51 protein-coding genes (2 of these 51 cut by a window edge) are annotated in these 57,671 nt (G+C 38.4%); 22 read left to right on the top strand and 29 right to left on the bottom strand.

Going from position 1 to position 57,671, the window contains the following annotated elements; genetic code table 11:
• Positions 1–733, bottom strand: the 5' portion of a protein-coding gene (locus GQR38_RS16110; protein WP_010553924.1) for an efflux RND transporter periplasmic adaptor subunit. 437 nt of this gene lie to the left of the window's left edge; only the first 733 of its 1,170 coding nucleotides appear in the window; it begins with the start codon at positions 731–733; its stop codon lies beyond the left edge, outside the window.
• A gap of 119 nt (positions 734–852) precedes the next feature.
• Here GQR38_RS16110 and GQR38_RS16105 point away from each other — a divergent pair, with 119 nt between their 5' ends.
• Entirely contained in the window at positions 853–1,791 is a 939-nt protein-coding gene (locus GQR38_RS16105) for a LysR family transcriptional regulator (RefSeq protein WP_165722566.1), read from the top strand.
• Positions 1,792–1,801: 10 nt separating this feature from the next.
• Here the strand turns inward: GQR38_RS16105 and GQR38_RS16100 are convergent, their stop codons facing one another.
• The 7 genes from GQR38_RS16100 to GQR38_RS16070 form a co-directional block, all read right to left on the bottom strand.
• Positions 1,802–2,839 carry a GGDEF domain-containing protein gene (locus tag GQR38_RS16100; protein WP_165722568.1) on the bottom strand — a complete coding sequence of 346 codons (1,038 nt, stop codon included), beginning with the start codon at positions 2,837–2,839 and terminating at the stop codon, positions 1,802–1,804.
• Positions 2,840–3,008: 169 nt separating this feature from the next.
• Positions 3,009–3,980, bottom strand: a complete 972-nt coding sequence (gene moaA, locus GQR38_RS16095; RefSeq protein ID WP_024593165.1) for a GTP 3',8-cyclase MoaA — start codon at positions 3,978–3,980, stop codon at positions 3,009–3,011.
• Positions 3,981–4,168: 188 nt separating this feature from the next.
• Positions 4,169–6,460, bottom strand: a complete 2,292-nt coding sequence (locus tag GQR38_RS16090; RefSeq protein ID WP_121955117.1) for a molybdopterin cofactor-binding domain-containing protein — start codon at positions 6,458–6,460, stop codon at positions 4,169–4,171.
• Positions 6,461–6,472: 12 nt separating this feature from the next.
• The gene (locus GQR38_RS16085) at positions 6,473–6,961 is read right to left on the bottom strand and encodes a (2Fe-2S)-binding protein (RefSeq protein ID WP_007582016.1); all 489 of its coding nucleotides are present in this window, start codon (positions 6,959–6,961) and stop codon (positions 6,473–6,475) included.
• Positions 6,962–7,160: 199 nt separating this feature from the next.
• Entirely contained in the window at positions 7,161–7,754 is a 594-nt protein-coding gene (locus GQR38_RS16080) for a nucleotidyltransferase family protein (RefSeq protein WP_121955118.1), read from the bottom strand.
• Entirely contained in the window at positions 7,748–8,776 is a 1,029-nt protein-coding gene (locus tag GQR38_RS16075; RefSeq protein ID WP_165722570.1) for an XdhC/CoxI family protein, read from the bottom strand. Before GQR38_RS16075 ends, GQR38_RS16080 begins: the two co-directional genes overlap by 7 nt.
• A gap of 85 nt (positions 8,777–8,861) precedes the next feature.
• Positions 8,862–9,725 carry a DUF6279 family lipoprotein gene (locus tag GQR38_RS16070; RefSeq protein ID WP_165722572.1) on the bottom strand — a complete coding sequence of 288 codons (864 nt, stop codon included), beginning with the start codon at positions 9,723–9,725 and terminating at the stop codon, positions 8,862–8,864.
• A gap of 687 nt (positions 9,726–10,412) precedes the next feature.
• On the opposite strand from GQR38_RS16070, the gene GQR38_RS16065 reads away from it, so the two are divergent.
• The gene (locus GQR38_RS16065; protein WP_007582012.1) at positions 10,413–11,138 is read left to right on the top strand and encodes a tetratricopeptide repeat protein; all 726 of its coding nucleotides are present in this window, start codon (positions 10,413–10,415) and stop codon (positions 11,136–11,138) included.
• 169 nt (positions 11,139–11,307) lie between these two features.
• On the opposite strand, the gene GQR38_RS16060 is transcribed toward GQR38_RS16065, so the two are convergent.
• The 12 genes from GQR38_RS16060 to dnaK all read right to left on the bottom strand — a co-directional run bounded on the left by GQR38_RS16060 (position 11,308) and on the right by dnaK (position 24,475).
• Positions 11,308–12,726: a coniferyl aldehyde dehydrogenase gene (locus GQR38_RS16060; protein WP_206006265.1), complete on the bottom strand. Its 1,419-nt coding sequence runs from the start codon at positions 12,724–12,726 to the stop codon at positions 11,308–11,310.
• A 178-nt stretch (positions 12,727–12,904) separates the two neighbouring features.
• Positions 12,905–14,380 (bottom strand): DASS family sodium-coupled anion symporter, encoded by a 1,476-nt coding sequence (locus GQR38_RS16055; protein WP_165722574.1) that lies wholly within the window; start codon positions 14,378–14,380, stop codon positions 12,905–12,907.
• A gap of 9 nt (positions 14,381–14,389) precedes the next feature.
• The gene (locus tag GQR38_RS16050; RefSeq protein ID WP_165722576.1) at positions 14,390–15,346 is read right to left on the bottom strand and encodes a porin; all 957 of its coding nucleotides are present in this window, start codon (positions 15,344–15,346) and stop codon (positions 14,390–14,392) included.
• Between the two features lie 174 nt (positions 15,347–15,520).
• A complete protein-coding gene (locus GQR38_RS16045) occupies positions 15,521–16,885 on the bottom strand; it encodes a sigma-54 dependent transcriptional regulator (protein ID WP_165722578.1) in 1,365 nt (454 codons plus the stop codon).
• Positions 16,878–18,608 (bottom strand): cache domain-containing protein, encoded by a 1,731-nt coding sequence (locus tag GQR38_RS16040; RefSeq protein WP_010553936.1) that lies wholly within the window; start codon positions 18,606–18,608, stop codon positions 16,878–16,880. Before GQR38_RS16040 ends, GQR38_RS16045 begins: the two co-directional genes overlap by 8 nt.
• 170 nt (positions 18,609–18,778) lie before the next feature.
• Positions 18,779–19,042, bottom strand: coding sequence for a hypothetical protein (locus tag GQR38_RS16035; protein WP_010553937.1), 264 nt, complete (start codon positions 19,040–19,042; stop codon positions 18,779–18,781).
• A 203-nt stretch (positions 19,043–19,245) separates the two neighbouring features.
• The gene (locus tag GQR38_RS16030; RefSeq protein ID WP_010553938.1) at positions 19,246–19,497 is read right to left on the bottom strand and encodes a hypothetical protein; all 252 of its coding nucleotides are present in this window, start codon (positions 19,495–19,497) and stop codon (positions 19,246–19,248) included.
• Between the two features lie 147 nt (positions 19,498–19,644).
• Positions 19,645–20,013: a response regulator gene (locus GQR38_RS16025; RefSeq protein WP_010553939.1), complete on the bottom strand. Its 369-nt coding sequence runs from the start codon at positions 20,011–20,013 to the stop codon at positions 19,645–19,647.
• Positions 20,014–20,105: 92 nt separating this feature from the next.
• Positions 20,106–20,510: a DUF1761 domain-containing protein gene (locus GQR38_RS16020; RefSeq protein ID WP_165722580.1), complete on the bottom strand. Its 405-nt coding sequence runs from the start codon at positions 20,508–20,510 to the stop codon at positions 20,106–20,108.
• A 150-nt stretch (positions 20,511–20,660) separates the two neighbouring features.
• Positions 20,661–21,122, bottom strand: coding sequence for a Cys-tRNA(Pro) deacylase (gene ybaK, locus GQR38_RS16015; protein ID WP_010553941.1), 462 nt, complete (start codon positions 21,120–21,122; stop codon positions 20,661–20,663).
• Between the two features lie 97 nt (positions 21,123–21,219).
• A complete protein-coding gene (dnaJ, locus tag GQR38_RS16010; protein WP_010553942.1) occupies positions 21,220–22,359 on the bottom strand; it encodes a molecular chaperone DnaJ in 1,140 nt (379 codons plus the stop codon).
• Positions 22,360–22,561: 202 nt separating this feature from the next.
• Positions 22,562–24,475 (bottom strand): molecular chaperone DnaK, encoded by a 1,914-nt coding sequence (gene dnaK, locus GQR38_RS16005; RefSeq protein ID WP_008171317.1) that lies wholly within the window; start codon positions 24,473–24,475, stop codon positions 22,562–22,564.
• A gap of 240 nt (positions 24,476–24,715) precedes the next feature.
• On the opposite strand from dnaK, the gene GQR38_RS16000 reads away from it, so the two are divergent.
• The gene (locus GQR38_RS16000) at positions 24,716–25,531 is read left to right on the top strand and encodes a thioesterase family protein (protein ID WP_010553943.1); all 816 of its coding nucleotides are present in this window, start codon (positions 24,716–24,718) and stop codon (positions 25,529–25,531) included.
• On the opposite strand, the gene GQR38_RS15995 is transcribed toward GQR38_RS16000, so the two are convergent.
• Complete coding sequence (locus tag GQR38_RS15995) at positions 25,520–26,209, bottom strand: transporter substrate-binding domain-containing protein (protein WP_346774075.1); 690 nt, start codon at positions 26,207–26,209, stop codon at positions 25,520–25,522. The genes GQR38_RS16000 and GQR38_RS15995 overlap by 12 nt on opposite strands.
• A 221-nt stretch (positions 26,210–26,430) precedes the next feature.
• Here GQR38_RS15995 and GQR38_RS15990 point away from each other — a divergent pair, with 221 nt between their 5' ends.
• From GQR38_RS15990 to GQR38_RS15980, 3 genes are read left to right on the top strand one after another with little or no spacing between them, the layout of a single operon-like run.
• Entirely contained in the window at positions 26,431–27,597 is a 1,167-nt protein-coding gene (locus GQR38_RS15990) for a paraquat-inducible protein A (protein ID WP_010553945.1), read from the top strand.
• Complete coding sequence (gene pqiB / locus GQR38_RS15985) at positions 27,594–29,249, top strand: intermembrane transport protein PqiB (RefSeq protein ID WP_007582433.1); 1,656 nt, start codon at positions 27,594–27,596, stop codon at positions 29,247–29,249. Before GQR38_RS15990 ends, pqiB begins: the two co-directional genes overlap by 4 nt.
• On the top strand, positions 29,249–29,857 hold the full coding sequence (locus tag GQR38_RS15980; protein ID WP_007582431.1) for a PqiC family protein: 609 nt from the start codon (positions 29,249–29,251) through the stop codon (positions 29,855–29,857). The genes pqiB and GQR38_RS15980 overlap by 1 nt, the downstream gene beginning before the upstream one ends.
• On the opposite strand, the gene GQR38_RS15975 is transcribed toward GQR38_RS15980, so the two are convergent.
• Positions 29,854–30,360 carry a GNAT family N-acetyltransferase gene (locus GQR38_RS15975; protein WP_101217035.1) on the bottom strand — a complete coding sequence of 169 codons (507 nt, stop codon included), beginning with the start codon at positions 30,358–30,360 and terminating at the stop codon, positions 29,854–29,856. The two genes, GQR38_RS15980 and GQR38_RS15975, sit on opposite strands and share 4 nt — an antisense overlap.
• A 317-nt stretch (positions 30,361–30,677) precedes the next feature.
• On the opposite strand from GQR38_RS15975, the gene GQR38_RS15970 reads away from it, so the two are divergent.
• The gene (locus GQR38_RS15970; RefSeq protein WP_007582429.1) at positions 30,678–32,060 is read left to right on the top strand and encodes a Na+/H+ antiporter NhaC family protein; all 1,383 of its coding nucleotides are present in this window, start codon (positions 30,678–30,680) and stop codon (positions 32,058–32,060) included.
• Positions 32,061–32,308: 248 nt separating this feature from the next.
• Here GQR38_RS15970 and GQR38_RS15965 read toward each other — a convergent pair whose 3' ends face one another.
• Positions 32,309–35,191, bottom strand: a complete 2,883-nt coding sequence (locus tag GQR38_RS15965; protein ID WP_165722582.1) for an insulinase family protein — start codon at positions 35,189–35,191, stop codon at positions 32,309–32,311.
• Positions 35,192–35,430: 239 nt separating this feature from the next.
• On the opposite strand from GQR38_RS15965, the gene GQR38_RS15960 reads away from it, so the two are divergent.
• Positions 35,431–35,847, top strand: coding sequence for an MAPEG family protein (locus GQR38_RS15960; RefSeq protein ID WP_024593147.1), 417 nt, complete (start codon positions 35,431–35,433; stop codon positions 35,845–35,847).
• Between the two features lie 64 nt (positions 35,848–35,911).
• Here the strand turns inward: GQR38_RS15960 and GQR38_RS15955 are convergent, their stop codons facing one another.
• Positions 35,912–36,652 (bottom strand): peptidylprolyl isomerase, encoded by a 741-nt coding sequence (locus tag GQR38_RS15955; protein WP_165722584.1) that lies wholly within the window; start codon positions 36,650–36,652, stop codon positions 35,912–35,914.
• 248 nt (positions 36,653–36,900) lie between these two features.
• On the opposite strand from GQR38_RS15955, the gene GQR38_RS15950 reads away from it, so the two are divergent.
• Both GQR38_RS15950 and ushA read left to right on the top strand, forming a co-directional pair.
• Positions 36,901–37,086 carry a hypothetical protein gene (locus GQR38_RS15950; RefSeq protein WP_024591811.1) on the top strand — a complete coding sequence of 62 codons (186 nt, stop codon included), beginning with the start codon at positions 36,901–36,903 and terminating at the stop codon, positions 37,084–37,086.
• A gap of 87 nt (positions 37,087–37,173) precedes the next feature.
• Positions 37,174–38,805, top strand: coding sequence for a bifunctional UDP-sugar hydrolase/5'-nucleotidase UshA (gene ushA / locus GQR38_RS15945; protein WP_007582424.1), 1,632 nt, complete (start codon positions 37,174–37,176; stop codon positions 38,803–38,805).
• Positions 38,806–38,831: 26 nt separating this feature from the next.
• Here ushA and GQR38_RS15940 read toward each other — a convergent pair whose 3' ends face one another.
• Positions 38,832–39,776 carry a hypothetical protein gene (locus GQR38_RS15940; protein ID WP_165722586.1) on the bottom strand — a complete coding sequence of 315 codons (945 nt, stop codon included), beginning with the start codon at positions 39,774–39,776 and terminating at the stop codon, positions 38,832–38,834.
• Complete coding sequence (locus GQR38_RS15935; protein WP_029751213.1) at positions 39,769–40,635, bottom strand: hypothetical protein; 867 nt, start codon at positions 40,633–40,635, stop codon at positions 39,769–39,771. The genes GQR38_RS15940 and GQR38_RS15935 overlap by 8 nt, the downstream gene beginning before the upstream one ends.
• Before the next feature lie 251 nt (positions 40,636–40,886).
• On the opposite strand from GQR38_RS15935, the gene GQR38_RS15930 reads away from it, so the two are divergent.
• The 3 genes from GQR38_RS15930 to GQR38_RS15920 all read left to right on the top strand — a co-directional run bounded on the left by GQR38_RS15930 (position 40,887) and on the right by GQR38_RS15920 (position 48,414).
• Positions 40,887–41,741: a S1/P1 nuclease gene (locus GQR38_RS15930; protein ID WP_007582418.1), complete on the top strand. Its 855-nt coding sequence runs from the start codon at positions 40,887–40,889 to the stop codon at positions 41,739–41,741.
• A 43-nt stretch (positions 41,742–41,784) separates the two neighbouring features.
• Entirely contained in the window at positions 41,785–44,958 is a 3,174-nt protein-coding gene (locus GQR38_RS15925) for a TonB-dependent receptor (protein WP_165722588.1), read from the top strand.
• 336 nt (positions 44,959–45,294) lie between these two features.
• On the top strand, positions 45,295–48,414 hold the full coding sequence (locus tag GQR38_RS15920) for a TonB-dependent receptor (RefSeq protein ID WP_165722590.1): 3,120 nt from the start codon (positions 45,295–45,297) through the stop codon (positions 48,412–48,414).
• A gap of 52 nt (positions 48,415–48,466) precedes the next feature.
• On the opposite strand, the gene GQR38_RS15915 is transcribed toward GQR38_RS15920, so the two are convergent.
• Positions 48,467–48,898, bottom strand: a complete 432-nt coding sequence (locus GQR38_RS15915) for a MarR family transcriptional regulator (RefSeq protein WP_024607517.1) — start codon at positions 48,896–48,898, stop codon at positions 48,467–48,469.
• 151 nt (positions 48,899–49,049) lie between these two features.
• On the opposite strand from GQR38_RS15915, the gene hmgA reads away from it, so the two are divergent.
• A complete protein-coding gene (gene hmgA, locus GQR38_RS15910) occupies positions 49,050–50,351 on the top strand; it encodes a homogentisate 1,2-dioxygenase (protein WP_165722592.1) in 1,302 nt (433 codons plus the stop codon).
• A gap of 2 nt (positions 50,352–50,353) precedes the next feature.
• The gene (gene maiA, locus GQR38_RS15905; RefSeq protein ID WP_165722594.1) at positions 50,354–50,983 is read left to right on the top strand and encodes a maleylacetoacetate isomerase; all 630 of its coding nucleotides are present in this window, start codon (positions 50,354–50,356) and stop codon (positions 50,981–50,983) included.
• A gap of 12 nt (positions 50,984–50,995) precedes the next feature.
• Here the strand turns inward: maiA and GQR38_RS15900 are convergent, their stop codons facing one another.
• Entirely contained in the window at positions 50,996–51,229 is a 234-nt protein-coding gene (locus tag GQR38_RS15900; protein ID WP_007582405.1) for a TIGR02647 family protein, read from the bottom strand.
• Between the two features lie 138 nt (positions 51,230–51,367).
• Between GQR38_RS15900 and GQR38_RS15895 the strand changes: the two genes are divergently transcribed.
• Positions 51,368–51,670, top strand: a complete 303-nt coding sequence (locus tag GQR38_RS15895; protein WP_008134362.1) for a DUF1496 domain-containing protein — start codon at positions 51,368–51,370, stop codon at positions 51,668–51,670.
• Between the two features lie 54 nt (positions 51,671–51,724).
• Positions 51,725–52,033 (top strand): VF530 family protein, encoded by a 309-nt coding sequence (locus GQR38_RS15890; RefSeq protein ID WP_010553962.1) that lies wholly within the window; start codon positions 51,725–51,727, stop codon positions 52,031–52,033.
• A 50-nt stretch (positions 52,034–52,083) separates the two neighbouring features.
• On the opposite strand, the gene GQR38_RS15885 is transcribed toward GQR38_RS15890, so the two are convergent.
• Positions 52,084–53,703 carry a diacylglycerol kinase family protein gene (locus tag GQR38_RS15885; protein ID WP_165722596.1) on the bottom strand — a complete coding sequence of 540 codons (1,620 nt, stop codon included), beginning with the start codon at positions 53,701–53,703 and terminating at the stop codon, positions 52,084–52,086.
• 349 nt (positions 53,704–54,052) lie between these two features.
• Between GQR38_RS15885 and GQR38_RS15880 the strand changes: the two genes are divergently transcribed.
• From GQR38_RS15880 to GQR38_RS15860, 5 genes are all read left to right on the top strand, one after another.
• Positions 54,053–54,577: a sigma-70 family RNA polymerase sigma factor gene (locus GQR38_RS15880; protein WP_007582398.1), complete on the top strand. Its 525-nt coding sequence runs from the start codon at positions 54,053–54,055 to the stop codon at positions 54,575–54,577.
• Positions 54,574–55,257, top strand: coding sequence for an anti-sigma factor (locus GQR38_RS15875; RefSeq protein ID WP_024593134.1), 684 nt, complete (start codon positions 54,574–54,576; stop codon positions 55,255–55,257). Before GQR38_RS15880 ends, GQR38_RS15875 begins: the two co-directional genes overlap by 4 nt.
• A gap of 158 nt (positions 55,258–55,415) precedes the next feature.
• Entirely contained in the window at positions 55,416–57,008 is a 1,593-nt protein-coding gene (locus tag GQR38_RS15870; protein ID WP_165722598.1) for a DUF4331 domain-containing protein, read from the top strand.
• A gap of 11 nt (positions 57,009–57,019) precedes the next feature.
• Positions 57,020–57,529, top strand: coding sequence for an Ig-like domain-containing protein (locus tag GQR38_RS15865; protein ID WP_024607522.1), 510 nt, complete (start codon positions 57,020–57,022; stop codon positions 57,527–57,529).
• Between the two features lie 53 nt (positions 57,530–57,582).
• A protein-coding gene (locus tag GQR38_RS15860; protein WP_165722600.1) for a hypothetical protein crosses the window boundary here: on the top strand, positions 57,583–57,671 show its 5' portion. Its footprint extends 937 nt past the window's final position; the window shows 89 of its 1,026 coding nt (coding positions 1–89); the start codon lies at positions 57,583–57,585; its stop codon lies beyond the right edge, outside the window.

Raw genomic sequence — 57,671 nt, 5'->3', positions numbered from 1 at the left:
CAAAATCGCTTTGACCCACTTTTTGCATTACAACAGTTTGGTGGCTCGCAGCAGTAACATCATTAAAAGAGCTATTCCATGTGCGTTCATCAACATCAAAATAAGCGTACATAGCTTGGTTTGAAACAATTGACGTTAATACGCTTTGACCCGCAAGTATGTTATTACCTTTGGTAATATTTGCGCGAGAAATAATGCCATCAATTGGTGATACTACTGACGTAAACTCTAAATCAAGCTCTGCTGAAGTAAGTTGTGCTTGCAGTGCAGAAAGCTGTGCTTCGCGTTGGCGTAGTGTTGAAGTACGCGCTTGTGCTTGCTCAGTAGAAATTGCCTTACGGTCTAATAAGCGTACCGCACGTTTGTCTTCACTTTTAGCTTGCTCTAAGGCAGCTTCTGCACTGTTGATTTGCGCTTTTAAGCTAGCAACCACAGCAGCAAATGGACGAGCATCTAATTGAAATAAAACATCCCCTTCTTTAACCACATCGCCTTCTTTAAATTCAATGCTATCGATGATTCCCGATACACGCGGCATTAAAGCAACTTCTTGTGGAGACTCTAAACGAGTTGTATATGTGTGCCAGCTTTGTACCGGCTTAACAAGCACCTGTGCTACATCAATTGGTTGAAGTTGCTGTGCAGGTGCTGATTGAGCTGTGCTCTCATCAGCACAACCCGCAAGTGTTAAAGATGCCGCAGTAAGTGCAGCAGCAATTAGATGTTTGTTCATGAAGACGCTCCATTGTTGATTAGCCTCGCATAATACGGATTAAACCCGTGTGTAAAAACCATAGATTTTTAAATTCATTAATGCCAAAATGGCATCAATAGATTAGTTAAGGTGTAATAATGGATACAACAAGTCGACTTTTAATGTTACTTGAAGTGGTTGAGCAAGGCTCTTTTGCAAAAGCTGCAGAAATACGCAACATAGATCGCTCTGTTATATCTAAACAAATTAGCCGTTTAGAGGATGAGTTAGGCGTTAGGTTACTTAACCGAACCACGCGTTCATTTTCGCTCACAGCGGCGGGTGCCGAAATGATCAAAAAAGCCGCTGAGCTTAGAGAGCTGCTCGGCGAAACCGTACGCATGGCCGAAAACTACCATTTAGAACCGCGTGGCGTATTAAAAATCACTTCCTCAACACTTATTGGTCGTCGTTATTTACAACCTGTACTTAATGATTTTCAAAAACGCTTTCCTCAAGTAGAAGTTGAACTGCGTTTAGACGATAGATTAGTAGATATAGTCTCTGAAGGATTTGATTTGGCTTTTCGTGTAGGTGAGCCTAAAGATTCGTCACTTATTGCACGTAAAATAGCGCGTAACCGATTATTAATTTTAGCTGCACCGCAGTTTATTGAAACTTACGGTATGCCAAAAACAATCGAAGAGTTAGCGCAATTACCAGCAGCAAGCTATGCCAGTAATTCTATTCGAGTAGAAGCTATAGATTACTACGATAGTAAAGGTGAACGCTGCGAGCAAAAAATAAAAAGTGTGTTTCGTGCTAATGATGCCGAGTCATTGTTAATGAAAACATTATCGGGAACAACTTACTTTGTTGCCCCTGCATTTATTATTGGTGATGAAATAATACAAGGTAAGCTAGTGCCTTTATTGACCGATGTAAAACTGATGGAGTTTAGTGCGATGTATGCCGTATATCCGCACCGAGATTTACCAGTGAGGACCCGGTTGTTTTTTGATGCTGTGCGCGAGCATTTAGGAAAAGATAAACCGATTTGGGAAAACGGGATCCCCAATTTTGAGCAAATGTATTAAGTAACCCTGCTTAAGCAACTACCGCCTCACGGTCGTGTTCTTTTTTAAACTTACAATACACTTTATTGCGGCCAAATTGTTTTGCTTTATATAACTGTTTATCTGCTTGGTTTACAAAGCTTTCCAATGAATTAGTACTTTTAAATTTTGCAACACCAATACTGGTTGTAACATTAATTGCAAGGCCGTCAATGTCAAATGTGGTATTTTCAAAGCGTGCTCTTATTTGTTCAGCGGTATTAAGTGCAGCCTCTTCATTTGCAAAAGAGCTAAATAAAGCAAACTCTTCACCGCCTACTCTAAATACATACCCTCTACCAAGCACAACTCTTAGTAAAGTGGCCACTTCGATAAGTACTTGGTCACCGACACCATGGCCATGCTCATCATTTATCTGCTTAAAAAAGTCTAAATCGAGTAAAAACAAATATAACTGTGACTTATCTTGTAGTTCAACTTCAAAATAGTGGTTCATTGAAAGGCGATTACCTGCACCCGTTAACGGATCAAGTAACGCTAAATTTTTAAGGCGCTTTGAAAAATGTGAGCGGCTCCCTTCAAAAACATGAGAAATCGCCCAAATACTTAAATAAGCACAGATTAAATTAAGGGATAAGTTAAAAGTTTCAAAGGGGGCAAGTGTAGACTTACTCCCTAAAATAAACACTTGGATAACTAATAAATTTGCAGAGAAAATTACACCATATTGTTTACCTAATAAAAGGTAGTACAAAATAGGTAATGCAAATGACCATACAAACACACCATTACGAGGCGATGCTAAGGATGTACCTAAAATAACAATTAGCGTTATAAGTACACACATTATTAAGGATTGCCAAAACTGTAGTGGACGGCGTATAAGTGAAATATAAGTAAATATACAATAAATAGAAAAACAGATTTCGATATAGCCAAGCAATGGAAAGTTATTTACGGTTAAATTAAATCCCGCAAATCCTACCGATAAAAAACCAAAACAAAGACACATCCCTCTCAGGACGTCCTTTCTTAATGATTTAGTGCTATTAAGAGCCGCGATATCCATTCTAATCACTTAATAAAAATAAAAAGTAAGTTTAACGTGAAAATACAATTTAACAAGCTTTGTTGATATAAAACCATGTAGATACAACCAGTTATTTACATTTTAGGGATAATGTAGTGTATTTCAGAAACACGTTTGATGCTTTAATATCACTAAGTGGCTTTAACAACTAGCCACCTAACATGGATAAATTAGTAGTAATACCTGTATTACCTTGGTGTAAAAGGTGAGTTGGCTTTTTGGTTTTAATATAACGAGATAACAATGCCATTAATTCGCTGTTTGAACTGTCGTTCATATATTCTCTTAGCGAAATACCCTCTTCAGAAAACAAACACAAGTGCAGATTCCCTTTTGCTGTAACCCTTAATCGGTTACAGGTACTACAAAAGTCGTTGCTGTAAGGCATGATCAAACCAATTCTGCCTTGATAATCAGGATGAGCAAACTCTTGAGCAGGACCTGCTGATGCACTACGCGCAACTTGCTGCCAACCCGTTTGTAATAACTGAGTTTTTAAAACTTGCCCAGAAACATGGTTAGCATCAAAAAAGGCTTTGTTGTCGTTTGTTTGCATCAATTCTATAAAGCGGATGGTAACGGGACGGTGTTTAACCCAATTTAAAAATGTATCAAACTCTTTTGCGTTGTATTGCTTCATCAGCACGCTGTTTATTTTTACCGAATCAATACCCGTTTCAAGCGCAGTATCAATGCCTTTCATTACTGAGGTAAATTTGTCATGCCCAGTAATGGTGTTAAACATGCGCGAATCTAAACTATCAATGCTTACATTAATGGCGTTTAAGCCTGCATCTACCCAGTCATGAATATTCTTATGAAGAGAAAAACCATTGGTAGTCATTGCAATTTTTTTTATGCCCGCGACATCTTTTGCCGCGCGAACAACATCTATAAAATCTTTTCTAAGGGTTGGCTCTCCGCCAGTGATCCTTACTTTTTCGATACCATGGTGTGCAAACGCTTTAAGCGTGTTGCTAATTTCATCAATTGTGAGAAAACCACGGTCTGGCCCGCCCTGATAACCATCTGGTAAACAATAAACACACTTAAAATTACATACATCAGTAATAGACAAACGTAAGTAACTAAACTCTCGCCCTGTTGGGTCGATTAGCATAAATAAACCTTAACTAATATCAACAAGTAATAACAACCTAATACCAATTTGCAATAATACTTAATCATTTAATTAAGCAAATTGGTATAAACAACGCTACTTATTGATACATAAATAATAATTACATAAATATATTTAATAACTAAAAGGGGCAGCTTAAAGCATACCCCCCTTTAGTTATTTTTGTTTTACGCTTCTAAGCCTTTTTTAAGTTCGCTTGGCTTCATTGGTAGGTCACGTAAACGCACGCCTACTGCATTAAACACAGCATTACCAATAGCAGGAGCAACCCCTATAACGCCAGGTTCGCCTAAACCAACTGGAAACTCATCACTTTGTAAAAATTCAATGTCAATATCTGGCACATCTTGCATTCTTAGTGGTAAATAAGTATTAAAGTTAGTCGCTGATACTTGCCCATCTTTATACGTATTTGATTCATGCAATGCAAGGCTGCTGCCCCATAGTAACGACCCTTCAATTTGCGCCAGTGCGCCATCTGGGTGAACTATTAAGCCCGCATCTACAACAACATAGAGCTTTTTAAGCGTTATTTTACCACTATCACGGTTAACGTGAACATGCGCTGCGGTTGCAAGCCATGCTGGCATAGTACGTTCTTGCCCTGAGCTTACAGAAAAACCAATGCCCTCATCTTTAGCTAATTTAACAGAAGCTACTTTGTCAGACACCGTTTTAAGCACATTACGTAAGCGCAGTGCTCCACCAACGCTCTCAGGTGCTTTACCCGCTTGCTTGCCTTTACCGTCTAACATTTCAATTCTAAATTGAACTGGATCTTTGCCTTGCTTATGGGCAATTTCATCAATAAACGACTCAAGGCTCCAAGCAATCCAACCTGGCCCTACTGAACGTAACCAACCTGGAGTAAAGGTGCTTTGTGCAACTTCGTTATTAATAGCGCGTGCACGATGACTGCTCATGCTATACCAATGATCAGCGCCCGATGCCGAAAATGCATCAAATTTACCTTTGCCATCAACACCCGGTGATAAAAACCCTGGTGCCATAGCTTTAGTAGGCCAACCTGCAGCAAATGCATGCTCTAAACCAGTAAAAGTACCGTTTTTATCAAACGACGCCGTCATTTTTGCAGCAGATGCAGAACGAGACTGATCGAATAAACTATCGTCTGCTCGTGTAAATACCAGCTTTACTGGTTTACCTACTGCTTTTGCAGTTAGAGCTGCAGGTACAGTCCAATCACCAAATAATCGACGACCAAAACCACCACCTAAATAATAAGGACGAATAATTACTTTGTTTTGTTCTATTTCAAGTGCTTTAGCAAGCGCAGGTAACGTAAGTGACTGCCATTGGTTACCAGTATGAATAATCCAATTTCCGTCTTTAAATTCTGCAACCGCATTTAATGGCTCTAGCTGATAATGACTTGCTGTCGCTGTGGTATACATTGATTCTAACGACTCACTGGCGTCTGCTTGAGTTTTCTTTATATCGCCTTGATCAACAAATAAAGTACCCGAGTCGCGTTGCTCGCATAATCGCTTACCTTCTTTTTGAATATCAGCTTCAGATATATTTGCTGACTCACCCTTTTTGTAACTCACCTTTAAAGCATCTACTGCTTTAATGGCACTTGGGTAACTATCAGCTAATACAACAACCCAGCCTTGCACTGTGTTACTAGGGTCATTTAAAATTTCATAGCCTTTGTAACCTTTAATAGCTTTTGCTGCACTATCGTCAACGTTTGTTACTGTGCTGCCATAACGGGTTGGCGGTATTACTGGTCGCGCGTACAGCATGCCTTCAACTTCTACATCTATCCCGTATACTGCGGTGCCATTTGTTTTGGCTGGTATATCAAGCGCTTTAAAGTCTTGTTTAAGCCCAGTTAAATGACGTTTATTAGCAGGTTTTAGTGGAAGGTTTGCAACTTCATCACTGGTAAATGTACGATTAAACTCGCCTTTTTTAACTATGTCAGCATAACTAACCGATTTTTCGCCTGCAATAATATAGCCCTTTTCAGCACGACATTTGTCTGCAGGCACGCCGAGCATTTTAGCTCCGGCTTCTATTAATGCAATTCGACCCGCAGCGCCGGCTTGAGATAATGGCTTGAAGCTTTGAAATACAGACCACGAACCACCCGTTACCATAAAGCCCCATTTTTCATGGGTATCTACGTAGGTAATTGATACTTTATCCCAATCACATTCAAGCTCATCAGCCACAATGCGCGCAAGAGCAGTACCAATATGTTGACCCATTTCAGCTTTTGCAATACTTACTTCTACGGCGCCGTCGGTGCTCATAGTCCACCAAATGGTGGGTGAGAAAGCCTGTTGCGCAATTGATTCTTTTGCACTGACCGAACCCGAAAATAACGCTGGGGCAAACGCCATGACTAAACCTGCGCTAGCAGTGCCAATCATAAACGAGCGACGATTTAAATTAACGGTTTCGCTATTTTTTTGAAATAATTTTTTCATTATCGGCTCCAGTTAAGCGTCTTGTGCATTTGGATCAAATATATTTACTACACTTTGTGACTCATCTGCAGCGCGTTGAATAGCAGTTTTAATACGTTTATAAGCCATACAGCGACAATAGTTACCATTCATATGGCTTACTATTTCTTCATCTGAAGGACTTGGGTTAGCTGCTAGTAATGTAGCAGCTTGCATTATTTGCCCCGATTGACAGTAACCGCACTGTGGTACTTGCTCTTCAACCCATGCTTTTTGAAGTGGGTGTTCGTTATTAAGCCCTTCAATTGTGGTAATGTTTTTTCCTGCAATTGCGCCAATTGGTAAAACACATGAGCGAGTTGCTTGCCCATCTAAATGCACCGTACACGCACCACACATTGCAATACCGCAACCAAACTTCGTACCTTTTAATCCAATTTCATCACGAATAACCCATAACAATGGTGTATCTTCACTTGCGTGTGATTCAACCACCTTGCCATTAATTGTAAACGTCACCATAGCTTGCCCCTTGATTAAGCTTTATAACCTGCGTTTAAATTATTTAATTTAAACGCAGGTTATAACAGTTAAGATTGTTGTAACTACTAATCCATAACACATATAGTTACCGCATCAGCTACATTAACAGCTAAATACCATAACCACTGCACTAAAGCGTTAGCGCAGCTAAAACTTATTTTGCCCTACTACTATTTTTTCACTCATTTTTAGCTATAAAATTACTTAGCTGCTTTTGAGTATCTATGTCTAAACTCGCACTACGTAAACTAATTGTATTGACGACCTCACTGCTGGAGCGCAGTAATTGCTGTGCACCTCTATCTGAAGTTAAGCTTGCAAGCTGAGATAAATCAACCACTGGGAATATAGCGGGTACACCTAAACGCTCGCCATAGTTTGCGCACCAGCGCGATGGATTACGTGTAAAACCAGTAACTAGCTCACTTAAGTGCGCTACTTTTAGCTCAACCTGATCCGCGAGCATAAATAAAATCCCATCAAAGGACTTATTTTTAAACACTGTTTGAGAAGCTATCGCGATTGAATTACCTAAACCTTGGCTCCATTGCTTGTTCTCAATGAGCTCTATGTTTTTATAACCTGCCAGTGCTTGTGATACTTCTTTATGCCATGCCCCGGTAACTACATACACCGGTGTGTCATCAAGTGCTTGAAGTGTATTTACTGCATGCTCAATCATTGTTTTGCCAAACCCGATATCAGCCGTTAATTTACAGCCGTTAAAGCGAGATGATTGACCTGCGGCTAAAACAACTTTTGCAATTAGCACGCCTCTTGCCCCCAATGGCTTAGCGATTGGGCGTTTTTGTCACACAGCACTGCATGTATTTCACTGATCAGCGATAGTGCAATACTCTCTGGCGAGTCGCCGCCTAAATTTAAACCGACAGGCCCAAAAACAGGAGACTTTATTTGTGAAACACGCGTATTTGCGTGCTCTAAAACTTGTTCACGTCTGTGCTTAGGACCCAATAACCCTATGTATTTAAATGGAACATCTTTGAATTGAGCCAACGTACTGGCGTCAAGTTCAACGCTGTGAGCCATTAAAATAGCAGCATCTACTTTATTAGTTATGCAATATTCTTTTAACTCACTCGGTGTGGAGCGCAAAATAGCATCTGCATTTTTAAAGTATTGCCTTTTTGCATTGGCAGCACGTGTATCCCATACAGTTACACTCCAACCAAGTTGTTTGGCAAATGTATAAACCGGAACTGCATCGGCCCCACCACCCACTATTAATAAATGAGGCGGCGGATAAATAGAAGTTTGCAAGCACGTAGCGCCTTGTAATTCTATCAACTGCGCTTTGCGGTTCATTGATAAACCATGTAACTCATCATTTTGCGTAAATACACCACTGCCGGCTGGCAAAATCGGGCTTACTTGTTGAAGGTATCGCCCTGGTTTATTCTCATTAAGTGCTTTAGATACAAGCTCTAGCTGTAAATAGTCATTAGCTTTGTGAATGGGCTGCAGTAAAATGTGTACTATGCCCCCACAACCAATGCCAAGTTGAAATGTTAAATCGTCTTCATCGGTGGCATCATAACTAATGGTTTTACTGGTTAAAGTACTCATTACTTGTTTAGCGTGGCGCTGTATGTCAGCTTCTAAACAGCCTCCTGAAAGCATCCCCAAGCGCTCGCCTAGGCTCGAAATAAGCATCATAGCCCCTAGTTTTCTGTAGCTAGAGCCTTCAATTTTGTACAAAGTAGCTAAAACCCATTCTTGGTTATCCCTATTGAGATACCAAGTGTTTAAGATACTTTTCAAATCTGTAACCATATATTGCCCTTTAAAAAGCATTTTTTGCGTTTAAAAACAAACCAGCCTAAACAGCTAATTTAAAACTTAATAATTCACGCACAATTTAGTTTTCTATTATATCGTTTAAGGTCTCAATTAACTCATCAAATTGATCATTAACGCTTTGGCGTTGTTTATCATTTAGAGTTAGGTTTAATTCGTAGAGTAAATTTATATATAAATCTAAGTTTGCTTCATTGCTTTTCAATAGTGCGTCGCTCATATAAAGTTCGCGCTCTTCAATAACCGTACTTAACTGATTTATAAATTCTTTTTTTGTAATTTCAGCATTTGTGAATACCTGTTTGGCTGCATTCAAACGGTTTTGCTTGTACTCTAACCACAGCGCTCCTGCATCTTGATGTTGCTCATTAGTTGATTTAATCAGCGCTTTTTGTTGTTTATTAAGCTTGCCTATCCACTGCTCGTAGTATTCAAATTGCTCTTCCAAACGCTCACTTTTTCGCTCAAGCGGGGTTTGTTCGTTAAACTCTTCGCGTTCGTCGTTAATTTTTATTTGGATATTGTTTAAAAGCTCACCTCTTTGCTCACTTGATAAGGTTGCCCCAAGTTCAGCTAAAGGCAGCTTTGCGTATCCAAGTAGGTTCTGCCAATGTTGTTTTGCAAGCACAACCTGTGTTTTTAATTGTTTAGCCTCCAATGTTTGGTTAAACAATACTTTTATATTTTGTATGTCTTGTCTGTAGGCGGGTAACTGGGTAGTTCGGTGCCAATTTTGTGTTGTTGTAATTATGTTTTTTAGCTGTGTATTTTGCTTTTTATTTAAATCAACATAATCGTCAACCCAAAACGATGAAAGCCAACTCAAATTATTGTAAGTAAAAGATGCCGAACAACTACATAAAAACAACATACTTACAGCAAGGCATATCTGTTTTAGTTTTTTTGCTTTGAAATTATTAAGCATAACCTTCTCTATTATTTAGATTGTGGCAAAGCTCAAAACTCATTTGATAATAATTATCATTTAAGTATTGACTTGCATTTAGATCTAACTGATAATCGTTCGCACAAACACAGTGTAACGACCTCAGTGCCTACGGAAGAATATTCAGCAAGGATGCTGACACATTAAAAGAAGAGCGTGCCGCTTCGTGTTATTACTTACTCGACCCAAGTAATAACATCAAATATCACATTTACTTGCTACATTGCTCATATTAGTGACGGTTAATATGACTCAAAAAAGCCCTAACGGGCTTTTTTTATTTCTTTAAATTTTCTATAAAATCTGTATCTTACACTTCTTAAACTCGTTTACTTACCTTAAAAGCCCACCGCGCTATTATTTACATTTTATACGCACGATCTGATAAGGTATCGCCTTGCGTTTACGCTAAAGCTGGCGTAAAACATAACAGTAGACACCCTTTTTTGCATCTATTTATAATAACCGATTTAGTCTCTACTTAAATGCATTGAGTATTAAACGTTTAAAATGCGCAAATAGTGCAAAAATTTAATAATTTAGCATTTAACTAAAGTCTGTTTACCTGTCGGGATTAAAACTTGTTCTATTTAGACGCTATTTAATCGCGGCAAGATATACTGGCCCTAAAACCTATCGTAACTATTACTAATTGGAGACATTAATATGTCACAGTTTAATTTGAAAGCACTCGTTCTTGCTGGCGTTTTACTTGCCAGCCCTTTCGCTCATGCAACATTAGAAGATGGCATAAGAGCAGCTAACGAAGGTGAATTTGCAGTCGCCCTAAAAGAATTTCAATACCTTGCCGATAAAGGTTTTGCGCCAGGAATTTACGAACTAGCTAAATTATACGAAGGTGGATACGGTGTAACACGCGATTACCGCAAAGCAGCTGCGCTTTATCAACAAGGCGTTAAAAAGAACCACCCGGATTCAATGTTTGCGTTAGCTGTTTTATACGACGAAGGTAAAGGCGTAAAGCTTGATCACCAAATGGCTGTTACCTTATTTGAAAAAGCAGCCAATAAAAACCTGCCTGCGGCTCAGTTTAATTTAGGTGTAATGTATTCCAATGGCGTGGGCGTTACGCGAGATTATGAAGCGGCACGCAACTGGTACGAAAAAGCAGCTGCAAACAATTACTCTTTAGCACAATTCAATTTAGCCCTCATGTATTTTGAAGGGCTAGGTATGCCAAAAGATTTAGAAAAGTCGTACATTTGGAATACTATCGCTGAGTACAACGGCAATATGCAAGCGAGTCATAGCCGCAAACTTGATGAGCGTAAAATGCTGCCTAAAGAAATTGAAGAAGCTAAAGAAAAAGCCGATGCCATTTATGCAAAAATACAAGTGGGTACTTATGCTGGCGAAGGTCGCTTATTTTAAAGTCTTATTTTAAAGTTTAAGAGTTTAAGAGTTTAAGAGTTTAAGAGTTTAAAACCTTAGTTTGAAACTAATCTAAAAAAGGCTGAATTACATAACGTAATTCAGCCTTTTTAATATATCTTGATTAGCAAGTTCAAAGTCTATTCAACTTTACCAAATCAACACACTCTTATTTTATGTAAAGCCACTTTAGTAGCTTAATAAGAAGTTTGCTTTGTTTTAGCAGCATAACAATACGAGGATTAAACGAGCCCGATACTAACGTGTTTTTAGCATGGCTAAACGTTAAAAACCCTTCTATGCCATGATAATGCCCCATTCCTGAATGCCCTACACCACCAAAAGGGGCATCGTCAGCAGTTACTTGCACTAACGTATCGTTTATTGCCACAGTGCCACTGATTGTTTGCTTCATAATGTATTCTTGAGCGTGCTTATCTTGCCCTAGAATATAAAGCGCTAACGGGTGGTGATGGGCTTTAATATAGTCAATTGCATCATCAAGTTTGTCATAGCTCATGATTGGTAGTATTGGGCCAAATAACTCATCTTGCATAAGCTGCATTTCGTCAGTAACTTGAGTCACTAAGTGCAGCCCCATACGATGTTTTTGCTCATCTTGCTGGTTTTGCTCAAGTGGCTTAATAATGTTTGCGCCAAGCTCTTGGGCTTGCTCTAAATAGGTTGCTAAACGTTTATAGTGTGCATCGCTAATAATAGAAGTTAAGTTTTTACCTTCAACACCGTCTTTAAAGTGCTTTTTATAAAGCTCGCATAATTGCTGAACCAACTGATGCTCAAGCTCTTTGGGTACAAATACGTAGTCGGGAGCAACGCATATTTGCCCTGCGTTGGCCATTTTTCCAAACAGTAAAGCTTGCGCCGCTTTTTTAATATCGGCATTTTGAGTAATAATAACTGGCGATTTACCACCAAGTTCAAGCGTTACGGGTGTTAAATTACGACTCGCTGAAGCCATTACTAATTTACCAACGGCCGATGACCCCGTAAATAATAAATGAGCAAATGGCAGTGATGAAAACTGCGCGGCTACGTCGCTACCGCCTTGTATTATTTTGCAATGCGTTTGTATGTCGTCTTTAAATATTTTTTCAATAACGACGTTTGTGTGAGGTGTAAACTCGCTTAATTTGAGCATAACTCTATTACCAGCAGCTATGGCGGTAAGCACAGGTACTAACGCTAACTGAATAGGGTAATTCCACGGTGCAATAATACCAACCACACCTTTAGGTTGGTAATTAACACTTACTTTTGAAGGCCACAAGCTTAAACCCACAGAGCGATTACTTGGCTTTGCCCATTTTGGTAGCTTTTTGATAATGTGCGCGAGTGTTTGAACCGTAGGTAATATATCGCCAAGTAGAGTATCGAAAGCGGTTCTGTAACCAAAGTCTTTTGAAGCAGCATCCACTAGCTCTTGCTCAAGTTCAACAATACGTACACGGAGTTTTTTTAATAAAACGAGACGTTTATCAATTGGCAAGTAAGGTGTTTCGAGAAAGCTTTTTTGCAATTCATCAAATTGAGGAATTAAAGGCATTGCCTGTGATGTGTCGGTGCTCAAAATAGATTACTCAATTTTTAAAGTTACCGCAGACTATAACCTTGTTCTGTTTTTCGAGCAATAACACTAATTATCTAAAAAAGAGCTTCTTGAGCAATATAAATAAGTATAAAGAGTAGCTTTGTTTAAAACTGTAAATATAAACAAAGCTACTGGTTGGAACTAATTTAGTACTGCTTTAAAAGCCAAATACTTGCGCTGCGATAGTCATTGTCACTAGCGTAATTAATACAATGGCGACAATATTTAGCACAAAGCCGGCTCTTATCATGTCGCGCATTTGAATTTGCCCTGAGCCAAACACAATCGCATTAGGTGGTGTTGCTACAGGCATCATAAATGCGCAACTACACGCAATAGCAGCAGGAATAACCCATACAAGGGGTGAACCTGTTATCGATTCAGCAACAGGACCTAATAACGGTAAGAAACCTGCAGCGGTTGCTGTATTGCTTGTAATTTCAGTTAAAAATGTAATTAAAGCAACCACAACAAGTACGCTCATAACAAGAGGAATCGCACTTGCGCCTTCAATCATGTGAGCAATAAACTCGGCAAGACCTGACGATTTAATTTGAGATGCAAGCGTAAGTCCGCCCCCAAACAATAGCAATACGCCCCAAGGTACTTGTGAGGCGTTTTGCCAATCAAGAATACGCTCATCACTGCCTTTATTAGCAGGCATTACAAACAGCAGTAATGCAGCAGCAATTGCAATTGTAGTATCTGAAATTTTAAGACCTGTTATATCACCCAATAAAGGTCTAAATATCCAGCAAAGTGCAGCAAGCACAAATACAAACAATACGCCTTTTTCTGCGCGTTGCATTATTCCAAGCTTTTTTAACTGCGTTGAAAATACCGCTTTGGTATCAATTTTTTGATCGTTTTTAACATTAGCATCTACTTTATACGCAAATTTGGTAAGCCAAACCCAACTAATAATAAGCATACTTAAAGACAGTGGTACGCCTACAATCATCCACTGAGCAAAGCCTATTTCAATTTGGTAACTGTCAGATAGGTATGCAGCCATTAATGCATTAGGCGGTGTACCAATTAAAGTAGCAATACCACCAATGCTTGCACCATAAGCAATTGATAGTAGCAATGCTTTGCCAAACCCTTCATTACTTGGGTCTGATTGCTTAACCAAATTGGTAATTGAAAGTGCAATAGGCAACATCATTACGGCTGTCGCAGTATTAGACATCCACATAGATAAAAATGCAGTAACAAGCATCATAGCTAAAATTTGTAAACTTGGTTTTTTACCCGCATATAACATGGTGCTTAATGCAATACGTTTATGTAAACCCCAACGCTCCATAGCAATTGAGATTAAAAATCCGCCTAAAAATAAAAAGATTAACGGGTGTGCATATGGCGCAGCCACACTTTTTATTGCTGCTATGTCAGCCAGTGGTGATATTACCAGTGGTAGCAATGCAGTTGCCGGAATTGGTACAACTTCACTTACCCACCACGATGCCATCCAAAACGCTAAACCTGCAGTTTTAAATGCCGCAACCGACATTCCTGTTGGCGGATCAAGTAAACATGTTAATAGCATTACTAAAGGGCCCAGTACTAAAAAAAGCCATTGAAAATGTCTGTTCTTATCTGGTTCTTGCGTCAATATATTATCTGTCATGGCTAGCCTCTAAAACTTGTATTTAAGACCAAGCGCAACACTGCTGTCGTCTTGTTCTTCTAAATTAAGATCGGTATATAAAAGATAAGCTGTAGTTTGCTTATCAAATACATAATCAAGGCCTGTGCTCCATTGCGTTGCCTCAGATGCTTGACGAAGAGTTGAGTCATCTTTAGCAAATTGAATTTTTGGCACCCACTTATCAAGTGTATAACTGGCACTTAATACGTAACCATTGCCCGACTTTGTGCCATCTACTGATTCTGAATGTTGGTATAACGCACCAAGTTGTAATTGTTCGAACTTATAAACACCGGCAATTCTGCTTGCAGTAATATTATTAAGTGAATCAACATGGCTTAACGATAAGTAATATGGCGTATTATTTAAATTACGATCACCATAAATAAGCGTAGCAGCAAAACCTGCTTCATTATCTTTATTATCGTCTTTAGGAGCGTAGGTAAATGAAAACTGCGTATTATGCCAATAGTTTGAGGTGTAAGTTATTGTGTCACCGAGGCGGTCTTGACCTGCAATAACCTGTGCCATATCGGCTTGAGTTTCGTTAAAGTTATCGAGTTTACCTTCAGAGTATTTAAAGCGAGTGTCGTTACGACCTACAACAACTTCACCAAAAGCACCTTTTAAACCTAAGTAAGTATTACGTGCAGTAAAAGGCTCTTGCGTATCATCTTCTTCAAAACCTTTAACTTGTACCTCATATTTAAAAACAGCACTTAAATATTCGTTAAGTTTATGATCGCCCTTAATACCAATACGCGAGTATGGCGCTTCAATTTGAGTACCCTCTTCGGCATAACGCATTATGCCCGTATCAGTACTGGCAATTTGTACTTCGGCTTTACCGTATACAGCGTACTCTGCAGCAAAAGATGTGTGTGAAAATGTAGCTAAGCAACCATAGGATAGAAATAAAATACAGGTGTGTGTAGTTTTTGTCATCGTGTGCCCTAATTATTAGAATCTACTTGTTGTAGCGCTAATAAGGCAACTTTACTGCCAAGTGTATAAAAGTAATCTATTTCAATAGCTTACTAAAATAAGTCGTTTAATTTAAATAAAAGCGTGTGAATTACCACACATAAGAAAGTGGGTCTTGTCACCAAACCCACACATTTAGTCAGTAAACATATCTCTATTAAGATTGTATTTACTCATTTTATCGTAAAGTGTTTTACGGGCAATTTGCAGTGTTTCCATGGTGTTTTTAATACTGCCGTGGTTTTGCTCAAGCGCGTACTCAATAAGTGACTGCTCATAAAAAGAGACTTTTTCAGATAAGCTTAAATCGGGAGATAAGCCACCTAATTGTTGTGTTTTAACTTCAGCAAAAGCAAGTTCGGCACCAAGTAATACAGCTCGCTCTGCTTGATTTCTTAGCTCTCTCACATTGCCCGGCCAGTCATAGGCAACTAACCGCTGTTGTATTTCGTAATTTACTGCCGCCGGCGGCTTATGATAGCGAGTTGCAGCAATAGAGCTAAAGTGTTTAAACAAAAGTAATATGTCAGCTTTTCGCTCTCGTAATGGCGGAATATTAACGTTAACCAAACTAAGTCTGTAGTATAAATCAGCTCTAAAATCACCCTTTTCAACTAACGCAAGTAAGTCTACTTTTGTAGCTGCAACAATTCTGATGTCTAAATCAATTGCTTTGTTATCGCCTACAGGTGTTACTTTTCGCTCTTCTAATACGCGTAATAACTTAACTTGCAGTGCCATTGGAGTGCTTTCTATTTCATCTAAAAAGACCGTACCACCTTGTGCATATTCAAACTTACCTTTTCGACTTTGAGTAGCCCCTGTATAGGCACCACTTGCTGCACCAAACAATTCGCTTTCTATTAACTGCTCTGGTACTGCGCCACAGTTAATAGCAACAAAGTTACAGCTAGAGCGATTACTTTGATCGTGTAGATACCGCGCTACAAGTTCTTTACCTGTGCCAGTTTCACCTTCAATCATTACATCGGTTGGGGTATCTATAATTGTGTTTAATAAGTGCATCATGTGTTGCATTTTAGGTGTGTCACCTAGTATGCGTACACCTGGGGCTGAGGTTTTCTGTACAGCTACTTTTAATGCGCGGTTCTCCATAACAAGGCTTCGTTTGTCGCACGCTCGTGCTATGCAATCAAGAAGATGTTCGTTAACTGGTTTTTCAAATAAATCATACGCACCTAATTGCATCGCTTTAACTGCTATCGATACATCAGCGTAACCAGTTAAAAATATTACAGGGAGCTCACTATCAAAAGCCGTTATTTGCTCTAAAAGCGTTAAGCCATTCATGTTCGGCATATTTATATCGCTCAGCACAACTCCAGCAAAGCGCCTATTGAGTTTGCTAAGAGCGGTACTTGCGTCATTAAAGCACTCAACGGTGTATCCTTCGAGAGTGAGCAATTGCTTTAAAGAGTCTCTGATCATTGCTTCATCATCAATGACTATTATGTGATTACATGGGGAGCTATCAATCATCTTTATTTTCCTGCCTGTTAGAGAGGCTAATTATAAATTCAGCCCCGCCTTCAACTCGATTGTGCGCGCTCAAACAACCATTAAACGAATCTATTATTTGTTTTGATATAGATAAACCAAGGCCTAAACCTTTACTTGATTTAGTACTATAAAAAGGTTCAAACAAATTACCAAATGCATGTTGCTCAATACCAGAGCCAGTATCTAAAATCGACAGTTTTACTCGCTCTTCAAAACACTCCAGCTGAAAACTTAAGTTACGAATAATTGCGCCATTCATAGCTTGGCTAGCATTAGTAATTAAATTAACGAGTACTTGTTCAAATTTAAGCGAATCGACCCACACAACGACTGTTTCATCAAACTGAGGTGGCTCTACTTGTACGTTATCTTGCTTTAACTGCGCGCTAGAAATCATTAATGCGTTATTAACAAGCCCTGCAAGAGGGTAAGGTCTGAGCTGCATTTTTGAAGGTTTACTAAAATGCTTTAACTGACCTACAATTTGGTGCACTCGATTAACTAATCCCTCAATCACTACTAAGCTTTCACCAAGTGCTGAAGTATTTCCTTTAGCTAATAAACGCTTTGCTGAAGCTAAATAAGTATTAATAGCACTGAGCGGCTGGTTTATTTCGTGGTTGATTCCTGCACTTAGCTGTCCTATTGTCGCAAGCTTTGCAGACTGCACTAAAGCCGTTTGTACTTTTTCCAAAGCCTGAGTGCGCTCAAGGACTTCAAGTTCAAGGCTATGTCTGGAGTACACCAGCTTTTTATAACCCGCAAACCGAGTTAATAAAATATAACTAATAATAATAACTAAGCTACAGATAATAAATACCCAAAATAAGCGAGGCAGTTGAGCTGAATTAACTTTTGTTATATCAACGAGTACGTTCATTGTGGCATTAAAATATCGTAAAGGTCTTTGCGACATTACGTAAAGTTTTTTATCTATTTTTAAATGTTTAATACCTTCATTAGAAAATTGAAACTGCTTAATATACAAAGGCTGATGATCTAAATAAGCCCGACGAGATTTAATATCTCTGCGCATAGTTATATCAAGTTCAGTGAAGCTGTTTAATCGCCACGTTTGCATATCTGACATTGCAATTACCTCATCTGCAAGCTGCAAAAAAAAGTGACTACCCTTTGAAGTATTTAGAAGCTCTCTGTCATCCTCAAATTTACTTACATTCACTTTTAACACAACAACACCAATGGCTTTATTGTCGCGATATACTGCTTGTGAAAAGTAAATACCACGTTCTTTAGAGCGCATGCCTAATGCAAAGTACGCTACTTTTTCGCCTGCAAATGCACGTTTGAAATAAGGTCTAAACGCAAAGTTGCTACCTAAAAAAGTATAATCTGCTTGCCAATTACTACTGGCAATAACTTCGCCTTGAGTATTTAGAACAAAAATATCTGAGGCACCGCTAGCTTGTTGAATATCAGCAAGGTAGTTATTAATAGCGTTATAGTGCTGTGGCTGCGCATCTACAAAGTCTATCATTAACGAGTTATAGGTAAGTAACTGGGGAATAGCAGAAAAACGAGCAAGCTCAGTATCAATATAGTTATTTAATTGCGTAACTTGGCGCTCAGCCTGGTAGGTTGCTTGCTCAACATCATGAGAACGACCAAGCCAAAACGTAACAACTAATATAAGTACGAGTAACACACAAACAGTAATGATTTTTTTAGAAAAAGAAAACATGAAGAACTCGCAAAAAATAGCCAAGAAAATTTTAGGGCGCTAGTGTAACGGCTAATCTCTAGCAGAGATATAAACTTTTTGTTAACAACAGTTTTAAAGTGTTTAAAAACAAAAATCGCCGTAAACAACTATGTTTACAGCGATCTGTTTAGCATTAAATTAAAAAACAATTAATTTGTAGCTAATGTTGATCTATTTTTAACATATTTATATAAGCCAATTAACGATGCTGCAATCCAAAATATTTCGATTACAAAGCTCGCTAAATTAAAGTTATAACAAAGGCTAATTAACAGTAAAATTGCCCCTGTTAAATTCATCATATTATACGTTAAGCTAGCTGGAGATGTTTTACCTAGCTGCAGTAAAAAAAATGAACCAACTACTAAAAAAGTACCTGTCATGCCTATGATGTCAAATAAGAGTGCTATCACGAAACTATCCTTTATCCATTTTTAAATAACCCAATAAACTGGCCCGATCCATGGGGAGGGTATTTTTTCATTCATTGAAACAGCAAACCGGGCGATTCTATCAATATGGTAAATTCTAACAAGGCCATATGTCCGCATGCACAAGGCTTTATACTTATTCGCTTAATTAAGTATTATTGCGGTTTAGTATTACTTCATATACCTTATTTAAAGGTTACTTTGCCGCCAATTATTTTATAGGCCGGCGCACCGCGAATAATCGCTTCTCGGGCAAATGGCCGGCTACAGTTAGGGCAAATACAAGCCTCTGTTGTAAAGTCTTGGCTAATACGCTCTTTAAAGCACTTAATTAATGCTCCTTTTCCCCCTTTTCGATATTTAAATAAAGAGGCTTTACAAGCAGAGCAAAAAATATCAACCGTTTTAGTAGGGCCTTTTTTGTTGGGTTTTGCCATTACGTCCTGCGGTATTATATAAAGAGTAATTAGCAATTATATCAGTTTAGATGGGTAAAGGTTACCACCTCTGACTTAGAATTTAGATACGGCAGACTTAATCTATAAAGGCCCATTAAAATATAGCCCTTATAAAATAAACACATTCTAATCTTTAAAAAAGAAGCGGTTTAACTGAGATGACAATACATTCATATTAAAAGGTTTGACTATAAATCCTGATACTTTAGCTGCAATAACTTGCTTAACTTTATCTGTACTGTCTTCACAAGTAACCATTAAAACGGGAATATCAGCGAGTTCTTTATCTTTTCGAATGTTAGTAAGTAAACTAACTCCATCCATTTTTGGCATATGAAGGTCAGTAATAACCAAATCGAAATGCTGGTTGCGCAGAAATACCAAAGCTTGCAATCCATCAGTTGCTTCAACGATATTGCTATACTCTAGTTTTCTAAGCATATTAATTAATACGTGTCGCATAAGTGGCATATCATCAACAACTAATATTTTCATTAGTTTCTTTACCAAATTGTATAAATGGGATTATATAAAACTACTCTACTCGTAGATAAGGATCAAATTTGGATTTGCTGATTATTTAAATCTTACGGCCATATCCCTAAAATGAGCCCCATTAACGAAAACTGTAAAATATGGTACCCCCCGTTAATTAAAAAAAGCTTTAGAGGGCGTTGCTCAAATATATAACTTAATCCTAATGAGCTACTAATCCAAAAAAAGCCGATCACGAAGCCGGTTCCTATACTTTCACCTACGCTTGCATCCTTACCTAAAAAAAGAGATAGCATTAAAGCCGCTATAAAAACTAAAAAAAAACTGCCACCAAATATCAACTTAGGGTTAGCCGATTGTAAATCCAGATCAGTTAAGCCAATACTTTCTAGCCATGCATTTTTAAAGAGAGCTTTTGAATACCATATACCGCCAAGCATAAAAGAAGACAGTGCAGCCACTAGTATCGCAAAATAATCTACATCTAAAAGGTTCATACAAACAGCCGTATACAAAAAGTGTAATACCGTTTGGTATTAAATATTAACGGTATAAAGATACTCCCAATGTAGTTATAAATAGGGGATTGAGCAAATGGCCTTACTTAAATTAATTTTTGGTATAGAAGGTAATTATAAAAATAAAATTTATAAATCGCCAAATTTTGCATTGGTCAATAAGGCTAAATCAGTTGGCGAGAGTGCTATTTCTAAGCCTCTTTTTCCGGCGCTCACATAAATAGTGTCAAAGAGAGAAGCACTACTATGAATAAACGTAGCTAGACGTTTTTTTTGTCCAAGCGGACTCACCCCTCCTAAAATATAACCGGTACTAACTTGTACTTTTTGTGGGGCAGCCATAATTACTTTTTTAGCCCCACATAATTTAGCTAACTGTTTTAAATTAACTTGTTGAGATACAGGCGTTACAGCAACAATCAGTTGCCCTTCATGTGTTTCAAGTACTAAGGTTTTAAATACTTGTGCACTGTCTAAATTTAACTTTTCAACGGCTTCAAGCCCGTAGTGGCTATTATTCTTATCGTGCTCATAACTGAGTACTTCAAAGGTTTTTTTTTGCTTTTTAAGTAGATCTATTGCTGGTGTCATGCTGTTTCATCTTTTTTATTCACAGTAACAAAAATTAAGTTTAAAGCAAAAAAAACGACGCTAAAAGCGTCGTTTTTTTGTTCATAATAATTTAAATTTATTTAGTTAAATCATCAAAAAACTTTTTAACACCGTCAAAAAAGCCTTGCTCTTTAGGACGGTTTTTAGAGCTATCTGTGCCCATGCTTTCATCTAACTCTTGAAGTAGTTCACGTTGACGCTCGTTAAGATTAACTGGCGTTTCGATTACCACTTTACAAATTAGATCGCCTTGGGCACCACTGCGTACAGACTTAACACCTTTGCCACGCATACGGAACATTTTGCCCGTTTGAGTTTCAGACGGTATTTTAAGTTTTGCACGACCATCAAGTGTTGGCACCTGAATTTCGCCACCTAGGCCTGCTGTAGTAAAGCTAATTGGTACTTCACAATATAAATTATTCGCTTCACGTACAAATATTTCATGTTCACGAACCGATACTTGCACATACAAGTCGCCCGACGGCGCGCCATGCATTCCGGCTTCGCCTTCACCCGTTAAGCGAATACGGTCGCCTGTATCAACGCCAGCTGGAATTTTAACTGAAAGCGTTTTAGTTTTTTCTACGCGGCCTTGTCCATGACAACTGTTACACGGGTCTGAAATAATTTGACCTTGTCCCTGACACGTTGGACACGTTTGCTGAACAGCAAAGAAACCTTGGCGCATTTGCACCTGGCCAGCACCATGACATGTAGTACATGTTTTAGGCTTAGAACCCGCTTTAGCACCACTGCCATCACATGGCTCACAACCAACCCATGTAGGTACTTTAATTTCAACTTCTTTACCACGAACAGCTTCTTCTAAGCTTAAGTCCATGTTGTAACGTAAATCAGATCCACGTTGTTGACGAGATTGACGTCGACCACCGCCGCCACCAAAAATATCGCCAAATACATCGCCAAATACATCACCAAAGTCGCCATGTCCGCCACCAAAACCACCGTGACCACCGCCACCACCTTGTTCAAAGGCTGCGTGACCATGTTGGTCATACATTTGACGTTTTTGATCGTCGGTTAGTATTTCATACGCTTCTTTAACTTCTTTAAATTTTATTTCGAGATCTTTATCGCCTGCGGTACGATCTGGATGATATTTCATCGCTAAGCGTTTATACGCTTTTTTTATGTCTCGCTCACTCGCATCTTTGCTTACGCCGAGGACTTCGTAATAATCGCGTTTTGACATATCTATCACACTACTCTTTTCTGTTTACAGCGTAAGCTGCAGGATAAATCGATAAATCGCATCGATTTATCATTGAATTTTTAAACCTTGAATACATGCAAAAGGCGCGACAAGCTATTGCTCGCGCGCCTCAATTGTTCATCCTAACCTAAACACCTAACTGAGTTAAGTGTTTTTGGCTAGCGAGAAGCGGTAGCAACAATTACTTGTCGTCTTTCACTTCTTCGAACTCTGCATCAACAACGTCGTCGTCTTGCTTAGTTGACTGTTGTTCGCCAGCGTCTGCTGAACCTTGCTGTGCTTTCGCTTGAGCAATTTCCATTAGTTTTTGAGACTTTTCAGCAAGAGCTTGAGTTTTAGCTTCAATCTCTTCTTTATTGTCGCTCTTAATTGCAGCTTCTAAATCTACAACAGCAGCTTCAATTGCTTCTTTGTCTTCGTTTGGTAATGCATCGCCAGCTTCTTCAATTTGCTTGCGAGTACCGTGAACTAGAGCGTCAGCTTGGTTACGAGCAGCTACAAGTTCTTCAAACTTTTTATCGTCTTCAGCATGTGCTTCTGCATCACGAACCATCGCTTCAATTTCGTCATCGCTTAAGCCTGAAGATGCTTGAATCGTAATCTTTTGCTCTTTACCTGTATCTTTATCTTTCGCAGATACATGTAAGATACCATCGGCATCAACATCAAATGTTACTTCGATTTGTGGTGTACCACGTTGTGCTGGACGAATACCTTCTAGGTTAAATTGGCCTAGTGATTTATTGTCGCTTGAACGTTTACGCTCACCTTGAAGTACATGAATTGTTACAGCAGATTGATTATCTTCAGCTGTTGAGAACGTTTGCGATTTCTTAGTAGGAATCGTCGTGTTTTTCTCAATCAATGCAGTCATTACTGAACCCATTGTCTCAATACCTAGAGATAATGGAGAAACGTCTAGTAATAGTACATCTTTAACGTCACCAGCAAGTACACCACCTTGAATCGCTGCGCCTACGGCTACTGCTTCATCAGGGTTAACATCTTTACGAGGCTCTTTACCGAAGAACTCTGCAACGATTTTTTGTACTAAAGGCATACGTGTTTGACCACCAACAAGAATAATGTCGTTGATGTCGCTTACTGATAAATCAGCATCAGCAAGTGCACGTTTAAGTGGCTCAATTGTTTTAGTTACTAAATCTTCAACTAGTGACTCAAGCTTAGCACGTGTTAGTTTCACGTTCATGTGCTTAGGACCAGATGCATCAGCAGTTACATACGGAAGGTTTACTTCTGTAGACTGTGCAGATGAAAGTTCAATTTTTGCTTTTTCAGCAGCTTCTTTAACACGTTGCATTGCAAGCGGATCATTTTTAAGGTCTAAGCCTTGATCTTTCTTGAATTCAGCTACTAAGTAATTGATTACGCGGTTATCGAAATCTTCACCACCTAAGTGAGTGTCGCCGTTTGTAGCTAGTACTTCAAATGTGTGCTCGCCTTCAACTTCATCAATTTCAATGATTGATAAATCGAAAGTACCGCCACCTAAGTCATATACTGCAACTACGTTTTCGCCACGGTTTTTATCCATGCCGTAAGCAAGTGCCGCAGCCGTTGGCTCATTGATAATACGTTTAACTTCAAGACCCGCAATACGACCAGCATCTTTCGTAGCTTGACGTTGTGAATCGTTAAAGTATGCAGGTACTGTGATTACGGCTTCAGTTACTTCTTCACCTAAGAAGTCTTCAGCTGTTTTCTTCATTTTTTTCAGTACTTCAGCAGAAATTTGTGGTGCAGCGCGTTTTTCGCCGCCCGCTTCTACCCATGCATCACCGTTGTCGGCTTTAACAATTTTAAACGGCATGATGCCGATATCGCGTTGTACTTCTTCGTCTTCAAAACGACGACCAATTAAACGCTTAATTGCAAATAATGTGTTTGTCGGGTTAGTAACCGCTTGACGCTTAGCAGATTGACCTACTAATGTTTCGCCGTCTTGCGTATAAGCAATAATAGACGGGGTTGTGCGATCGCCTTCCGCGTTTTCAATAACACGTGCTTTGCCACCATCAAGTACTGCAACACAAGAGTTTGTAGTACCTAAATCTATTCCAATAATTTTACCCATGAAATCTCTCCAACTTCAATATTCGTTAAACGTTCGATGACTAGTAAATAGGGTTGCTCCAAACTTATTTCAACTGTAAAAATGAAAAAAAATTCATTTTTTGTGATTTATTTACAAAATAACCCTAATAATTGTAAGGAATGGTGATTTTTACACCGCCAGGGACGCTTTTAATTACTGGTCTGACTAGTTTGATTGTGTTATAAATTTATTAAATCACACTACGAAAGGACATCTTCTATGCATTTTGAGCAACTACTTCAACAAGCGGAAAAAATTGGTCAAGCCGAAAATACAGAACAATTAAATAGTACAATGCAATTTCCAGAAAACTGGTGCCAAGGCAGAACTGCTTTTGGTGGGCTTTCAGCCGCACTGTTGTATCAAGCAATCAGAGGTAAGGTAACGGATGATCGTCGCTTACTTTCACTCAGTACTAATTTTGTAGGACCATTACTTGCCGATACTCCTTTTTCTTTATCAATTGAAATACTGCGCCAAGGTAAAAGCAGTACACAGGTACTCGCCAAAGCGATTCAAAATGAACAAGTGTGCGTAATTGTACAAGCGTGTTTTGCTAAAAGTAGAGAGTCGGGTATTAATGTGCCTGTTTCGAAGTCTTTGGGTTTAAAGCCAGTAGATGAGCGCCATACATTACCTTTTATAAAAGGTCAGATGCCTGAATTTTTTCAGCATGTTGATTTATGCCCACAGCAAGGGGGTATGCCATTTAGTAGTGCAGAAACCTCTCACTTAGGTGGCTGGATGCGCTTTAAGCACACCCCAGAGCAAATTACAGAGGCTCATGTTATTGCATTGACCGATGCATGGCCGCCAACACTTTTACAAATGTTTAAACAACCCGCTCCTGCAAGTAGCATGTCGTGGTATTTAGAATTTGTGCAAGAGCCAAACTTAACACCTGGAGAATGGCTTGGCTTTGAAGCAATCACTCATCATTCAAAAGATGGTTACGGTTTAGAGGATGGCTGTATATGGTCGCAGTCGGGTGAGCTAATAGCGCTTACACGTCAAACAGTGGCTTTATTTGATTGATGAATGGGTTTGGCCTTCATCAACAATCCTTTTATAAGTACCATTTTGCTTGATGAGCGCCAAACCAATATCAAACTCAGTAGCTAAAACGAGGTTATTAAAATAAGCAGGTCGATCTGCTTTTGGAAATAATGTGTAAATTTGTACAGCTTCGGGGGATTTATGTTGATTGTAGTAATAGTAAAAAATACGCTTATCTAACACAATTACATCAACCCAACCTTTTAACAGCTTATCTACCTGCGCTTTTTGATTAATAACCTCTTGATATGAGCTAAAGTGTTTAACATTCCTTTTAAATATAGGAGGCAGATATGCCGTTGCATTTTGAAAAGCAAGAACGTTTTTATTAAACATGTCTTCTATTTTATCAATGTTATATTTATTTCGCTTGAGTGTAATAGCTACATTTTCATAACTAAGTACCGTTTTACTTGGATAAATACCCGCACTAATTCCTCCAGCATAATTTAAAAGTATATCTACTCCTTTATTATGTAATTGATGCTCAGCCCGTTTATTCGACATATATTGCACATTAATATTGGCAAATCCATTGGCCTTTAACGCGGCTTTTATTAAATTTAGGTGTATACCCGAGTCCGTTTTTACAAAAACATAGGGTGGAATTGATGCGCTCGCAGCGATGATTATCTCTCGCTCTTTATTAATAGCCACAGCATTTTGCGAGCAAACAAAGAGCCACATTAATATGTAGTAAAAATAATATTTCACACGCTTCCTTTATATAACGAACAGCTTGATGGCAGAACGCGTTGTATTAATGTATTAAATATAGCAAAATTGAAGAAATATTCTTCTTGCTTGGTATTAAATTGCAAACTGTATGCCCCTGCTGCGATCTGATCATAGATATACCTCGCATAATCGCAAAACAAATGGCGATATGCCCACATTGCCACCATAAACTTTGCGAAGCCGATGTTAATCACGATAGTCGTATAGTTGCACTAAGCTTTAGCGCACTATTAATGCTGCTGAGCAGTATGTTTTACCCTTTTATTTCTTTTAGCAGTAGTGGTATTACTCAAACTATTACTCTGCCCGACGCGGCTCGAATTTTATTTAATTATGATAGTGAACTGCTTGGCTTATTTATTGATTTGAGCATTATTGCTCTGCCTATGGGTTTGCTTCTTATTTTAATTCCTTTGCATCTTGGGCTTTTAAAAACATTACCAGAGGGCATAGCAAGGCGACTACTAAAGTTCACCCTTGCGTTAGAACCGTGGATTATGTCGGAAATATTTTTAATTGGCGTACTTGTTAGTATGGTTAAAATCATGTCGCTGGCTGATATTAGCTTTGGCACGAGTTTTTGGGCTTATGTGGGGTTTGTTATTTTATACATAGCTGCGCTTGTTCACTTAAATCGCCCACGCTTATGGGCTCAAATAAAGCCTGTAAAAGTACTCGAAGGCGCAGAGCATGCTAAACGTGCAATAGATGAAAATATTAAAGCCTGCCATGTGTGCCATCAACTATGTACCGGTAATATTTGTCAGCGTTGCCATACAAAAACGCACGTTAGAAATCCTTACAGCGTACAAAAAGCAGCAGCTTGGCTAATTACCTCTGTTGTTTGTTATATTCCAGCTAATGTTTTGCCTATTATGCATACCACTAGTCTTGGGGATGAATCCCCTTCAACTTTAATTGGTGGTGTTATTACTCTTTGGAAAAGTGGCTCCTACCCTATTGCCGCTATTATATTTTTAGCCAGCGTTGTGGTGCCACTTGCTAAAGCTTTTGTATTGAGCTTTTTATGCTTTATGGTAACGAGACCTGCCAATAGACATACAAAAAGTTACACCCGAATTTATCAACTTACTGAATTTATTGGAAAATGGTCGATGATAGATGTATTCGTGGTTGCTATTTTAGTTGCCTTAGTTCAACTGGGTAATTTAATGTCAGTAACACCAGGATTAGGCATTGTATTTTTTACAGTTATGGTAATATGCCAAATGATGGCTGCCCATGCCTTTGACCCACGCTTGTTGTGGGATTCCCCTAAAAACAAAAAATCAGAGAACAAAGCATGACCGAAACTGCCGAAATAACAAAAGAACCGAAAATTTCCGCTATCTGGATCATTCCGGCAATTGCGCTGTTAGTGGGCATGTGGATGTTATACCAATACCAAGCAAATAAAGGCCCTACAATTTTTATCGAAATGCCACAAGCTGAGGGCATTATTGCAGGTAAAACTGAAATAAAAGTGCGCAGTGTAAAAATAGGTCAAATTGATCATGTTCGACTATCAGACACCCAAGACAGCGTTATTGCCCGTGCGCAAATAGACAAAAACTACAATAACTTATTAACCGATGATGCCAAAATTTGGGTCGTAAAACCACGCATTGATGAAACGGGTATTAGCGGAATGAGCACGCTATTGTCTGGTGTATATTTAGAGTTTTCACCCGGTGAAAGTAAAGAGCTAAAAGAGCGTTTTAAATTACAAGACGAACCCGCCCTCATTGGTAAAGATGTGAAAGGTGGCCGTTTCAAATTAATGAGTTACAACGCTGAAGTGCTTGATGTGAGTACCGGTATATTTTTCAAAAATTACAAAATAGGGCAAATAGAAACCGCCACTTTTGATTGGGAAAACCAAGCAATGAAGTACGGCGTATTTATTAAAGAACCTTATCAAAATCTCATCACCATGAACTCTATTTTTTGGGTGAACGCAGGGATTGAAATTGACCTATCTGCCGATGGCATCAATATTAATACGGGCTCTTTAAGTAAACTTTTAAAAGGCGGTATTTCGGTTGGCTTACCTGAGCAACAGGCCCCGGGTGAAATAGCACAAGATGGGCATAGCTTTTCATTAAGCCAAAGCTATAAAGAAGCGCTAGAAGAGCGCTTTTACGATTTTGATTACTACCTCATTGAATTTGAACAATCAGTTCGAGGACTACGCACAGGTGCTCCTGTCGAATATAGAGGTATGCGTGTAGGTACTGTTGTTGAAACCCCTGCCAATGTAATTATTGACGGTAAACCTGCCCACTTTAGAAACCATAATACGGCGGTTCCAGTACTTATAAAAGTAGAATACGGACGCTTGTATCACGACAGTGCCTCAGCTAAAGAGTATTGGCAAGGTAGTTTAAAAGGCTGGATTGAAAGTGGTATGCGCGCCTCGTTAAAGCCTGGTAATTTATTAACGGGTGCAGTATACGTTGATTTTGATATATACCCAGATGCACCGCAAGCACACCTAGGTAAACTTGTGCAGTATGATGTTTTTCCGAGTATTTCTAGCGGCATAACCGTATTAGCAGACCAAGTCTCTGACGTACTTAATAAAGTAAATAACTTAAAAGTTGAAGATAGCTTAGAACAAATGCAAGCCACATTTACCGATTACCGAGCGCTTGCTAATGAAATGCGAGAGTTACTAAGCCAAAAAGATACACAAAACTTACCAGGCGACTTTAATCGTAATTTCGAAAAGATGACAAAAAGTATGGAGCAGTTTGAAGTAACTATGCGCCAATTTGATAAAACCATGGCCAGTTACCAAGCAGGCTCTGAACTTCATCATCAAATACAGCAAACATTAAAAGAGTTTAAACGTTTAAGCGAGGGCCTACAGCCTCTAACTCGCGGATTAAACGAGCAACCTAATATGCTAATTTTTGATAAATCATTACCAGCAGATCCAAAACCAAGGAAGCAATAATGAAATCGTTATTTTTAACTGCAAGTTTATTATTACTATTGGCAGGTTGTAGTTCATCAATACAAACTGCGACACAGTATTACCAGTTTGAGCAGCCTATTGGTGCCTCGTCTCGAAATGTGACAGACACAGACGCACAATTAAGAATACAAACAGTTGTACTTAGAGGTGCTTTAAATAATTTAGGTATTGCTATGAAAATAGATAGCAACCAAATTCATGCCGCAAATTACAACCTGTGGGGCGAATCGCCGGATGTAATGCTCACTGCAACAGCCCAGCAAACTCTTTTTAATGCTATGCCAAATTGGATGGTAATAAAGGGCTTGCCGGTCATTACTGAACTCGATCAGCAAACGTTTTATGAGCTTGAATACGAAATTCACCACTTTAATGGCGACATGGAAGGTAACGCTGATATTTCAGGGCTTTGGCGTTTATATTACACACACCCTGAAACAGGCCGACGTCTTATAAGTATTCATAATTTTTCAAACCTAGTGCCTATAGATGATGATGGATACGACGGTTTAGTTTCAACGCTTGAAGCAACATGGCTAAATATAAACCTAAATGTTGCAAAACAAATAGAACAAGCAAGACTTTAATCATTAAGCGAAAATATAATTACGGCGGTTTGATCATTATTGATAACCGCCTTGCCCTCTATTTTAAAGCCCAATTTTAACAACACATTCTGCGATGCCCTATTATCTGGTGATGTTATTGCACACAATTTTGTAATTCCAAATTCATGCTTATGGCGCAAAAGTGCGCTGGCCGCTTCAAAAACATAGCCCTTTTTTTCAAAACCGCTTACAAGTGCAAAACCTAAATCAGGTTGTTGTAACGCTGCTCGTTTATAAAACCCAACAACGCCAACCACTACAGCATTATGCAAAGTAATAACATAAGGCCCAAAGCCTTGGTATTTATGAGAAGCAACAAATGACTGATTGATGTATGACTTGGCATCATCAAGGGTATAAATTGCTTTATCACCAATGTGCTCTATAAAACTAGCCTGATTAACTAGCTTAAGTAAAATAGCTGCATCAAGCTCATTTGCATGGCGTAACAACAGACGATTTGTTTTAAGTACGGCGTTCAATGTAAGTTCCTCTAAAAAACTTTGTTTAGCATGTAAATTTTTGTTGACTGAAATTAAAAAGCGGATTATTTTTGCGCCGATGTTTTTACAGGCACAACAATAGCGGTTTGCACTCCTTGCACCGTCTGGCGCCAAAGCCAACGCGTTTCATTTAAACAGCTATTTAACATAACTGTTTATGTGTCCCTCCCACGCGTACAAAAGCAGTGACTTGGAAAATGATTTAACAACAAACTTATCATCTTCTTTGTTTTTGTATAAGCAGCTTGAAAATTAATTTAATTTTGATGCATGCTTTTAATTTTGTGAATACTTAAATGCTTGAACCTTCTGCGTTGAGTTTACTACCACCGTTAGTGGTGGTTGTATTGGCTGTTGTATTACGCCGCCCTATTTTATCTTTACTTATTGGTGCTTTAGTTGGTTTAGTTATAGCCGATCCTGCACAGGTACTTACTAACTTTGCGAGTACATCGCTAAAAGTGATGACAGACGAAACCATCGGCTGGCTAATACTTGTATGTGGTGGTTTTGGCGCTTTAATCGCACTGTTAGTGCGCACAGGGGGCGCATCAGCTTTTGGCAAGCTAGCTCTTAAGTACACCAAAGGTAAGCGTTCATCGTTGTTTATGACCTTTTGTTTAGGTGTGGTTATTTTTATTGATGACTACTTAAATGCGCTTACTGTGGGTGAGACCATGAAACGCATTACCGATAAATTTAAAGTTAGCCGTGAGATGCTTGCCTATGTTGTAGACTCTACTGCTGCACCAATTTGTGTGCTTGTCCCTTTATCTACCTGGGCGGTATTTTTTAGTGGCTTATTGGTAGATAACGGTATTGCTGAAGAAGGCAAAGGTATTGCTGTTTATATTCAAGCTATTCCGTACATGTTTTACGCGTGGTTTGCAGTGCTTGTTGTTTTACTTGTTGTGTTGGGTGTTATTCCTGCGATTGGTCCAATGAAAAAAGCAGAACAAATGGCGCAAATTGAGCAAGCTCAAGTCGATCCAGCTCAATACAATAACGTTCAAACAGCAGATGAATACGCAGTAAAAGCAGCTGAAGAAAACTTTGAAGACGCTGATCCTAAAGGTAAATTACGTAACTTTTTAGTACCGATTATTTTACTGGTTGCGTTTACGGTTTACTTTGAAATAGACGTATACAAAGGCTTACTAGCAACAATGGCGGTCACTCTCCCGTTTTATGCGCTACAAAAATTAATGAGCGTAAGTGAAATGATTGAGCGCATGCTTGATGGCTTTAAAAGTATGATCCCCGCGATTGGTACTGTTATAGCGGCGTTTATATTCAAAGACGTATGCGACTTAATTGGTTTGCCTCAGTTTGTTATTGGTAGCTTAAGCCCTTATATGACCGCAGCATATTTACCAGCCGTGGTATTTATTTCAATGGCTATTTTAGCGTTTGCAACAGGGTCTAGCTGGGGTATTTTTGCTGTATCAATTCCGATTGTTATGCCACTGGCAAATGCGGTTGATGCAAACATACCACTGGTCATTGGTGCGCTATTATCGGCTTCTTCTTTTGGTAGCCAAGCGTGTTTTTACTCAGATTCAACCGTACTCGCAGCGCAAGGCTCTGGTTGTAATTTAATGAGCCATGCCGTTACACAATTGCCTTACACGCTAATTGCTGCGGCATTAGCTGTTATAGGCTTTTTAATAATGGCTTAAATATTATACCAATCCGCAATAATACTTAATCATTTTGCGGGGCTAAACGTGTCGCTACCTGCGTTAAAAAATTTTCATTTAGAACAACTAAATAGCGAATTTTTTGCCTAGCTATCAACACGTTCTTCCATCCTCAAAATAGATCACTTAATTAAGCGAATTGGTATTATTAGTAAATATAGTGAGATAAATAATAAACCCCAATGTATTACTACATTGGGGTTTATTTTTAGCTGCGTAAATAAAGCTTATTTTTGTAGTTTAATACCATTGTAATAGGCATCAAGCGTTGTGATTTTAGTTTGATTTGGTAAATCGGCAAAGTCACTTTCTATAAACTTAGTACCACGTAATTGCACATTTAAACGTGCCGCATTAGGATTAAGCATTGTTTGCTTGTAGTAGTCTTTTATATCTGCGAGCGTTACTTTTTCAACTTCATCAATCAGCTTTTGCTTAGAATCAAAGGTAAAGTTTTCACGGTACCAATCGTTTATAAGTGGGCTCATTTCGTCACTTAAATTTTTAGGCTGCTCTTTAAGCGATACTAGGGTTGAATTTTTAAGCTGCTCAAAAGTCTCTTCGCTCATGTTATCAAGTTCAACTGCGTATTCTTTTTTAAACTTATCAAAACGAGCTTGTATTTCTTTAGGACCTTTAACCGGTGTTTGAATATACAAACCAATTGCAGAGTAATCCTCGATTGGGCGAGCTAATGCACCTACTGCGTATGCAAGTTGCTCCTCAGTACGCATTTTATCAAACGCAACTGTTCTAAAGTGGCTTTGTAATACAGCCGCTTCTGCTTTTTGTTTGTAACCCGCAACAGGGTGAACGGTCATATCAACCACCGCTACATCGGCTACATCAATATCTTTTTGCAGTACCAGCGTTTCGCCCGGTTGTGGCAACCATGCTTTGCTTCGCGCAAATTCACTGCGTTTATGGTTGCTTGGTAGCGTTGCACTTAATTCGTCTGCAATCGCGTCTATATCTTGCTGATTGTAGTTACCGTAACTAAATACGCGTAAATCGTTTTGTGCAAACGTAGCTGTTTTTAATTGTGCTAAGTCGGCAACACTCACTGAGTCAGCGGCTTTAATAAGCGCGTCTGTATCAAAACCACCTGTACGCGTTAGTTTTGAATACTCGCCAAATGCTTGTGCATACGGAAACTGTTTTTGTTGGTTTAGTAAATTACGTTTAAAGCGATCAACTGCTTGGCTAAATGCTTGTGCTGTTTCATCGGCTTTTAATCCGGTTAAAGCCTGTTTAAGCAATACATCTTGTTTATCTGTAAAACCACTCATAGATAAAACGAGACCATTACTCGGCGCAAGGCTTACACTCATACCAGCGATTGCTGCTTCGGTACTTAACTGACTTTGTTGAATATTGTATAAATCAGCCCAAACAGAATAAAGTACTTCTGCTTTAATATCGTTCAAACCTGGTTGAGTATTTATATAAACTTCGACAAGCCCTTTTGGCTGTTCTGCAAATTTTTGACTTGCTTGGCGCCATACTTTTACACCATTTTTATCGTAAGCAAGTTCTGGGTGTTTTTGCTCTTTAAATGCTTGAGTTTTTATTGCAAAATTTTCAGGCAATAAATTGTTTACAGTTGGTAGTGCTAACTTAAATTCGCTTGGTTTTTTCCAGCTGGCAATTTCATCATCGCCAATATCACTAATGCGGTATTTGCCGTCGTAAAAGTGTAGTTGCGAGTCAGTCTCTTCTTGCTGCGATACATACCAAATACGAAGAGTATCGGCATTTAACTGCTCAAGTACTTTATTTACCGCATTAGCATCAAATTTTGCATAATAGTAAGGTGCATTAATAGCGTGATTTAACGGATAGTCTTGCATGCTTTGTGTAAGTGAGCTTACATAATTAAACTCATCACCTTTTTCTAAAAACTTAAACTGGTTATTTAGTGATGTACGAATTTCGTTGAAGTACTTGCTATCAACGCCCTCTTTTTTAATTAAATCGATGTACTGCATAATAGTCGCAACTATTTCGTCACGATTTTTCATGCCTTCATCTGTAAGCTCTGCGTTTACGTTTAATGACCCGTAATTACCATATTGATTTGGTGCAGCTGAAGCTGAAAGCTGAGATACCCACCCTTTGTCACGAAGCAGTTGCGCTGGGCTGCCCGGCATTTCATTACTTAGTAAATACGCTACAAATCGGTTTGGTTTAAGCGCGAATTCGCTATTATTATTAGCAATGGTGAAATCAAGTTGTAGCTGTTTTACATCTTCATTTGGTGCATAAAACACGCGTTTACCGCCAGCGTTATCAAAATCAAGCTTTGCAGTTACTGTTGGTTTTTCTATGTTTTTATTTTTTATATCAGCAAAGTATTTTTGTGCTTTTTGCTCCATTTCAGCAATAGGTAAATTAGAAATAAGCGCTACTTTCATGACATTTGAAGAATAATATTTATTATAAAAATCAACCGTTTCTTTGTGAAGAGAACTATTTTCTTTGTCACCAAGTGTTTCTAGGTTACCAATTAAAAAGCGATTAGCGGGGTGATCGCCCATCATTTTACGCGCTAGTTTAAATTGACCAAAAAAGTCCATTTCGCGACGCATTGACCACTCTGCGTTTACTGCATTTTTTTCTTTGTCTGTGTATTCAGGGTATAACTTAGGTGCCTTAAAAAAGTCGGCAAAACGGTCTAGCCCTTCATCAAACGCGTCGTTATTAATTTTAAACATGTAATTAGTAATATCGAGCCAAGTATACGCATTGTGCGCGCCACCATTTTTGGTCATAAAATCAGAATACCCTTTTGTATCTGGGTAACGATCAGTGCCTAAAAACAGCATGTGTTCTAAATAATGCGCCATACCCTGTTGCGACATCGGGTCGTGTAGTAAACCTACACCTACACTTAGTGCCGCTGCTGACTTTTCAGCACCCGGATCAGACACTAAAATAACTTCAATGTCGTTTGCTAATTTAAGTGTTTTATATTCGCGGTTATCGTTAGGACTTACAACTAACGTGTCTGATAATAAAGAGGCCGGAGGCGCCACAGAAACCGAAGCTGTATTTGAACAACCACTTAAAACTGCAAGTGCGATAGCACTAAAACCAATAATCTTTTTCATTTTTGTTTTCCATTAAAAAGTATTGCGCAAAATAGCGTGCGCCAATTCAAAGCAATATAGTTAAGCTAAACTAACATTTTCAATTAATAACTTTCTACAAAATAACGCTATTTTGTGTAACACATTGTGAAAAATGTCTTCATAATCGGATATTAGTTGGGAGTCTGCCAACCTTGCGAGATTAAAAATCATTCAATATCAAAAGATACGCAAATTCTAAATAATAATAAGGAAAAACAATGGAAAAAATCATCATACTTGCCATGTTTGCACAAGTTACGCTTTCACTGGTTGTCATGCTCATTATGGGTAAAAGGCGCTTTGCAGCAGCTAAAAACAAACAATTAGATTTAAGCGATTTTAAAACAATGCAATTAGATAAGGCTGGCGACACTATTAGGGTTGCAGATAGAAACTTTTCAAATCAGTTTGAAATACCTGTGCTTTTTTACGCGGGGTGTTTACTTGCACTACAGCTAAATAGCGCCAGTACACTTGTGGCTATACTGGCCTGTTTATTTGTAGCAACACGTATTGTGCATAGTGTTATTCATTTAGGTGAAAATAACGTACGCGCACGTTTTAAAGTGTTTTTACTAGGTTGTGCTTGTGTGTTTTCAATTTGGCTTGCGATGGTTTGGCGAGTATTACTTTAAACAGCAAAGTTTAATAATAATGTGGGCGGCTGGTTTACGCCATCCACATTACCGTTAATTTTAATTATTTAGCACGTTTTAAACGAGGAACCACAAGTAAAAAAGCACCTAAAAGCCAAATTAATCCGCCGCCAGAACTGCTACCTGAATCTGTTGATGTGTCAGAATCAATTAGCGTATTTTCAGTAACAGTAAGACCTGCGGCTGAATTAGGATCATCATCCATTACCGCCACGTTTTGAATAGTCACTAAATTAGCATTGCTAATTGTTACATCAGTGCTTGCACATTGTTCAGAAGTAATACCAACAACGGGTGTTTCACCACAGTGTACTAATGCTGCAATTTTATCTAACGTTGATTGGCTTGCTGCAGTAATTTGTCCAAACACAGTAAAGCCACCGTTTTGCGTATCAAGTGCTGCACTATTGTCTGTAATATTAAAAAACCACTGGCTTGTTGCGCTATTAGCATCACCCGATAGTTTAGCCATCGCAATGGTGCCCTTAACATTAGAAAAAACAGGCTCATTTTCTACAGCAGGCTTTGTGGTAATCGCATCTAGCGAGTCAGAAAATGTAAATCCTCCCCCTTGAATAACAAAGTTACTAACAGAGCGGTGAATTACTGTTTCGTTATATGAATCGTCTTGAACGTAACTTAAAAAATTTGCAACTGTTTTAGGTGTTTGTTGATCAAACAAGTTAATTTCTATGACACCTTGGCTCGTGTTCATTTCGACAATAGTGGCAGCACTTGTAAAGCTTGCTGCGGCGAGTACTGAGCCAAGTAAAAGTTTTTTCATGTTGTATTCCTGTTGTTATATTTTTAGATAATTGTTAATGCGTTAACACATTAATGCCATAGGCGATCAAAATCGATTCTAAAGTGCGAGTTGATACAAATTAGACCGTGTTGATAACAAATTAATCACATATACCATTACTTATATTCTTTTTAGCTATATAAATCTAATTATTTAAAATTAAATCATCTTAAGAGTATGGCTACTTTTTGTTACCTTTAAAAAACACAAAACAACAGGATCTTATAATGCCACACACTAAACATGCAATTTGCGACTTTGGTTTACACAAAGGCGAACCCTATACAAAACTGCCTGCAAGCTTTTTAACCTGGATGATAGGTACTAATCACCACAAGCGAGAGTATGCGAATACGGAGTTGAAGCGTCGTGAACGTGCTGCCACAAACCAATTAACAGCCCCTTCCAAATAAAATGTAAATAAGTACGTTTTTTTAGCATAGAACTAGTTTAAACTAGCTGCCTGATAAATTAAGTAGACCTTAATCCATAGGTATTTTATGCGTATAATTATTTTATTTTCGGTTATTTTTAGTGTACTCGGATGCACATCTCCTGCTCCTGAATCCGTGTTTAGCGCTACCCCGACTAAATATTTAACTGTTCTTCATACTAATGATAACCACGGGCGTTTTTGGCAAAACGAAAAAGGCGAATACGGTATGGCCGCTCGCAAAACGTTAATTGACTCTTTACGCAATAAAGCTCAAAAGCAAGGTCATGCAGTATTACTACTCTCTGGTGGTGATATAAATACAGGTATTCCTGAGTCAGACTTACAAAAAGCAGAGCCTGACTTTAAAGGAATGTCGCTGATTGGTTACGATGCAATGGCATTGGGTAATCACGAATTCGACAACCCTATTGATGTATTGAAGCAACAGCAAAAATGGGTGAACTTTCCTTTTCTATCAGCCAATATATTTGAAAAGGAATCAGGCGAACACGCGTTTGATAGCTATAAAATATTCAAAAAGAATGGATTAACTATTGCTGTTATTGGTTTAACAACAACCGACACAGCTAAAATTGGTAATCCTCAGTATATTGGGCACTTAGAGTTTAAAGACCCTGTTGACGTTACAGCAAAACTAGCTAAAGAAATAAAAGCTAAGTATAACCCTGACATTACAATCGCCCTGACTCATATGGGTCATTATGTTGATGCTAGCTTTGGTATTAACGCACCCGGTGATGTAACACTCGCTCGCTCACTTCCTGCAAACACCCTTGATATGATCATTGGTGGCCACTCTCAAGAACCTGTATGTATGAGCGATACAAATGTAAATGACGATAGCTTTAAACCAGGTCTTGCCTGTAAACCAGACCAACAAAACGGTACTTACATTATGCAAGCCCATGAATGGGGTAAGTATGTTGGTAAAGCTGAGTTTAAGCTTGAAAACGGAAAATTAACGTTACTAGACTACAAACTGATGCCAGTTAATTTGTATGTAGATAAAGTACAAGCTGATGGCTCAACTAAAGAAGTATTAGCAAACGAGTACATTAAACCAGACTCAAAACTTGAATCTTATTTAGCGGTATACCAAGCTAAAGGCGCTAAACAAATTGAAGGTACCATTGGTGAAGTAGATGCTCGCTTAGAAGGTGACAGAAACAAAGTTCGCTACCAACAAACAAATCTTGCACGCGTAATTATTCAAGCTCAAATGGATGTAGTAAATGCAGACTTTGGACTAATAAGTGGTGGTGGTATTCGCAGCTCAATAGAGGCTGGTGAAGTGAGCTATAAAGATATTTTAAAAGTACATCCTTTTAAAAATCGTATTACTTACATGGATTGGCAAGGCAGTGATTTATGGGACTATTTAAATACAGTAACCAGCTTCCCACCGGATGCTGGCGCTTATTTGCAATACCATAAACTATCGTTTGAGCGTAAAAATAATCAGTTAGTTAATGTTGTTATTAACGGCCAACCTTTGAACAAAAATAAAACTTACCGTATGAGCTTAAATAGCTATAACGCATCAGGCGGTGATGGCTATCCTGCGCTTACAAATAAAAAAGGCTTTGTTAGTACAGACGAAACAGATGCCCAAGCACTTCAAGATTTTATATCAAAAAACAGCCCTCTTAAAACGGCTGAATTTACTCCTAAATAGCCTCTAATAATAGGAAAGTAACCTTGTTACTTTCCTATTATTTCAATACTGCCCTTTTTAATATTTGCCAGCCCATAACTATGCAGACGAGAGCGAGAACCCTCCCCGTATGCTTTAGGTGGATAATATAACTCTTTTTCTTCGGGATACTCGCTGAGTACTTCATCTAATGCAGCACGTACTTCGCTCAGGGTTTTTTCTAGGCTATTATTAAAGTTAGGCCTTTTTCTAACTGTATGGCCGAGTTCGACCAACCTATAAAAATACTTGTTAGCAAGCTCTAGCAGCTCCTCTGGCACATCTTTATTATGACTAAGCGCTACATCATCGTTATTTGTACAATACTCTACAAGTGCTAAATAAAAGCACAATGGCTTATTGGCTAAACACATTTTTTGTTCTGTATTACAACTACTTGATAATGTTTTATCATTAAGGTCAACAATAAGTATCAGCGGCGTAGGCTCTGCAATTGATTGATGCTGTGCATTATTAAACTGCTTATTGCTCTGTTTAATAAACGCAAATTTCACCCAAAAACTAATCAACACACTTAATACTAAAAATATAAAATAGTAAATAAAATGACTCAATGCAAAGTGGGTTTGTTGGACGTTAAATACAACTAATACGAACCCATTACTAGTGCTCAAACTACGTATTATTTGGTGTGAGTTTACAGGTGTTACCATCTCGTTTTTTGGTGCAATAGCAACAACTTTGAGCTCGTTCGAATTAATGTAGCTGTTTAAAGTTTTAATGTAGCTGTTAACTGCATCTTTATTACCTGAATGCTTTAGCAGCTCATTCGATAAATCGAGTAATGGTAAGTCGAGTGCTATTTGCCTCTCTATCTGCGTAATTTTTTGTTTAGCTACTTGCTGGCTTTTTTGAGTTACAGAAATATAAAAGACAGACGACAAAATAAAAAACAAACTTATAATAACAAGTAATTGCTTATACTTACTCATCACCAGCCTCCTCTTTTAAGCCTACTAAGCTGGCGCCACAGCGCCAAAATGGCTGGACGTTTTGATAGTAATGCAAACTTTGATCTTTAGACATATCAAGCAAATTTTCCTGCACTGCGCATAATAAATCAGTGTTGTTTTGCTGCATTTTTAAATACCATCTTGTTCCAGAAATATTATTACTCAATGGCGTAATATAGTTTTTTGAAAAACGTTTTTCGTCGCTCTCTTTCCAAAACGAAGCAATAATATCTACTTTTCCATTAGCGAGTAAATCACGTAATTCGTTATGAGAGCTAGCATAAGTGATTTTCAAATTGGCTAAATTAATATCCAACTCTTTAAACGTTTGTTTTGGTAAAATATGCCCTGATCGGCTGGTCGGATAATCAAGTAAACCTATGCGCTTATCTAAAAAGTATTGTTTAGTGACTCGAGGTTTTTCTTTAGAAGATATAAAAAAAGCCGTGTAGTCAGAAAAACCAACAACGGGCTGGTAGTTATATGTCGACTCTGCTTTAAAGGCTGCCATAATATTGTTTTTAGCCAAAATTAAGTCAGCAATTCCTTTACCCACAAACTCAAAGCTGTCTGCCGTTCTATACCCCCAATACCCTTTTACAGAGCCATATTGCTTAGCCACCACGTTATCAGAGCATAACTTTTGTGTTAATAACTTAGCTATTTTTTTTGATTGCGTAAAAACAATTAATTGGCCTTTGTTACTTGTTGCAGTTGTTTGACACTCTGTTGAGGTTTCGATCATAACTGGAAAGTGTAATTCATCATTGTATACACTAACTTGACCGCAAACCCACGTAACGACCAACAATAGAAACAAAAATGTAACAATTAACATTTTGTGTAACACGATATTTTTAAAATTCAAAGCAATGCCACTCAAAAATAGACGATATAGTGCATTTGAACAATTTCGCTTACCTATTACAACAAGTAATTTTACCTGTTAAACATAACCTATTGATTTAAAAGTAATGTGAATAAGAAACTATGAATTTTAATGAGTCCTTCCTATCAACACCAAAAGTAAGGACAATTGACCGCATTAGCCTATAGCAACGCCATGAAATATTCATTAAGGAAGTTCTAATGCATAGCAATATAAAGTACTCGATATCTTCTGCGCTTTTGATTAGTGCAATATTTACAAGCACTGACTCACATGCTTGGGGTCAAAATGGCCACCGCATTGTAGGTAAGATTGCAGAATCTCATATAAGCGAAACAACTAAAGCGGCAATACAACCCTACCTTGATGGTGAATCACTTGCACAAATATCAACGTGGCCTGATGAAATGCGCTCTGCCCCTGGCGAGTTTTGGCAAAAGCAATCATCTCGTTGGCATTATATTAATGCAGCACCAGGAAAATCTTTCAGCTTCAATCACGATCACACTAAAAACAAAGAATCTGTAAGTAATATCCTAGAAGGCATTCACTATTCAATGCAAACGCTCACTGATAAAAATAGCACCTTAGATGCTAAACAGTTCAGTTTACGTTTTTTAGTACATTTGGTGGGCGACAGTCACCAACCATTTCATGCTGGTCGAAGTGAAGATAGAGGTGGTAACCGTATTAAGGTTTCATTTTTTAACGAAGAAACAAATCTTCACAGCCTTTGGGATACAAAGTTAGTTGAGAACGAGAATTTATCGTTTACTGAGTACGCACAATTTATTGATACAAATAACAGCGAGTTAATTGCTGAATATTTACAAAGCTCACCTATGACATGGGTTGAAGAATCTCACAATTTAGCCACAAAAATTTATAAATATACCAACAACGAAATTGGTTATAGCTACATATATAACAATACTCCAATAATAAAGACGCGCTTACAACAAGCGGGTATTCGATTAGCTGGATTACTAAATGCCTTATTTGACCCTTCTGCAAAAGAGTTAGAAACGGCGCTGAAAATGACGACTGACAAATAAACTGTATTAAATTTATATAACCTACACACGGGAAATCAACATTATGACTAAGCTTCGCCTTTCGAAATTAACTGGAGCGGTAATTTTAGCTCTAGGTGTTTCTACAAGCGCAATGGCTGCTGATACTTCATCTGCAATGCGTGGTAAAATTACAACGCCTTCAGGTGGCAGTGCTGCAAACGTTAAAATCAAAGTAATTCACCAACCAACGGGAACTATTAGCGAACTAACTACAAACGAAAGTGGTACGTTTATCGCTAATGGTTTACGTGTAGGTGGTCCTTACATGGTTATCATTGATTCTGATACGTTTAACGACACCACTGTTGAAAATATATACTTGAACCTTGGTGAAACTTACCGTTTAAGCTCGCAGCTTGCTCCGCTAAACATCGAAAAGATTGAAGTGTCTGGTTATAAGATTGTTCAACAATCAGGTGGCTCTAGCAGTACATTTGGCTCTGACACTATTGAAAATATGCCAAGCTTTAATCGCGACATTAAAGATATTGCGCGCTTAAACCCACTTGCCAGTATTAATGGCAATGGCGAGCTAACGTTTGCAGGTAGTAACCCTCGTACCAACGGTTTAACAGTTGACGGTATTGGTCAAAATGATGACTTTGGCTTGAACTTTGGTGGCTACCCTACTTCTCAGCCTCCTGTAGCACTTGATGCTATTGAACAAGTTTCTGTTGATGTATCTCCTTTCTCAGCTTCTAAAGGTAACTTTGGTGGCGGTACTATTAACGCAGTAACAAAGTCTGGTACGAATGAGTTTAAATTCTCTGGCTTTTATGAAATATCTACTCCTGAGATAGCTGGCGATGTTGATAATATTGTACAAGAAGACGATCTTGATGAGCTAGGTCATAAAACTTACTCTACAAATAAAGTAGAGCCGATTAAAACTGAAGAAAGATTTGGTTTTAATGTCGGTGGAGCGATTATTGAAGATGAACTGTTTTACTTTGTTAACTATGCAGAATGGTCAAGTGAATTAGATCTAGATTACGGCTTTGACGGTTCTGGTGCTTCAAATGAATTTAATACTTCTGAAGCTAACTATAATCGTTTCATTTCTATCTTAAATAATGAATACGGCTTAACTGATTCATTAGCCGGTGCGCCAGAAGATACAAACAAAAACTTGCTTGTTAAATTAAGCTGGAACGCAAGTGATGACCATCGTTTAGATTTCACTTATCAATGGCAAGACGACCAAGATGAGCGTAACTCTAGCACTGGCGGTGATAATATAGCCTTAGTTTCAAGCACTTATGCATACGTAACTAAGTTTAATAACTTTTCATCTAAACTTTACTCTGATTGGACTGAAAACTTTTCAACAGAAATTGGTGTGTCGTATAAAGATGTTACCTCTGATAGCGCAACTCGCTCTAACTTAGGAAGCATTACTGTTGAGGAAGACGGTCGAAATGGTCCTTCTTACAACTTTGGTACAGATCAATACCGCCATGCAAACCGTTCAGAAACACAAAATCTAACTTTTACGTTAGACGCTACGTATTTAATGGATGAGCATGAAATAAACTTTGGAGCTCAGTACGAGTCACTTCGTTTATATAACTTGTTTGCTCAAAACTCTCTTGGAACGTGGAAATTTGATAGCTTAGAAAATTTTGAAAGCCGTGAAATTGGTTCTTATGATTTCTCTTATCAAAATGCTTACACTAATGATTCAGCTGATACAGCATATGATGTAAGGCGTAACCAGCTAGCGCTTTACATAGAAGATACTTTTTATGTAGGTGATGATTTAGAAGTTACAGCAGGTGTTCGTTATGAGCGCTTATCATCTGATGATAAACCAACTCTAAATGAAAATTTTGCTAATACGTATGGCTTTACTAACCAAGAAAATCTTGATGGCCTAGACATTATACTTCCTCGTGTTGGCTTTAAGTACTACGTAACAGAAGCGCTTACTATTAATGGTGGTATTGGTCGTTTCCAAGGCGGCATTCCAAATGTTTGGTATAACAATTCATTCCAAAGTGATGGCATTACTTTAGTATCAGCACAAAACGATGTAATTAATGATTACTATGCAAATAACACAGCTGATATTACTCAGGTTCCTGATGAAATAAAAAATACATTAGAGCAAGGTGCTGGTAGCGTTGCGTATATCGACCCTGACTTTAAATTGCCTTCAAGCATTCGCACCCAAATAGGTTTTGAATATGAGTTTGATTCTGAACTATTAGGTGATGGCTTTAAATGGCAAGCAGAAATTGCTTACCATAAAAAAGAGAATGAAGCGGTATGGCATAATTCGTCTATTAACCCAGTAGGCTTAGCTGCGGACGGCGAACGTGTTATCAATCAAAGTATTTACAGTGGCGATAATGTTGACATAGAAATGACTAATTCATCGGATGATGGTCGTTCAATTATTATTTCAACGGGTATTGCTAAACAATGGGACAATGGCCTGTTTGTATCGGCAAGCTATGCTCACCAAGATGTTACAGAATCATCAGCAGGTTCAGCTTCTCAGGCAGAAGGTAACTATAAGCACAATATTACAGTAAATCGTAATGAAGATATTGCAGCACGTGGCTTTTACGAAGTAGAGCACAGCTTTAAAATTAACTTAGCGTATAACACTGAATTTTTTGAAGGATATGCAACCAAGTTCAATGTTTATTTTGAACGTCGTTCAGGTCGCCCATTTAGTTACACAATGAATATGTATAAAGATGAAGACTTAGGTGATACTAGCTCTTTATTCACTAATGGTGCTTACTTACCTTATATCCCTACAGGTGCTGATGATCCGAATGTAAATTGGGCTGATTCTAAAATGACTTGGGCTGAGTTAGAACCGTTATTAGAGCGTGCTGGTATATCTCAACGTGGTGGAATTTTAGGTAAAAATACAGCAACTCAACCTTGGGTTACTACGATGGATGTTAGCATTAAGCAAGAAATACCTGGCTTTGCTGAAGGTCACACTGGTGAGGTTTATCTAATGATTGATAATTTCGCAAACCTTCTAAACAGCGATTGGGGTGTAGAAAAACGCTTAGGTTACTCTAACCAAACTATTTATGACTTTGGTGGTCTTGATGATCAAGGCAGATATAAAATAGACAACAGTTTTGGTGGTGCGGATGTGCGTAATTACTCACAAATCAGTTCATCGTCATCAGCTTGGCAGGCTAAAGTTGGTATTAGCTACAAGTTTTAAGTCTTAATAGGTAAGTAATAACACATTAAGTTATTTGTTAACAAAACCCATTGCAAAATTGTAATGGGTTTTTTGTTTTTCACACCCCAATTTCACATGTTTGTCATAAAGCCCACGTAATATATACCCCGATATAGAGTTATTGCTCAAAAAAACACTCAAATAGACAAAAATAGTACTATTTATTAAAAATATATTGCAGTTGTATTTTATTTGTAACGAATAAATAAGGTACACTAGTAACGGATTTTGAATAAATGAACTTCAACTGTTTATTTTGCAAAATTTTAAAATAAAAATATAAAAATTTAATTAATAACTACACGGGAAAATTAAATGAAAACTCAATTACGCAAAACAGCTCTTTCACTTGCTATTGCAGCATGTGTTGGTGTAAGTGGCGCTGCAATGGCTAACGAAACGACCTCTGCAATTAAAGGTCAAGTAATGGGGCCTAACGGCAACCCAGCAGCCGGCACTAAAGTAACAATTTTACACGTACCTTCTGGATCAGTAAAAACAACTGAAGTAAATGACGCTGGTTATTTCACAGCTAAAGGCCTGCGAGTTGGCGGTCCTTATAAAGTAGTTGTTGATTCAGATGTATATGCAGACCAAGAATTCAATAACATTATTCTTAATATTGGTAACGACTACCCAGTAAACGTTTCTCTTGAGTCACAGTCAAGCATGGAACAAATTGTAGTTTCTGGCGCGCCAATTAGCTCTATGTCTGGTGGTACTGGTCCGGCGTCTACATTTACGCTAACTGATCTTGAAAATACGCCAGCTATTAACCGTGATTTAAAAGACATTATCCGTATCGACCCGCGTATCACAATTGATGATAGCCGTGGTACAATTAACTGTGGTGGTGGTAACCCTCGCTACAATAGCTTAACGCTAGACGGCGTTCGTATGAACGATAACTTCGGCTTAAGCTCAAATGGTTACCCTACTATTCGCGCCCCTTTCTCTTTTGATTCAATTGAACAAGTTTCAGCTGAACTTGCACCGTTTGACGTTCAATACGGTGGTTTTACATCGTGTAACATCAACGCAGTTACCAAATCTGGTGGCAATGATGTTCATGGCGCTGTTTTCTACGATTACACTAGTGACTCTTTCAAGGGTGATAAAATTGAAGGTGATGACGTTGATAACGGTAACTATACTGAAAAACGTTACGGCTTCAACGTAGGTCTTCCACTAATTGAAGATAAACTATTTTTATTCACTTCATATGAAAAACTTGAAGGTGTTCAACAGTTTAACTACGATGGTTTAAGCAGTGGCAGTGTAACTGCTGATGATATCTCGCGTATCACAAGCGTTGCTCAAACTGTATATGGTTACGATGTAGGCGGAATGCCTTCAAGTATGCCTGTTGAAGATGAAAAAATCTTAGTTAAACTAGATTGGAACATCAACGAAGATCATCGTGCAAACTTAATCTATAACTACAACGATGGTAATACTGTTTCACAGTCAGATACTGGCTCTAGCCGTGTATCACTATCTAATCACTTTTATGACCAAAGTGCAGAATTCACTTCAATCATTGCATCTGTTTACTCTGATTGGTCAGATGACTTCTCTACTGAAGTTCGTATTGGTAAGTCTGAGCTAGATGCAACAGTACAATCACTAGATGCAGCAAGCAGCTTTGGTGAAATGCAAATTCGTACCGAAGATGGTGGTACAGTTTATATTGGTCCAGATGACTCACGTCAATCTAATGACTTAGACTACGATACAACTACATTTAAAGTTGCAGGTACTTACTACCTTGATCAGCACACAATTACTGCTGGTTACGAGTTTGAAGAGTTAGATGTATTTAACTTATTCGTTCAGCATACTGAAGGTGAATACCGTTTCAACAATGTTGATGATTTTGAAAATGGTATTGCAAGTGCTGTTTACTACAACAATGCTGCTGCTACAAATGATCCAAACGATGCTGCTGCGAGTTTTTCGTACGCTCAGCATACATTTTACGTGCAAGACGAGTATTCGTTTACTGACTTAGACGCAAATATTACGTTTGGTTTACGTTACGATAAATACACCAGTGATGATGTACCTAACTTAAATCAAAACTTTACTGATCGCTATGGCTACAGTAACCAAAGTACATTTGATGGTATTGATTTAATTCAACCTCGTGTAGGCTTCCAATGGTACGCGACAGATGCACTTGAAGTACGTGCAGGTGTTGGCTTGTTCTCAGGCGGTAACCCTAACGTTTGGCTATCTAACTCTTACTCAAACGACGGCATTACTAACATTAGTGCAAACCAGTTTGGTTCTATCGACTTGTTCGCAACACCTAATGTAAATAATGGTACTCCAGGATTTGAAGTTCCTCAGTCTCAATTTGATGCAGTAGCTGACACTGTAATCGGCTCAGGCGATTCACAAGCAAACGCTGTTGACCCAGACTTTGAAATCCCATCAGAGTGGAAATACTCACTTGGTGCAACGTACACAACAGAAAATGAATATGTAATCTCTCTTGATTACTTATACTCGAAGAAAAAAGATGCTGCGTTAATGCGTGACATCGCACTTCAAGATACAGGTACAACTACGTTTGACGGCCGCCCTATTTACGAATCAATTGAAGGTCGTTCTAACGAATACTTACTAACAAATGTAAGTGGTGATAGCGGTGATTCATCTGTTATCTCATTAGCGGTTAGCAAGATGTTTGATAATGGTGTAAGCGTTAACTTTGGTTATGCCTACACAGATTCTGATGATGTTAACCCAATGACAAGCTCTGTAGCTGGTTCAAACTACGGTAACATTGCACTAACTGATCCAGGTAACCCAGGTGTTGCTTCATCTGATTACGAAATTCCACATCGTTTTACTATGACTCTTGGTTATAGCCATGAGTTTGTTGATGGGTTTGCTACTCGCTTTAATCTATTCGGTGAAGCATATAAAGGCCTACCTTACAGCTACACATTCGATGGCAGTGATGGTACCTTCGGTGACAACAACTGGAATGGCAACCGCCAACTATTGTATGTTCCACTTGAAAACGATCCTAACGTTGTTTACGACATGAGTGCTGCTGATATCAATGAATTCAATGAATTTATTGCATCAAATGGTTTAGAACGTGGTCAAACGACTAGCCGTAACGCAGAAAACTCTGATTGGTTTGTTAAGTTTAACTTTAAAATGACACAAGAGCTTCCTGGTTTTATGGAAGGTCACAAAGGTGAAGCGTTCTTCGTAATTGATAACCTTACAAACCTGTTAAACGATGATTGGGGCGTACTTAAAAAAGGTCCTTTCGTAGGCGCTAGCATGATCAAAACGTCAATTGATGATCAAGGCCGCTACGTTTACTCTGAATTTAATGCAAATAATGCAAATACATCAGTGCAATCAGATGCATCTGTATGGCAAATGCGTATAGGTGTTCGTTACACTTTCTAATTTAGAACTGTAACCTAAAACATCTTTTAAAAGCCCACTTTGGTGGGCTTTTTTATGCCTTTAATTTGTTATTTAACTTTTCAAAAATACTCACTAGCACTTCGTATTCTTCGTTGGTTAAAGTGCTCAGTAATTGTTTTTCCCAATTCAGTGCATCGGGCGCTATATTTTCATATAAGCTTTGACCTGCTTTACTCAGCACAAGTAATGCTGCGCGTTTGTCTTGCTTATTTAGCTCACTTCTCACTAAACTTTTATCTATTAAAACTTTTACCGCGCGCGACACTGTCGATTTATCCATATTTGCTTGCGTGCATAAATCCTTTGCGTTGCTTTGGCCATACTGCGCTAAATTAGCAAGTATTCGCCACTGGGGAATATTTAAACCGTACTTAGTTTGATAAACCTCGGCAAAGTCGTTACTTACACGTGTTGCTACATTCGTTAATTGATAAGGTAAAAACGTTGCTAAATCAATTTTCATTTTTGGTTATCCCAGCTTTATAAGGCTTACTTTGGTGTTCATTAATATTTACACAGGTGCGTAGTTGCACATTTGATATTAGTCTCACTTGAGAGTATCTTAACTGAAATAATAATAATATTAAACCAACCCCCTCTCACAGGAGTCAGTAATGGCGACACAATTAAGTTATATGACAGGTTTTGGTAATGAATTTGAAACACAAGCGCTACCCGGTGCATTGCCGATAGGACAATTTAGCCCACAAAAGGTTAAATACGATTTATACACCGAGCAATTTAGTTCGACTGCATTTACGGCTCCTCGCGCTTCAAATCGCCGCACTTGGTTTTACCGCATTCGTCCGTCTGTAGTGCAAGGTGATTACCAAGCAATTGATAACGGCCTAATAAGAACAGCCCCAATCACTGAAGCCGTAACACCACCAACAATGCTACGTTGGAATCCTATTGATATACCTTCACAGCCGACTGATTTTATTGATGGCTTGGTAACTATGGCAGCTAATGGCAGTGCCAATGGGCAATCTGGTATTGGCATTCATGTATATGTCGCTAATCGGTCAATGCAAGGGCGTTACTTTTGCAATGCCGATGGCGAAATGTTGTTTGTCCCTCAGCAAGGTGAGTTATTAATTCACACCGAGTGCGGTAAGTTAAGCATTAAACCAGGTGAAATTGCTGTGATTCCCAGAGGAATTAAGTTCGCTGTTGATTTAATTGATGATACAGCCCGTGGTTATATTTGTGAAAATTATGGCCATGCGTTAGAGCTTGCAGAGCGAGGACCTGTTGGTGCAAACGGTTATGCCAACGACAGAGACTTTCAATACCCCGTTGCTGCATTTGAAGATAAAGAAGGTGACTTTGAGCTTGTTTCTAAATTTAACGGTAATTTATTTAGCTGTGAAATAAAGCACTCTCCTTTTGATGTAGTTGCATGGACGGGTAATAGCTCACCCTACAAATACGACTTATCGCGTTTTAATGTAATGAATACAGTGAGCTTTGATCACCCCGACCCATCTATATTCACTGTGCTAACCTCTCCTTCGGCTACTGAGGGTATGGCAAATGTCGATTTTGTGATATTTCCACCTCGTTGGATGGTAGCCGAAAATACATTCCGCCCGCCGTACTACCACCGCAATATTATGAGCGAATTTATGGGCTTGATTGAGGGTGTATATGATGCAAAAGAGCATGGTTTTGTACCTGGTGGCGCAAGTTTACACAATTGTATGTCGCCACATGGACCTGAAGCCGACGTATTTGAAAAAGCCTCAAACGCTGAGCTTACACCACAAAAATACGAAAACACATTGGCTTTTATGTTTGAGTCGCGCTATATAATTTCACCGACAAAATATGCCCTTGAAGGTAAAGAACGCCAACCAAACTACACCGATTGCTGGCGTACTATTAAAAAACAATTTACAGGTTCACAGGATTAATTATGAAATTATACAGCTACTTTCGCTCATCAGCGGCCTATAGGGTGCGTATAGCGCTTAACTTAAAAGCAATTGATCATGAACTTGTTATTGTTAACCTTTTAAAATCGGAGCAGCTTGGGGAAGAATACTTAGCGACTAATCCGCAAGGGTTACTACCTGCACTTGAAACCGATGATGGTGTTTTAGCACAATCGCTTGCAATACTGGAATGGCTTGATGAAACTTATCCGCAATCGCCATTAATTACAGGAACTGCATGGCAAAAAGCACAAATAAGAAATTTAAGCTTTGCCATTGCTTGCGATATTCATCCTGTTAATAATTTACGCGTGCTGAAGTATTTATCGAACGAATTAGGTGTTGATGACGAGGCTAAAAATAAGTGGTATCGACATTGGATAGAAATTAGTTTTGAAAAAATAGAACTGATGCTAAACGAAAATGATGACTACTGTTTTGGTAACCAACCAACACTTGCTGATATTTGTTTAGTGCCGCAAGTATTTAATGCAATTCGTTTTAACGTAGATATGAGCGCTTATCCAAAAATTGCAGCCATTTACGAACACTGTAATAAATTAGCTGCATTTAATGACGCTGCACCGCAAAATCAACCCGATGCAAATTAAGCTAATTTAAAACTAACTTTGTAGCGCACTATGAATAACCGTAATGTGCTCAATTAAATCTAAGCCCAGATCAGTTAAATACCCGCCATCTGGGCTATCTATAATCCCTTTTTCAAATAAGCGTTGCGCTGCACTAAGTAAGCTTGGCTCTGCGTCTGAGTGTAATTTAATACCCTGCATTTTACTGTCGCGAGGAAACTTTGCTAATAGTGTGAATTCTTCGATCATTGTTTGATTAAATTGCATTGTGTGCACCTTTTTATTTGAATCCAAGTTGTTCTGTGAGTAACTAAGTTTATAATTAAAATCACTTTGTGTACTTTACACTAGCACGTTTTTTAGCTTAATGTATTATTTTTAACCCTCCCTATTTAAAGGCCTCTAATGCGTAACTTTTTAATTCTATGCTTTTGTTTTAGCAGCTTATCGTATTCAATACTTAGTGAAGCAACAACCCTTAAAACCCATTCAATTATTGATGCAAACCAGTTTGTAAATGAAGAATCAAACTGTTGGTACGACAACAAACGCTATAGCGAAGGCGCATTAATACAAATTCACTCATTTACACTTTTGTGCGGTGCTAAAACACCCCAGCACAGTAACAGCCAACTCATTTGGCTTAAAATAGATAAACAAGGTAATGCTATTTACCCAACAGCTCCTAAAACAATCACTGTGAATTAGCGCTAAAAGCTGATTTGAGCTACAATGCACGCAGTTTAAATAAGTAGTATGGCTATGGATAATCAACCTAAAAACCCTTTACATGGGGTAACGTTAGAACAAATACTTGTTGAGTTAGAACAGCGACTTGGCTGGAGAACACTTGGCGAGCAAGTAAAAATCAAATGCTTTACTGATCAACCGAGCATTAAATCGAGTTTAAAGTTTTTGCGTAAAACGCCTTGGGCTCGCGATAAAGTGGAAGCACTTTATATTCACACTATAAATAACAAACCTATTCGTAGACCAAAAAGTGCGCCGAGAGAAACATCTTCTCAAGCGCCGGATACAACAGGGTTTGTTTGGCCATCAATTAAAAAATGATGTAAAAAAGGAGCTAATTCAGCTCCTTTTTTGATTGTAAGTAGCGCGATTTATTGCTCTTTGCAAATCACATTTAATGAGGCCGGCTCAATAGTAATAACGAGTTTGTGAGCAGTTTTAACTTCACCGTCAAGTACGTACTTAAGCTCTCCTTCGCCTGTCACCTCGACTCTTTTAGCATTTGTATGATGCGAATTTATAGCTAAATGTGTTTGCGTTAAACTGCTAAACATCAGTTCTGCAATACTCAATATTGTCGTAGAATTTTCATTATTTGGTGTTAGCCAATTTACATCAAGAAGCCCGTCACTATGATCTGGCTGCCCACCACCTTGAGCCAATAACGTTGTAAAAGGCGCAGCATTAGCCACAATAAAGCTATTTGTACATATTTCTTTCGGCTCATTATCATCGAGTTTTACACTAAGTAGCTGTGATTTTTGCTCGCCAAATGCTTCAAAAAAACCATTTAAGTAGGCAAGTTGCCCCGATTTATTTTTCGACTCTCTATCTGCTTTTTCAATCATTGATTGCTCAAAACCAATGCCCGCTAATAAAAGTACTAATTCATTATTACAATAAGCGGTATCTATTGTGCTTGTTTGACCATCAATTATTAAATCACAGGCTTGTTCAACAGGAATAAATTTAGAGCTAATCCCCATCAATACATGCGCAAGTGCGTTTGCAGTCCCCATTGGTATAATACCTAGCTTACATTGTGTATTTACAAGTACGCTTGCAACTTCGGCCACTGTACCATCGCCTCCACACGCTATTATAATGTCCGGCTTTTGCGCAATTGCTTGTTTAGCAAGCTCAATACCGTTTACGTCTTGTGAAGTAGTCAATACTGTTAAATCGTAATAGGCCGATAACCGCGCAACAATTAAATGCTCTTTTTCTTGCCACAATCGTGTACCAGATACTGGATTTGCAATTAAAACTGCTTTGTTTTTAATCAGCAGCTCGCCTTTTTTATGACGCTTAGCTAAATGACGCAGCTGATGCTTATTTAAGTTTGCGGTTTCGCGGGTTTCCTTTATTTGTGCAAGTACTTCATGTACATCTGCATTTTTGTTTTGACTCAATAAATAAGCCGCCATTACAAAAACAGAGCGCCCACGGCCTAAAGCACAATGTACAACTACGCGACGGTTTTCTTTAATATGATGATGTATCCAATTAATAGCCTGATTTAACTGAGAATGGGTAGGAATACTATGATCGAGCACCGGAATGTTTAAGTAATTTATATTCTCTTGTGTTGAACTCCACTCGAGTCCATCAAATTCACACGTTACATCTAAAATTGCCGTAATTCCGTTATCTTTTAATGTGTCTATGTCTGAGGGAAATAATCGGCAAGCTAAAAATAGGTTTTCGTTTATTTTTTGAATTGGCGGCACTTTATCGCGCTTACGTGACCAGGCATTATAAATTTGCACACCAAATAAAAATGGCACAAACGCCCAACGTATATAAAATGGGATCACCCCATTTTCACGTTTTCTAAATATTTTTGCTGTATTAAAAATATATGCGGTACTCACTAATAAAAGTGACAGTGCAGTCCAATAAAAAACAATAGCAAAGTAAACAGAGTTTACTTCCCAACCAATAAAAATAAGTAGTAATGCTAAAAGTGAATAACCAATTGCAGCCCACATAGTCTCTCCTTTGTGTAAATGATTCCGATTTTCTAATTTTAATTTAAACGGCTTTATGTACTCTTTTGCAAATATCACGCCATATAAATGGCATTTTAAATTCAAATTAAAATCATAAGCCATTGATATATAATGTTAATAATAAAATAAATTTAAGTGCAATCTGCTCTTTGTGCATTTTTTACAAGCATGTGAATAAATTATACTTATACGTCTAAATTTCAAACACTGATCGGTTATTGCTTGTACTAACGTATAAAGCAGCTAATCTAAAAATCAATTAAATTTTTTGCATCCAAATCACACTCTCAACCGTTTACTCAATGATAATAAGAAAAACAGGACCCCTATGGATAACGATGATTTACTCCCTCTTTTGTGCGCAACAGCACAAGGAGACAAAAATGCTTTCTCAAGTTTATATCAACAAACTAGCGGCAAACTTTTTGCCATTAGTTTAAATATGCTCACTAACAGAGCTTACGCGGAAGAGGCACTACAAGACGCTTTTATAAAAATTTGGCATAACGCATCTGAATATAACGCCTCTAAAGGCACCGTTATTAGTTGGATGATAAGTATAGTCAGATACAGAAGCCTAGACTCACTGCGCTATCACAAAGTACGAAAAGAGCAGTCGTTAGGCGATGACGAATATGAAAATGAAAGTGTTGACGTTAATTACGATGAAGAAACGAAACTGGTTAATTGTATCGAACAGCTTGAGCCGCAACAAAAACAAGCTATTCACTTAGCTTATTATAAGGGGCTGAGTCATAGCGAGCTAGTGGATCATATAGAGACGCCATTAGGTACAGTTAAAAGCTGGATCAGGCGTGGGCTTATGCAGCTACAAAGGTGTTTAACATTATGAATTATAATAAACCCGAACTATTAGACGCGCTTGCTGGGCAGTACGTGCTTGGCACACTTAGAGGGCTTGCCCGTAAGCGTTTTCAGCGTCTGTTACTTAACTCAAATCAAGCACGTGAAGCAACAAGTCTATGGGAGCAAAACCTAAACAACTTAGCGAGTGCTATTACACCGCAAACGCCACGTGACGATGTATGGGTAAATATACTACAGCGTATTGAAAACAGGCCACAAACAAGTAAAACAGTCATACATACCAAGCCTTCAATTTGGCGTACATGGTCTTTTGTGGCAACTGCTGCGTGTATTGTTTTAGCCTTTTTGGTTATTCAACCTAGTACCAATGTTATGCACACTCAACAAATTGCTTTGGTTCAAAATCAAGATAAACAATCATTGTGGTTTATTGATGTAAGCGAGCAAGGGCTCTCAATTAAAGCCAGTAGCCAATTGGTTGCTCAAACTAATAAAGATTATGAGCTGTGGATGATTTTAAAAGGTCAAGATGCACCTATTTCATTGGGTTTACTGCCCAAGCAAGGCAGTAAAATATTATTTAAAGATAACCGCTTTAACGCAAGTGATATCGCATTGTTAGCAGTGAGTTTAGAGCCTATTGGCGGCTCGACAAATGGATCTCCTACTGAGGTACTATACACCACAGAGCTGGTACTTTTATAACCCTACTATTATGACCAAAGTTGGCTGCTAACATAAAGCAGCCAACCTTCTTCAAAACTTTTTTAACAAAAAATAAAAATAATTTAACTTTTTTGCATCCAATTTAAATCCTGCCCCGTTATTAGCTATGACTTCAATCAAAACTAAAGGACAAAGTCATGAAAGCTTTAACTCCATCAATACTCGCAGTAGTAATATGTAGTACGTTTGTAAGTGCACCAAGTGAAGCATCAAGCCACAGAGAAGCGCCAAATATAAGCCGTTTCCCGACTTTAGATTCAACCGATTTTTATGTATTTAATAGTTACGAGCAAGGTCGTGATGATTTTGTAACATTAATTGCTAACTATATCCCGCTGCAAGATGCATACGGCGGTCCTAATTACTTTGCAATGGACCCAGATGCTACCTACAGCATTCATATAGATAACGACGGCGATGCTGTTGAAGATATTACATTTGCGTTTAACTTTAAAAGCATGCTTCCTAATGATAACCAAGGTGTGCAATTAACTGTTGGACCTGAAGGTAATCAGCGTACCGTGTCTGTACCACTTAAAAATGTAGGCGGTGTATCTGCCGGTGATGACAGCGCTGCAAATTTTAGCGAATCATACACAATGAGCATGATTAGTGGCGCGCAGCGTACTGGCGAAACAACGGTATTAAACAACACAGCATCAAACTCAAGTACATTTTCTAAACCACTTGATTATGTGGGCAATAAAACATTTGGTTCAATGAGCGATTACCAAACTTACGCTGACCAATTTGTGTATCAGGTTTCAATTCCTAACTGTGAAAGCATGGCACAAGTTTTTGTAGGACAACGTAAAGACCCATTTGTAGTTAACCTAGGCAAAACATTTGATTTAGTTAACTATGTACCTGTAGAGGGTGATAGCGCCCCTGGTGCTGGTGACGGCGGTGGTTTTCCAGGTGGTATAACACAATCAGCTGATAACGACGACCTTGCAGATAAAAACGTAACGTCAATCGCTATCGAAATACCTAAAAGCTGTATTGTTGGTGAAGGTAACGGCGTAATAGGTTCGTGGACAACAGCAAGCCTACCTCAAGCTCGCGTATTAAACCCTAATGCTAAATTTGCTAATAACGCCGTTAATGGTGGTGCTTTAACACAAGTTTCACGCTTGGGTAGCCCGCTTGTAAACGAGCTTGTAATTGGCATTAAAGACAAAGACACATTCTCCACTGCTCACCCTAAAGATGATGCACAATTTTTAGATTATGTATCTCATCCAGCACTACCAGAGTTATTAAACATTTTATTTAAAGATGCTGTTAATACGACCCTTGGCGAAAACTTAGAAACACTGGCACCCACAAACTTCCCGCGTACTGATTTAATCACTGCATTTTTAACAGGTTTTGCAGGCGTTAATCAACAAGCAACTGTGACACCTTCAGAAATGCTACGTTTAAATACAGGCATTGCAGCAACAGCGCAAGCTGATCAATCTGCATTTGGTGTAGCGGGTAATGATTTAGCCGGCTTCCCAAATGGTCGTCGCCCGGGTGATGATGTGGTTGATATAGCACTTCGTGTTGTGATGGGTCGTTTATGTCATCCTATCCCTGTAAGTGGTGAAGACACTGATTTAGGACTTTGTGCACCAGAGGATGCTAATACAGGCACAGTGCCATTTACAGACGGCGCACCTATTGATGCAACAATGATGGATTCATCATTCCCATACCTTGCAACACCGCTTGCTGGCTCTAAATAAGGAGTAAAATAATGCGTAATTTAAAAACTACCCATATTTGTGTTCTACTCAGTGCATTAACATTGGGAGCATGTAGTAGCGATGATGATAAAAAACAGCCTACTCCGGTTGTAAACACAGCGCCTACAGCAAGTGATGCAATGCTAACTACACAAACGGAAGTAAGCATTACCGATATGCTTAGCGCAACCGACAATGATGGCGATTCGCTTACTTACTCGTTAACAAGTGAGCCAACTCTCGGAACTGTTACCCTTAATAGCGATGGTAACTTTACCTATACACCGAATAAAGAAGTGACAGGTTCAGATAGTTTTATGTTTGGTGTAAGTGATGGCGTTAATTCGCAAGTAACTGCAACAGTGAACATTACAATTGACGCACTACAAGTCGACTTTGCTCAATTTGCAACCGATGCATTTAATCAAGCCCCAAATGCAGAGCCGTTAACTGTTAACGGTCGGGTGTTTACAAACACCGATACCGATGTTGATGGATTAATTTCAACAAACGGTAACTAACCAAGTAATTAAGCTGACAGGCCATGGATGGCTTTTTTCAAAGGATATTTATAATGCATTTATCAATTTTTAAGTCCGTCGCATTTATTACTTTATGCCTAACACCCTTTGCGTTAAGCGCTGCGCCTTTTACCCCAAAAGA

Origin of the sequence: Pseudoalteromonas sp. c7(2019), from assembly GCF_011378625.1 — a bacterium.
Lineage (GTDB): Bacteria > Pseudomonadota > Gammaproteobacteria > Enterobacterales > Alteromonadaceae > Pseudoalteromonas > Pseudoalteromonas arctica.
The sequence above is the reverse complement of the archived record's forward strand: the minus strand, read 5'-3'. Positions and strand labels throughout refer to the sequence as shown.

Bases quoted from the DNA above. Each gene is read 5' to 3' on its own strand.
- GQR38_RS16105 (WP_165722566.1), top strand. From the start codon at position 853: ATGGATACAACAAGTCGACTTTTAATGTTACTTGAAGTGGTTGAGCAA.
- GQR38_RS16100 (WP_165722568.1), bottom strand. From the start codon at position 2,839: ATGGATATCGCGGCTCTTAATAGCACTAAATCATTAAGAAAGGACGTC.
- moaA (WP_024593165.1), bottom strand. From the start codon at position 3,980: ATGCTAATCGACCCAACAGGGCGAGAGTTTAGTTACTTACGTTTGTCT.
- GQR38_RS16090 (WP_121955117.1), bottom strand. From the start codon at position 6,460: ATGAAAAAATTATTTCAAAAAAATAGCGAAACCGTTAATTTAAATCGT.
- GQR38_RS16085 (WP_007582016.1), bottom strand. From the start codon at position 6,961: ATGGTGACGTTTACAATTAATGGCAAGGTGGTTGAATCACACGCAAGT.
- GQR38_RS16075 (WP_165722570.1), bottom strand. From the start codon at position 8,776: ATGGTTACAGATTTGAAAAGTATCTTAAACACTTGGTATCTCAATAGG.
- GQR38_RS16070 (WP_165722572.1), bottom strand. From the start codon at position 9,725: ATGCTTAATAATTTCAAAGCAAAAAAACTAAAACAGATATGCCTTGCT.
- GQR38_RS16065 (WP_007582012.1), top strand. From the start codon at position 10,413: ATGTCACAGTTTAATTTGAAAGCACTCGTTCTTGCTGGCGTTTTACTT.
- GQR38_RS16055 (WP_165722574.1), bottom strand. From the start codon at position 14,380: ATGACAGATAATATATTGACGCAAGAACCAGATAAGAACAGACATTTT.
- GQR38_RS16050 (WP_165722576.1), bottom strand. From the start codon at position 15,346: ATGACAAAAACTACACACACCTGTATTTTATTTCTATCCTATGGTTGC.
- GQR38_RS16045 (WP_165722578.1), bottom strand. From the start codon at position 16,885: ATGATTGATAGCTCCCCATGTAATCACATAATAGTCATTGATGATGAA.
- GQR38_RS16040 (WP_010553936.1), bottom strand. From the start codon at position 18,608: ATGTTTTCTTTTTCTAAAAAAATCATTACTGTTTGTGTGTTACTCGTA.
- GQR38_RS16030 (WP_010553938.1), bottom strand. From the start codon at position 19,497: ATGGCAAAACCCAACAAAAAAGGCCCTACTAAAACGGTTGATATTTTT.
- GQR38_RS16025 (WP_010553939.1), bottom strand. From the start codon at position 20,013: ATGAAAATATTAGTTGTTGATGATATGCCACTTATGCGACACGTATTA.
- GQR38_RS16020 (WP_165722580.1), bottom strand. From the start codon at position 20,510: ATGAACCTTTTAGATGTAGATTATTTTGCGATACTAGTGGCTGCACTG.
- ybaK (WP_010553941.1), bottom strand. From the start codon at position 21,122: ATGACACCAGCAATAGATCTACTTAAAAAGCAAAAAAAAACCTTTGAA.
- dnaJ (WP_010553942.1), bottom strand. From the start codon at position 22,359: ATGTCAAAACGCGATTATTACGAAGTCCTCGGCGTAAGCAAAGATGCG.
- dnaK (WP_008171317.1), bottom strand. From the start codon at position 24,475: ATGGGTAAAATTATTGGAATAGATTTAGGTACTACAAACTCTTGTGTT.
- GQR38_RS16000 (WP_010553943.1), top strand. From the start codon at position 24,716: ATGCATTTTGAGCAACTACTTCAACAAGCGGAAAAAATTGGTCAAGCC.
- GQR38_RS15990 (WP_010553945.1), top strand. From the start codon at position 26,431: ATGGCGATATGCCCACATTGCCACCATAAACTTTGCGAAGCCGATGTT.
- pqiB (WP_007582433.1), top strand. From the start codon at position 27,594: ATGACCGAAACTGCCGAAATAACAAAAGAACCGAAAATTTCCGCTATC.
- GQR38_RS15980 (WP_007582431.1), top strand. From the start codon at position 29,249: ATGAAATCGTTATTTTTAACTGCAAGTTTATTATTACTATTGGCAGGT.
- GQR38_RS15970 (WP_007582429.1), top strand. From the start codon at position 30,678: ATGCTTGAACCTTCTGCGTTGAGTTTACTACCACCGTTAGTGGTGGTT.
- GQR38_RS15965 (WP_165722582.1), bottom strand. From the start codon at position 35,191: ATGAAAAAGATTATTGGTTTTAGTGCTATCGCACTTGCAGTTTTAAGT.
- GQR38_RS15960 (WP_024593147.1), top strand. From the start codon at position 35,431: ATGGAAAAAATCATCATACTTGCCATGTTTGCACAAGTTACGCTTTCA.
- GQR38_RS15955 (WP_165722584.1), bottom strand. From the start codon at position 36,652: ATGAAAAAACTTTTACTTGGCTCAGTACTCGCCGCAGCAAGCTTTACA.
- GQR38_RS15950 (WP_024591811.1), top strand. From the start codon at position 36,901: ATGCCACACACTAAACATGCAATTTGCGACTTTGGTTTACACAAAGGC.
- ushA (WP_007582424.1), top strand. From the start codon at position 37,174: ATGCGTATAATTATTTTATTTTCGGTTATTTTTAGTGTACTCGGATGC.
- GQR38_RS15940 (WP_165722586.1), bottom strand. From the start codon at position 39,776: ATGAGTAAGTATAAGCAATTACTTGTTATTATAAGTTTGTTTTTTATT.
- GQR38_RS15935 (WP_029751213.1), bottom strand. From the start codon at position 40,635: ATGTTAATTGTTACATTTTTGTTTCTATTGTTGGTCGTTACGTGGGTT.
- GQR38_RS15930 (WP_007582418.1), top strand. From the start codon at position 40,887: ATGCATAGCAATATAAAGTACTCGATATCTTCTGCGCTTTTGATTAGT.
- GQR38_RS15925 (WP_165722588.1), top strand. From the start codon at position 41,785: ATGACTAAGCTTCGCCTTTCGAAATTAACTGGAGCGGTAATTTTAGCT.
- GQR38_RS15920 (WP_165722590.1), top strand. From the start codon at position 45,295: ATGAAAACTCAATTACGCAAAACAGCTCTTTCACTTGCTATTGCAGCA.
- GQR38_RS15915 (WP_024607517.1), bottom strand. From the start codon at position 48,898: ATGAAAATTGATTTAGCAACGTTTTTACCTTATCAATTAACGAATGTA.
- hmgA (WP_165722592.1), top strand. From the start codon at position 49,050: ATGGCGACACAATTAAGTTATATGACAGGTTTTGGTAATGAATTTGAA.
- maiA (WP_165722594.1), top strand. From the start codon at position 50,354: ATGAAATTATACAGCTACTTTCGCTCATCAGCGGCCTATAGGGTGCGT.
- GQR38_RS15900 (WP_007582405.1), bottom strand. From the start codon at position 51,229: ATGCAATTTAATCAAACAATGATCGAAGAATTCACACTATTAGCAAAG.
- GQR38_RS15895 (WP_008134362.1), top strand. From the start codon at position 51,368: ATGCGTAACTTTTTAATTCTATGCTTTTGTTTTAGCAGCTTATCGTAT.
- GQR38_RS15890 (WP_010553962.1), top strand. From the start codon at position 51,725: ATGGATAATCAACCTAAAAACCCTTTACATGGGGTAACGTTAGAACAA.
- GQR38_RS15885 (WP_165722596.1), bottom strand. From the start codon at position 53,703: ATGTGGGCTGCAATTGGTTATTCACTTTTAGCATTACTACTTATTTTT.
- GQR38_RS15880 (WP_007582398.1), top strand. From the start codon at position 54,053: ATGGATAACGATGATTTACTCCCTCTTTTGTGCGCAACAGCACAAGGA.
- GQR38_RS15875 (WP_024593134.1), top strand. From the start codon at position 54,574: ATGAATTATAATAAACCCGAACTATTAGACGCGCTTGCTGGGCAGTAC.
- GQR38_RS15870 (WP_165722598.1), top strand. From the start codon at position 55,416: ATGAAAGCTTTAACTCCATCAATACTCGCAGTAGTAATATGTAGTACG.
- GQR38_RS15865 (WP_024607522.1), top strand. From the start codon at position 57,020: ATGCGTAATTTAAAAACTACCCATATTTGTGTTCTACTCAGTGCATTA.